Here is a 41,557-nt window from a genome sequence, read left to right on the forward strand (position 1 = left end):
TCGGGAGGGGGCGCCGGCCGCCGTCGCCGCGCGGGCGGTCACCCGGGCTGTGGTGTGCGGGGTCGGCGGGCCGCCGTCGCGGTCACCTGAGCCCGGTGTCGAGGGCCGTCATCAGGGTGCCGGACGGGGTGTCGCCGGACATCTCCCAGATCATGCCGCCGAGCAGGTTCTTCGACTTGAGGTAGGCCGCCTTCTGGGCGATCGACCAGGCGTCGTCGAAGCTCCACCACTGGCCGTTCGCGCCCGTGTAGCCGTACGTGGCAACGGACTTGGGGTCGTGGTAGACGGTGAGGCCGGGCACGCCGGTGATCAGGTTGTTGTACCCGCGGGTGCCGGCCTCCTCGGCGAACTGGCCGGGTGCGGCGCCGTTCGCGGACTGCCAGGCGCCGTTGGCACCGCCGTCCGCCACGCCCTGCCAGCCGCGCCCGTAGAACGGGAAGCCGATGGTCAGCTTGCGCGGGTTGACCCCGGCGCCGAGGTAGGTCTGGACGGCCGTGTCCACGCTGAAGTGGAACGGGTAGGGGTCGTTGGGGTCCTGGTAGAGGTTGGAGGCCTGGCCGGTGCGGTTGGGCTCCCAGGAGTTGTCGCTGCCGGACCCGTGGAAGTCGTAGCCCTGGACGTTGGCGATGTCGAGCGAGTTGAAGACGTTGCCGAGGTCCCAGCCGGCCGCGACCTTCGCCGGGTCGGCCGGGGTGAAGGCGGTGAGCAGCTTGTGCGGGCCGCCCAACGCGTCGAGCTGCTTGCGGAATTCGGCCGCGAGCAGGGTCAGGTTGGTCTTGTCGTTGGCGCTCCAGTGGTTGCCGGGGTGGCCGTCGGCGGAGCCGGGCCACTCCCAGTCGAGGTCGATGCCGTCGAAGATCCCGGCCGCGGTGCCGTCGCCGCCGGCGCCGTTGTAGGCGGGCAGGTTGCCCTTGATCCAGGTGTCGACGCAGGACTTGACGAACTTCTGCCGGGACGCGTCGGTCGCGGCCGCGTCGGAGAAGTACTTGGAGTACGTCCAGCCGCCGAGCGAGACGACCACCTTCAGGTTCGGGTACTTGGCCTTGAGCTTCTTCAACTGGTTGAAGTTGCCCCGGAGTTTGCCCCAGCCGTCGTCGGCGACGCCGTCCACGGACTGGTCGGCGCTCATCGGGCGGGCGTAGTCGGCGTCGGCGTCACCGGCGCCGGTGCCCTGGTCCGGGTCCTCCGGGTTGCTGGAGGTGCCCTTGGTCACGCCCGCCAGGCAGGTCAGGTTGACCGGATCGATGTTCTCGAAGGCGTAGTTGATGATGTCGAGCTTGGCCGCGCTGCCCGAGGTGTCGAGGTTCTTCACGAAGTACTGGCGGCCGTAGATGCCCCATTGGACGAAGTAGCCGACCCGGGCGTACTTCCCGGCGCCGACGATGTCCGCCGTGGTCACGGTGAGCGGGGCGGAGGCGGGCGAGGTGTTGTCGGCGGGGTCGCGGGCCTTCACCGTGAAGGTGTACGTGGTGGACGGGGAGAGGCTGCCGACGGCCGCGGTCAGGGTGGCGCCGCCGACCGTGGTCACCAGGGTGGGGCCGCGGTAGACGTCGTACGCGGCGACCCGGACGTTGTCGGTGGCGGCGTCCCAGGCGAGCGTGACGTCGGAGGAACCGACCGCCGTGGCAAGGAGGTTGGTCGGCGCGGTCGGTGGAACGGTGTCGGTGGACGGGTCGAAGGTGGCGGCGGTGACGGGCGCACTGAGCGGGCCCGTGTTGCCCCGGCCGTCCGTGGCCCGGACGGTCAGGGTGTACGTGGTGGCCGGGGTCAGCCCGGTGACCAGGGCGCTGGCGGTCGGGCTGGAGGCGAGCACGGTGCTGCCGCTCAGCACGTCGTAGGAGGCGACCGGGAAGTCGCCGCCGGTGGCGGCCGGCCAGCTCAGGGCGAGGGTGTGGGCGGTCGACTCGGTGACGGTGGGGGTGCCCGGCGCGGACGGCGGGACGTCGGCGCTGCCGTCGCACTTGTCGCCGTTGATCCGGCAGTTGAGCGGGGTGGAGACCGGGCCGTTGCCGACGAACCAGAAGCTGTACGGCTCGGTGGTGCTGTGGGCGTTGACGGTCGCGTTGTAGTAGGCGGCGGTGGCGGTGACGTGCCGCCCGTTGACGGTCGCGGTGCCGTTCGTGGTGTTGCCGAGGGTGACCCCGGCCGGCAGGTCGAACTCCAGGGTCCAGCCGGAGACGGCGGTGGCGTTGTCGTTGTGGACGATGTAAGTGCCCTGCCACCACGAGCCGTTGTCGGTGGTGGCGAAGGTGGCGGTGAGCTTGCCGGCGGCGCTCGCGGGGGCGGCGAGCGCGGTCAGGACGGCGAGCGGGAGGAGCAGGACGGCCAGCAGCGTCAGCAGTCTGCTGCGCATGCGTGGGCGCCCCGCCCGGGATCGAGCGGACATGGTTCTCCCTGTGACGGTGGGGGTTGGACAGGGGGCGTAGAACCGGGGCGATCCGGGTGCGATCGGTGCCCGCGCCGTGGGGAGGCGGGGCATGGGCACTGTAGGAGGACTGGACCAATGCGTCAACAGGTCTGTACCACTGGGGAGTTGGGGGAGGTGGCCGGAGTTCAGCGGCCGCCGGTCAGCTCGTCCCCGAGCACGCTGCGCCGGTACAGCACCGAGCGGCCGTGCCGGGCCCGGGTGACCAGGCCGGTGGCGGCCAGGACGGACAGGTGCTGGCTGACCGCGCCCGGGGTGACGCCCAGGCGGTAGGAGAGCTCGGTGGTGGAGGCCGGCTCGGCGAGCATGGCGAGCAGCCGGGCCTTCGGCGCGCCCACCAGCGCCTCCAGGGCCCGCGGCGGTACCGGTGGGCCCTGGCCGGCCATCCCGGCCTGGCCGCGGGCCGGGTAGCTGATCTGGGGCGGCCGGGTGCTGTCGATCATGGTGATCGCGCCCCGGACGAAGAAGGTCGGGCAGAGCACCAGGCCGCGGCCGTCCACGGCGGTCTCCACGTCCCCGTCCATCCAGTTCCGGTTGATCGACAGCACGCCGTCCGCCCACTCCAGCCGGTGGTCCAGGTCCGAGAACAGCGCCGCCGCGCCGTGCTGGGCGAGCACCCGCGCCCGGTACACCAGGTCGGCCTCCAGCACCGCGCGGGCCTGCGGCCACCAGGCGGGCGCCAGGCACGCCTCCCAGTACTCCTCCAGCGCGTCGCAGATCCGCCCCAACAGCGCTGCCGGGTCCGCGAGTCCGGCCTCCAGCAGGGCGGGCAGCGGCTGCCCGTGCGGCAGGAAGGTCTGCTCCAGCTCGCCGCGCAGCAGCTCCGGCGGCAGGGCGCGGACGGTGGCGAGCTCGGCGCGGAAGTCCGGGGCGGGGGAGGACGGCCGGGGGGTCAGGAAGTCCGGGACCCAGCGGTTCCGGGTGGTCAGCGTGCGCAGCAGCCGGGAGTCCAGGCGCTCGAACGAGGGCCTGAGCTGCTCGAAGGCCCGGTTCTGGAGCCGGTACACGCCCGGGTGGGTCCACATCCGCAGGCTGAGCACGGTCTCGTGGATCGGCGAGTAGGCGAACCAGGTGGTGGCGAGGTCGGCGAGGCGGAGCGTGAAGCGGTGCACGGGTGCCTCCAGCTGACGGCCAGGATTCAGCCAGAGCCTAAAGGATTGTCCGCTCCGGTCCGTCCGGCGGTGGAATCGGCGGCATGACCACCTCACCGGCGGAGTCCTCCGCACCGTCCTCCGGCCTGCCCGCGTCCGAGCGGGGCGGGCGGGTTCCCGCGGCCGTCCGGCGGCGGCTGCACCCCGATCCGACGGTCCGCCGGCTGGCCGGGATCACCCTGGTCAACACCGTGGGCAACGGCCTCTCGCTGTCCGTCGCGGTGCTGTTCTTCACCCGGGTGCTCGGCCTGAGCGCCGCCCAGCTGGGGTTCGGGATGACCGCCGCCGGGCTGTGCGGAGTCCTCGCCAGCGTGCCGGCCGGCCGGGCCGCCGACCGCTGGGGCGCCCGGCGGGTGCTGGTCGTGCTGGTCTCGGCGGAGGCGGTGGGCACCGCCGGGTACGCGCTGGTGCACAGCTACCCGGCCTTCCTCGTGCTGGCCTGCGCCGTCTCGGCCGTCGACCGGGGCTCGTCGGCGGTCCGGAACGCGCTCTACGCGGACGTGCTGCCGGCCGACCGGCGGGTGGCCGGCCGGGCGTACCTGCGGGTGGTGACCAACGTCGGCATCTGCCTGGGCACCGGCCTGGGCGCGATCGCGCTCCAGCTCGACACCCGGCCGGTGTACCTGGCGGCGATCCTGGCCGACTCGGTCTCCTACGTCGCCGTCGCGCTGCTGCTGTGCAGGCTGCCCGGGGCGGTGGGCGCGATGCGGGGGGCGGCGACGGGAGCAGCGGAGGAGGCGGCGGCGAGTGCGGCGGGTCATCCGGGCCCGGAGGAGAAGGGCGGCGAGCAGGGGCGGCGGCGCAACCCGGCGCTGCGGGACGGGCCCTTCCTGGCCGTCACGGCGCTGTGCTCCGTCCTCGGGCTGCAGTTCGCGGTGCTGGAGGTCGGCATTCCGCTGTGGATCGTCCAGCACACCGACGCACCGCGGATCACCGTCGCCGGGACCCTGGTCGTCAACACCCTGCTGGTGATCGCCCTCCAGGTGCGGGCCACCCGGGGCACCGAGGAGCGCCCGGCGGCCGTTCGCGCCTGCCGCCGCGCGGGGATGCTGCTCGCGGTGTCCTGCCTGGTCATCGCCCTCGCGCCGGGACTGCCCGGGATCCTCGCCGCCGTGGTGGTGCTCGCCGGGGTCGGCTTGCAGTCGCTGGGCGAGGTGCTGGGCCAGGCGGGCGGCTGGGCGCTGAGCTACGACCTCGCGGGCGAGCGCGGACACGGCGCGTACCAGGGGGTGTTCAACGCGGGCACGGCGGCCGCGCTGATGGCCGGCCCGGCCCTGGTCAGCACGGTGGTGATCGGCTTCGGACCGGTCGGCTGGGCCGTCCTGGGCGCGGTGCTGGCGGCGGCGGGCCTGGCGATGGGCCCCGCCGTCCGGTGGGCCGGACGGCGGGACGGTCGGCTCGTGGCCGGGTGAGACGGGTGAGACGGGAGCGGCGGAGGCGGGGCCGGCGGAGGCGCGGCCGGACGGGGCGTCACCGCTCCTGGACGATGGCCAGCGCCTCGATCTCGATCAGAACCTCCGGCCGGAACAGCGCCGCGACCTGCATCGCGGAGGCCGCCGGGAGCGGCAGGTCGCCCAGGAACTCGTTGCGGGCGTCCCGGATGTCGGAGAGGTAGGCGATGTCGGTCATGAAGAAGGTGAACTTGACGACGTCGGAGAAGTCGGCCCCGGCGGCCGCCAGACAGCGGCGCAGGTTCTCGAAGACCTGGCGGGCCTGGGCCCCGGGGTCGCCCGCACCGACCAGGTTCCGCTGCTCGTCGAAGGCGACCTGCCCGGAGATCTGGACCAGCCGACCGCTGCCGGTGACGACCTGGGTGTAGCCCGTCCCGGCGGCGACGCCGGACGGCTCGGTGATGTGGGTGAGGTGCGTGGTGGTCATGGGGCATGATCGTGCGCCATCGTGGGCGGCGCCGCAAGCCTTGCCGTGCGCTGCTCCGTACACCGTGCCGTCGGTCGGCCGACCCGGCGGCGAGCCGGTGCCGACCGCTCGGTCAGTACACCACTTCGGGCAGCTCGCGCCGGAACGGCAGGTCCTCGGAGGGGAGTTGGGCGGCCGGTCCGGAGGAGCGCAGTACCACGTCCAGCACCTCGCCCGGGTCGGCGGCATAACCTCCGCTCGCCCAGGCGGCGTTGGCCTCGACCACCGCCCAGCCGCGGTCCGTCCGCCCGACGTCCACCACCACCGCGCCCGGCAGCGGCGCCCGCTCGACCGAGCCGGCCAGCACCTCGCGGGTGAACGCCAGCACGTCGGGGCCGTCCGGCCCGAGCGGCGCGACCGCGAGGTCACTGGCCACCGCGTAGCGCGACCCGGCGCGGACCGTGCCGTCCAGGACGAACAGCCGGTACTCGGTACGGAACCGCACCACCTCGCTGACCAGCACCGCGGTGTCACCGTCCAGCAGTTCGGGCCCGGGCAGCGCCGCACCGTCCGGGTAGACCCGGGCGGCGAACAGCTTGTCGGCCGGCGGCTTCACGAACGCCGGGCCGCGCAGCGCACGGGCCTCGGCCAGCGTCGTCGCCGACACCCGCCGACCGGTCAGCGCGGTCGGCAGCCGGGCCAACCAGTCCTCGGCCGGCTCCAGGAGGGCGAGGCCCAGCTCCCGGCCGACCGCGTCGGCGAACAGCGGCCCGCCGTACACGTGGACCGCGGCGCCGAGCAGGTCGCGCGGTGCCCGCCAGGAGGCGGCGGTGTACGCCCGCAGACCGCGCCGCCCGGCGGCGGTGCGCAGTTGGAGGCCGGTCTCGTTGATCCGCGGGGCGAGCAGCAGGACGGCGGGGTCGGTGGTCACGGCGCCATGCTGCCGGGTGGCCGACGGCCGGCACCAGCGGATATCCGTGCGTCGGCCGGAGGGCTCGTACCCGTCGGGCGGCCGGTAGGCGGTGCCGGGCACCGGGCGCCGGGTGCTGGACGGCGGGCGCCGGACGGCGAGCGGCTCTGGCCGAGGGGCGGGTGGGCGTGCCAGAGTCGTCCGGGCGCCGTCCGGGCACCCCGGGCCGCGCGCGCAGTCCGACCCACCCTCAGCCGGAAGGCAGGCCACCGCCAATGACCAGCGCAGCGCCCCTCGTCCACGTCAGCACCGCCGACGCCGTCACCACGCTCACCCTCGACTCGCCGCACAACCGCAACGCGCTCTCCTCCCGGCTGATGTCCGAGCTGCACGCCGGGCTCGCGGTGGCCGCGGCGAACCGGGACGTCCGAGCGGTGGTGCTCACCCACACCGGCAAGGTGTTCTGCGCGGGCGCGGACCTGTCCGAGGCGACCGGCGCGGACCCGACGGTGGGCCCGCGCGGCCTGGTCGAGCTGCAGAAGGCGATCGTGGACTGCAGCAAGCCGGTGATCGCCGTGCTCGACGGGCACGCCCGGGCCGGGGGTCTCGGCCTGATCGGTGCGGCCGACCTCGCCGTCGCCGGACCAGCCGCGACCTTCGCCTTCACCGAGGTCCGGCTCGGTCTCGCACCCGCCGTCATCTCGCTGCCGCTGCGCCCCAAGCTGGAGCCGCGCGCCGCCTCCCGCTACTACCTCACCGGCGAGGTCTTCGACGCCGCCGAGGCGGCCCGGATCGGCCTGATCACCCGGGCGGCCGAGTCGACCGAGGACACCGCGACGGTGCTCGCAGGCCTGCTGGACGCGCTGCGCCAGGGCTCGCCGCAGGGGCTGGCGGAGTCGAAGCGGCTGGCCAACGCCGAGGTGGTGCGGTCCTTCCAGCGGGACGCGGACGAGCTGGTGCAGCTGTCGGCACGGCTGTTCGGGTCGGCGGAGGCGCAGGAGGGGATGCGGTCGTTCCTCGAGAAGCGGCCGGCCGCCTGGGTGCGGTGAGCGGAGTCCCGCGGTGAGTCGGCGCCCGTGGTGAGTCGGAGCCCGAGGTGAGCCGGGCCCCGCGCCGATGCGGGGCCCGGCGCGGGGCCCGGCCGGTGGTGGCCGGGACCGGAGGCGGTCGGGATCAGCGGATCGCCGCGCCCTCCCGCCAGAGGTCGAGCAGGGCGTGGTCGCCGACCAGTTCGACCTGCCCGGCCCGCTCGACGGCCCCGCCCTGCCCGGTCCGTCCGGCCTGTGCGGTCGTCAGCCGGTTCCAGAGCAGCAGGTAGAGCTCCCGGGCCGGGCCGGTGACCGTCAGGTCGGCCGGTTCGGGAGCCTCCTCCGTGCTGACGGCGAGCGGCCCGGGGGAGAAGGTCAGGCGCCAGGAGCCCGGGCCGTCGGTCGGCCGGACCAGGAGGGTGCGCGGGTCGTCGGTGTGCGCCTTCGCCCGGCCGAGGCCCAGGAAGCCGACCAGCAGCTCGTCGATGCCGTCCAGGGCGAACGCCGGGTCCACGGCCGGACCGGGGGTGCCGGCCGCCGCGTCGGCGTCGAAGCGGTGCACGGCGGTCTCGTGCGCCTGACGCCGGGCCCAGAAGGCCAGCGGGCTGGGCGCGGGCAGGAAGGTCCAGCACTCGACGTCGGTCGGCGCCGCGGAGAGCGTCGTCACCAACGCCTCGTGGCCCTCGCGGAACCAGTCGAGCAGGGCGGCGTCCGAGGGGTCGGGGCCGATGACGGCCTGTCGGTCCGTCGCGTCCAGAACCGCCCGCAGGCCCTTCGCCGGGTAGGCGGCGGCCCAGCGGTGGACCTGGCCGGTGTGCCGCACCAGATCGGCCAACTGCCAGTCCGGGCAGGTCGGGACGGGGGCGGTGAGGTCGGTGCGGGCGGCGGCCTCGGCCAGCAGGGCGCCCTCACGGCGCAGCGCGTCGAGGTGTGCGGAGATCTCCATGGGACGGAGTCTCCCACCGGCCCGTGACAGCGGTGGCGGATTTCGGACCGGTCCGGACGGCCTCGAGCCCGCGCTGCGGGCGGGGCCGGTGGGGCCCGTGTGATGTCGACCTCCCGGCGGCCGGACGGGCCCTACGGGCCGGTAACGTGAGCGCATGCCGATAACCCGTTCCCTCCTCTCCGCCGTCCGGGACGGTGGCCGCCGGGCCGCCGGGCGCCTCGTCCACCGGGGCTGGCGCTGGATGCAGCGGACCGGCGCGGTCACCAACCGCAATCCCGGCCCGTACCGGTTCGGCGAGCTGGGCGACGGCACCTCCCTCGCCTTCCCGCCCGGGGCGGTGTTCAACGAGCAGTGGATCACCATCGGGCCGTTCTCGATCATCGGCGAACGGGTCACCATCAGCGCCGGCTTCCTGCCCGGACTCGACCTCGGGCCGGAACCGATCGTGCGGATCGGCGGCGGCTGCGTCATCGGCCGGGACAGCCACATCGTCGGCCACCAGTCGATCGTGATCGGCGACGACGTGTGGACCGGCCCCGGGGTGTACGTCAGCGACCAGGCGCACGAGTACCGGGACACCGAGCTGCCGATCGGCAAGCAGTGGCCGCGCAACGAGCCGGTGGAGATCGGCGCGGGCAGCTGGATCGGCACCGGCGCCGTGATCATGCCGGGCGCGCGGATCGGGCGCAACGTGGTGGTCGCGGCGGGCGCGGTGGTGCGCGGCGACGTGCCCGACCACAGCGTGGTCGCCGGGGCGCCGGCCAAGGTGGTCCGCCGCTGGACCGAGCAGGAGGGCTGGCAGCCGCCGCTGCGCCACGAGCCGCCCCGGCCGGTGCCGGACGGCGTGACGGCGGAGCAGCTGCGTGCGCTGGTGGGGTGGGACCTGCGGTTGCCGGGGGAGCGGGATTGAGCGGGGCCGAGCGGGATTGAGCGGGACTGAGCGGGATTGAGCAGGGCCGAGCGGGGCCGAGCGGGACTGTTCGTCGGCCCGCAGGCCTGGACCGGGCTGGACGGGGCGGCTGGTCGCCCACGGCTGGATCGACGGCTGATCCCGGGCCGTGACCGGCACCCGCGCCCCGGTCGGCGCGGGTGCCGCCGCTTCACCACGGGTGCGCCGGGGTCGACCGTTCGGCCGTCCGGGCGGCGAGCGCTGCGGTGATCCGCAGGACGTCGGCCGGGCGGGCCGGGTCCAGGCCGGTCAGGACGGCGATCCGGCGCAGCCGGTAGTCGACGGTGTTCGGGTGCAGGTGCAGGGCGCTCGCGGTGTGCCGTCGGTTGAGGCCGCCGGCCAGGTGGGTTCGCAGGGTGGTGAGCAACTCCCCGGCTTCGTCGAGTGGTTCGAGCAGTGCGGCGAGCCGGGAGCGGGCCCGGCTGGGCCGGGTCAGCTGGTACTCCAGCAGGACGTCGTCGAGCCGGTGCAGCCCGGGTGGGCGGCCGAATGCCCGTGCGACGTCCAGGACTTCGTACGCGAGGGCGGCGGCGTCGGGGACCTCGGCGGGCACTGCGGCGGCGGCTCCGGCCAGTACGGGCACGCCGGCCTCGCGGGCTGCCGCGGCCAGGACGGCGGCGAGCTGCGGCCAGGCCTCCTCGGCGGCGGGTGCGGTGAGTGGGGTGGGTGCGGTGGGTGCGTCGGACGGCCGGTCGGCGGTCCGGTCGGGGGCCCGGTCGGGGGTGGTCGGGAGCGGGACGAGCACCAACCCGCCGGACGGGGTGAGCGCGGTCAGTGCCGACTGCCGGGTGCGGTGGTCGAGTTCGGCGCCGAAACGGCGGAGCTTGCGGCGGGCGGCGATGCCCGGGTCCACGCCGGGGGAGTGCTCGTCCGGGTGGTCCGCGAGGGACAGGCAGAGCACCGCGTAGCCGGCCGGCAGCCCGGTTCCGGCCCGGGCCGCGGCCTCCTCGGCGGGGGTGCCGGCCAGCAGCGCGGTGAGCAGGGACTGCCGGGCGGTGGAGCTGCGGTCCACGGCCGCGCGCCGGCCGTCCAGGTATCCGGAGCCGGCGGCGGTGGAGGCCCGACGGAGCTGGTCGAGCAGCAGGCGGTTGAGCAGCAGCAGGTCGGCGGCGTCACCGGCGTGGGCGTCCCGGGTGAGGAACTCCCAGCAGACCTCCAGGCCGAGGTGGTGGGCGAGCAGGACGGCGTCCAGCGGGAGGCCCTCCTCGGCGCGGCGCGCGGCGGACTCCCGTACGGCGGTGAACTCCTCGGCGGGGGCCGGGAGTCCGGTGCGGACGGTGTGGGCCAGCGCGCGGATCCGGCGCTCGGCGTCCCGGGTGATCTCCCCGGCGAGCTGCTCGCGGGGGAGGCGGCGGTAGACCGGCACCCGCTCCAGCAGGGCGGCGACCACGCCCGCGGCCAACTCGCGGGCGCCGCCGAGGAGCCGCTGGTCGGCCGAGAGGCCGCCGATCACCGGGGCGCGCCAGGGGGAGAGGTGGTCGGCGGTCTCCGCGGGGGCCGCGGTGCCGGCGCGGGGGCGGGCCGCGGAGGGCGTTCCGGTGCGGGCGTCGACGGCAGCCTCGGCGGCCCCGGTTGCTTCCCGGGCTCCGGCTGTCTCGCGGGCTTCGGCTGTCTCGCGGGCGTCGGCGGGGCGGCTGGTGGGGGCGCAGTGGGGTGCGTTGTGACCGGTCACAGAGAACACCGTCCAGGTCTGGGGGACGCCCAAGGGCCGGGCCGGAGGGGTGACCGCATCATGGAGCCACTCGGGTTACCTGTTGGTAACAAACTTCCGCTGTGGAGGCAACAGTTGAGAACCCCACTTCTCCGCTTCTCCGCAACACCCGCGCGCCGTCGGATCGGTGGAGCGCTCGGCGCGGCCGCCCTGGCGGTCGCGCTGCTGGTCGCCGCGGCGGCCCCCGCCACCGCGGCTCCGGCGGTGGCTGCGGCCCCGGCTGTCACCGCCGCGGCCGCGACCGAACTCCCGCCCGACGGCGACTCGGTGGCCTCGCCGCCCGGCGCCAACGACTGGACCTGCCGGCCGTCCGCCGCGCACCCCGACCCGGTGGTGCTGGTGCACGGCACCTTCGCCAACCGCTACGAGAACTGGCTGGCGCTCTCCCCGCTGCTGAAGGGCCTCGGGTACTGCGTCTTCGCCCTCGACTACGGGACCGTTCCGGGGATCACCTCCACCGGCAGCGGTCTGCTGCTGCCGATCGGCGGCCTCGGGCCGGTGGCCGCCTCGGCGGCCCAACTCGCCCACTTCGTCGACCTGGTGCGCAGCGCGACCGGGGCGGCCAAGGTCGACATCGTCGGGCACTCGCAGGGCGGCATGCTGCCCAACTACTACCTCAAGTTCCTCGGCGGGGCCTCGAAGGTGGACACCCTGGTCGGGCTGGCCCCGTCCAACCACGGCACCACCCTCGACGGGATCACCAAGCTGGCGCCGTACTTCCCCGGTGTGGCCGACCTGATCTACACCGTCTGCCAGGCCTGCCGCGACCAGGCGGTGGGCTCCGACTTCAACGCCACCATGGCCTCCCGGCCGGACACCGTGCCCGGCGTGCACTACACGGTGATCTCCACCGTGTACGACGAGGTCGTCACTCCCTGGCGGACCCAGTTCCTGAACGGGCCGGACGTCGACAACGAGGTGCTCCAGGACCACTGCCCGGTCACGCTCGCCGAGCACGTCGCGATCGCGTTCTCGCCGACCGCGCTGCACCTGGTGGCCAACGCCCTGGACCCGGCGCACGCCACCCCGGTGTTCTGCGGCTGATCCCTGCTCGCCGTCGGCGTCGCCACTGCCGTCGCCCGCCGCCGGTACGGATGTCGCCGCCGGTACGGACGTCGCCGTCGGTACGGGTGCCGCCGTCGCGGCCGCCCGCGCACCCGGTCGCTCCGGGGGCGCGGGCGGTGCCGCGCGCGGGGCGGTGTCGGGTACGGGCGTTCAGTGGGTGGGGGTGCGGAAGGTGATCGCGACGGTGACGCCGTCGGGCCGCAGTTCGTGGCTGCCGGGCGCGTCGAGCAGTACGGCGTCGTAGCGGGTCAGCCGGGCGCCGGAGACGGTCGCCGAACCGGCGAGGCACACCAGCAGGACGGTCGCCGCCGACGGGACCGGGACGGTGCCGGGCGCGGTGTGCAGGTCGACGGCGGCCTCGACCCGGCCGCGGCGGGTCATGACGTTGAAGTCGACCACCGGGCCGTCCAGCAGGCGGCAGTCGGTCGTGGCGTCTCCGGGAAAGGGGAACGGGTGGAACGGGGCGTCGATCACCTGCTCGACGCCGTCCACCGTGAGCGCCATGCCCGCGCCCTCGACCAGCGTGATCACCCGGTCGATGCCGGGGAACGGCGAGAACGGACCGGCCGAGGCGACATCGGCCAGGCTCACCCGCCAGTCGAACCCGCCCAGCCCGGCCCCGGCGGGGAACCCGGCGACCTCCCTGGTCACCCCGCCCCCGTTGAGCCACGGAGTGGCCGGACGCTCGTCGGCCCGCAGTACCTGGATGCCTTTGGTGGTCATGGGGCCGCATGCTGCCACAGATGACGGCGAACAGATGACAGCTGACAGATTTCAACATCTGTCATCCGTTCGCTGTCATCTGTTACTTGTCACCTGTCACCCGTCGCCTGTCCGCTCGCCCGCCCGCCGATCAGTGTCGTCGGACCGCCAGCGGCAGCAGGGCCGCCGCCGTGGCCGCGACCGCGACCGTGGTCAGGGCCAGCGGCAGTCCGGTCGCGTCGGCGAGGAAGCCGATCACCACCGGGCCGATCAGCATCCCGCCGTACCCGAGCGTCGAGGCGAGTGCGACGCCCTGCGGACCGCCCGCCGCACCCGCCCGCGCGATCGCGAGCGGGAACAGGTTCGCCAGCCCGAGGCCGACCAGGACGAACCCGCCGATCGCCGACGGCACCGAGGGGGCCAGTGCGGCGACCAGCATCCCGGCCGCCGCGGTCAGTCCGCCGAGGAGCATCAGCCGGTTCTGCCCCAGCCGGATCGACAGCCAGGTGCCGCCCACCCGACCGCTGGTCATGGCGAAGGCGTACGCGGCGTACCCGGCGGCGGCCGTTCCCGCGCTCGCGTGGACGTCGTCGGTGAGGTGGAGCGTGGTCCAGTCGGCGATCGCGCCCTCCCCGTACGCCGTGCACAGCGCCGTGAGCCCGAGCAGCAGCACCAGCAGCCGGACGTGACCCCCGGCCGGACGGTCCGCCGCACCCGGCGCGACGCCCGACGCCGCATCCGACGCCGGATCCGACGCCGGACCCGGCCCGGCATCCGCACCCGGCCCGGCATCCGCTGCCGCACTCGGCGCCGCACCCCGGTCGGCGCGCTCCGGCACCACCATCGGCGCGGCCGGACTGCGCAGCAGCACGAAGCCCGCGCCGGCGGTGACCGCCAGCCCCAGCAGTCCGCCGAGCGCGAGCGCCCATGCGGTGGTGAGCCGGTCGGCGAGCAGCCCGCCGAGGCCCGCGCCGAGCAGCCCGCCCAGGCTGTACCCGGCGTGGAAGCTCGGCATGACGGGCCGTCGCAGCTGCGCCACCAGGTCGACGGCCGCGCTGTTCATGGCGACGTTGGCGCCCCCGTACCCGGCCCCGAACAGCAGCAGCACGCCGCCGAGCGAGAGCACCGAGTGGGCGTGCGCGGGCAGCGGCACGGCGAGGCTCAGCAGGGCGAGCGAGCCGACGGTGACCGGCCGCGAGCCGTACCGGAGGCAGAGCCGCCCGACCAGTGGCATGGTGAGGACGGCCCCGACGGACAGGCAGAGCAGGGCCAGCCCGAGGGCGCTGTGGGAGGCGCTGACCTGGCTGCGGATGTCCGGGATGCGGACGACCCAGGCGGCGAAGAGGAAGCCGTCGACGGCGAAGAAGGCGGTGAGGGCGAGTCGTGCGGGGCCCCAGGGGCTGTCGGCGACCGGGGGTGTGCTGCGAGACTGTAGGGGGGAGCAGTCGGCGGGGCGGTGGGAACGGATTTTGTTTCGAAGCGGCACAAAGTCACAATAGGGGCGTGCAGCTCTCACCATCAAGCCCGAGGCCCCGCTCCGGGACCGACCTCGACGCGCAGCGTGACGCCCACCGCCGCGCGGCCCCCGACCGGGGGCGGACGCTGCTCGGTCCGGCGCTCTCGCTCATCCACACCGGCCAGACGCCCACCCGGTCCGCGCTCACCCGCGCGCTGGACGTCACCCGGGCCACCGCCGGCGCGGTCACGGCCGAGCTGGAGGCGCTCGGCCTGATCACCGTCGACTCCCGCCCGGCCGGCGGCGGTCGCGGCCGGCCCTCGCACCGGCTGGCGATCGACCCGCGGGGCCCGGTCGTGGTCGCGGGCCAGATCCACGCCGACGGGCTGAGCGTCACCCTGGCCGGCCTCGGCGGACTCCTCGACCCGCCCGTCCACCTGCCGCTGCCCGCCGCCACCGACCCGGTCCGGATGCTGCGCGCCGTCGCCGAGGCGGGGGCGGAACTGGCCCGCGCGACCGATCGCCGCTGCCTGGCCGCCGCGCTGGCACTGCCCAACCCGGTCACCGAACCGGACGGCACCGCGCTCGCCGCGCTGCACTTCGCCTGGCCCAGCGGCACCCCGGTCGCCGACCTGTACGACGTCGAGGTCGGCCGGGCCGACCACGGCCCGAAGGCGGTGCACCCGCTGCCCACCGCCATCGCCAACGACGCCAACCTCGCCGCGCTCGCCGAGTACCGGCACGGCGCCGGCCGCGGCGCCCGGCACCTGCTCTTCGTCACCTCCGGCCACCGCGGCGTCGGCGGCGCGCTGGTGATCGACGGCCACCTGCACACCGGCAGCGCCGGGCTGGCCCTGGAGGTCGGCCACCTCACCGTCGACCCGCAGGGCCGTCCCTGCGTGTGCGGCAACCGCGGCTGCCTGAACTCCGAGACGGACCCGGACGCGCTGTTCGCCGCCGCCGGCCTCACCCCGGAGCCCGGACGCCCGCCGCTCGACCAGGCGCGCGAGCTGTGCTGGGCGGCCGCGACCGACGAGCGGGCGCGGGCGGCCGTGGAGCACGTGATCGACCGGCTCGGGCTCGGGCTGGCCGGCGTCGTCAACATCCTCAACCCGGACCGGGTGGTGCTCAGCGGCCTCCACCTCGACCTCCTGGAGGCGGCCCCGGACCGGCTGCGCGCGGTGGTCGCCGACCGCAGCCTGTGGGGGCGCAGCGGCCGGGTGCCGATCGTCGGCGCGGAGCTGGCGCACGGTGCGCTCGCGGGCGCGGCCGAGCTCGGCTGGGGGCCGTACCTGGCGGACCCGCAGTCGGTGCCGGTGTAGCGCGGCGTCCGGTCGGCGGCGGCCGGCCGGCGGCGTCCGTGCGGGCTGCGGTCGGCGGCGGTGATAAGGGCAAGCTGGGCTTCCGGAAACGGTCACTTATCGTGATGCTCGTACACTCGTAGTGAGCAGCGGGGGGCCGCAACGAGGGAGTAGTGACCATGAGCACCCAGTCCGGTGGGAGCCTCACCGCCGTGCCGACCGGCGGCGTCGAGCCGACCGTCGACGTCGACCGCTCCGACGCGCAGTACCGAGCCTGGCTGAAGGAAGCGGTGCGCAAGGTCCAGGCCGACGCCAACCGCTCCGCCGACACCCACCTGCTGCGCTTCCCGCTGCCGGCCGAGTGGGGGATCGACCTGTACCTCAAGGACGAGTCCACCCACCCGACCGGCTCGCTCAAGCACCGGCTGGCCCGCTCGCTCTTCCTCTACGGGCTCTGCAACGGCTGGATCCGCCCCGGCAAGCCGGTCATCGAGGCCTCCAGCGGCTCGACCGCCGTCTCCGAGGCGTACTTCGCCCAGCTGATCGGGGTCCCGTTCATCGCCGTCATGGCCAAGAGCACCAGCCAGGCGAAGATCGACCTGATCGAGTTCCACGGCGGCGAGTGCCACCTGGTCGAGCGCTCGGACGAGGTGTACGAGGCGTCCGCGCTGCTCGCCGAGCAGACCGGCGGGCACTACATGGACCAGTTCACCTACGCCGAGCGGGCCACCGACTGGCGCGGCAACAACAACATCGCCGAGTCGGTCTTCGCGCAGCTGCGCCTGGAGCCGCACCCCGAGCCGGCCTGGATCGTCGCCACCGCCGGGACGGGCGGCACCTCGGCGACCATCGCCCGGTTCGTGCACTACATGCAGTACGACACCCGGATCTGCGTCGCGGACCCGGAGAACTCCTGTTTCTTCGAGGGCTGGGTCAACCACGACCCGGAGGCCGTGTGTGCGAGCGGCTCCCGGATCGAGGGCATCGGGCGGCCCCGGATGGAGCCGAGTTTCGTGCCGGGGGCCGTCGACCGGATGATGAAGGTGCCGGACGCCGCCTCGATCGCCGCGGTGCGGGTGCTGGAGCAGGTGCTCGGGAAGAAGGCCGGGGCCTCCACCGGGACGGGGCTGTGGAGCGCGCTGCGGATCGTGGCCGAGATGCGGGCGGCCGGGCGCACGGGCAGCGTGGTCAGCCTGATCTGCGATCCGGGGGACCGCTACCTGGACAAGTACTACTCGGACGACTGGCTGGCCGGGGAGCGGATCGACATCGCGCCGTACCGGGCCGCGCTGGAGTCCTTCCTGGCGGGCGGCGCCTGGACCGGCTGACAACGGGCCGAGGGCGAACGGCGTGCCGGGCGCCGGACACCGAACGGCGCGCACCGAACGGCGAACAGCTGACAGAGTTCAGCTGACAGATTTCGAAATCTGTCAGCTGAACTCTGAACTCTGTCACCTGTTACTCGTCACCTGTTACTCGTCACCTGTCACCTGTCACCTGTTCGCCGTCCCCGGCCGCGCGCCCCGAGGCCCGTTACGGCAGCGGCGCGGTCGGCAGGTCCGCCGGGACCAGCAACTGCAGTTCCTCCGTGGACGGATCGGCCATGGCCGCCACCCGGACCGCGTGCCGCTCGACCATGGTCTCGAACACCTGCCGCGCGGTGCGCCCGTTGCCGAAGTTGGGCCCGCGCTCCAGCCGGGCGAAGTGGTTCAGCAGCGCGCCCTCGGTCGCCTCGCCGAGCGCGTACTCGTGCTCCGCGCACTGCGCCCGGGCGATCTCCAGCAGCTCGTCCGCCGTGTAGTCGGGAAAGGTGATGGTCCGTGAGAAACGCGACGAGACACCGGGGTTGGCGGACAGGAAGCGTTCCATCTCGGCGGTGTAGCCCGCCACGATGACGACCACCTCGTCCCGGTGGTCCTCCATCAGCTTGACCAGGGTGTCGATCGCCTCCCGCCCGAAGTCCCGTGCGCCGTCCTCGGGTGCGAGCGCGTACGCCTCGTCGATGAACAGCACCCCGCCGCGCGCCCGGTCGAAGGCGGCGGCGGTGCGGATCGCGGTGGAGCCGATGTGCTCGCCGACCAGGTCGACCCGGGCGACCTCGACCAGGTGTCCGCGCTGGAGCACCCCGAGCGAGGCGAGGATCTCGCCGTACAGCCGGGCGACGGTGGTCTTCCCGGTGCCGGGGGCGCCCGTGAAGACCAGGTGGCGGCGCAGCGACGGCGCCTTGAGCCCGGCCTGGCGGCGGCGCCGGCCGACCGAGATCAGGTCGATCAGGGTGCGCACCTCCTGCTTCACGGTGGCCAGCCCGACCAGCGAGTCCAGCTCGGCGAGGGCTTCGTCGGCCGGCCGGCAGTCCGGGATCGGCCCGATCGCGGCGGTCGCCGCGGCTCCGGCCGAAGCCGCGGACACGGCGCCGGCGGCCAGCGAGGTGGCCGTCAACAGCGGCGCAGCGGAGGAGAGTTGGGGTGACCTGGGGGTCGGCAGCTCGGGCAGCCCGGAGCCGGACAGGCCGGAGCCGCCCGGTCCGGTGGCACCGGCCGGAGCGACGTCGTCGGAGGTGCACCCCTCCGCGACCGGCCCCGGCTCGGAGAACTCGAATCCGGCCCGCTCGTTCTGCTCCGCCCGGCAGCGGGTGAGCTGGGTGCGGCAGCCGTCGATGATGTGGAAGCCGAAGCCCTTGCCGTGCGAGACCCGGCAGTCCTCGAAGGTGCCCCGGCCCTGCGCCGAGACGTACACCCCGGCGTCGGTGCTGGCCCGTACGGTGCACTCGCGCAGCACCGGGTCGGCGCCCTTGGTGACGATCACCCCGGTGGCGACGTCGGAGATCTCGCAGTCGGTGAGCAGTCCGCCGCTGCCGTGGTCGCGGAACCAGAGCCCGGTCCCCGCCTCCTGCACCCGGCAGGAGGCCAGCGAGACGGTGGCGCCGCCGCTGACCGACACCGCGGAGCTGCGGATCCGGCTGAACGAGCAGCCCTGGGCGACGGCGGCGGAGTCCCGGTCGAGGACGAACAGGGCGTCCGGCAGGTCGTGCAGCGAGCAGTCAGTGAGGGTGAGCCGGGCGCCGTCGCTGACCCACAGCGCCGGGTACTCGCCGGAGGAGCCGTGGATCTGGCAGGACTCGGCGACCGCCTCGGTGCCCTGGTCCCAGACCGACAGCGCCCCGCGCCCGAAGTCCCGCACGGTGCTGTTGGTGAGGCTGAGCCTGGCGCGCCCGCGCAGGTCGGCGCCGTTCTCCGGAAGGTCGTGCACCCGGCAGCCGGTGAGCACCAGTTCGGCCTCGCCGTCCAGGGTCAGGCCGTTGCCGGTCACCCGGTGGATGTCGCAGTCGACCAGTCGTCCGCCCGCCTGCGCCTCGGCCTGGACGCCGCTGCCGCGGATCTCGTAGATCTCGCAGCCGGTGAGTTCGGCGGCGCTGCCCGGGTCGGAGAGCAGCACCCCGGCGCCGGAGGCGTGATGCACCCGGCAGCGGTCCAGGGCGGCGGTCGCCCCGCCGAGCACGGCGAGCCCGGCCTGGCCGGCCGCGGCGACCTCGCAGTCCTCGAAGGCGGCGGCGGTCCCCTCGCCGCGCAGCCGCAGCCCGAGCCCGCCCGGGTTGGCGACCACGCAGCCGCGCAGGGTGGGCCGGGCGCCGCCGCTGATCTCGACCCCGGTGGCGGAGCGGGTCTCGATCCGGCAGCCGCTGAGCGCGGGCGTCGCCTGCGCTCCGGTGACCAGGACGGCGGGGGTGGAGCTGTCGCCGCCCTCGACCACCAGGTCCCGGACGGTCGCGGCCGCGGTGACGGTGATCGCGACCCCGGAGGCCGGTTCGATCCGGACGGTGCCCGGGCCCTGGGCCGGGACGATCGTCACCGGCTTGTCCACCAGCAGGTTCTCCCGGAAGGTGCCCGGCCGGACGGTCACGGTGTCGCCCGGCTCGGCGGCGGCCAGGGCCTCCGCGAGCGTGTCGTACTCGCCCGCGCGGCGGCGCCAGCGGGATGCGCTGTCCTGGGTGACCCGGACCCTGTGCTCAGCCATGACGGTCTGTCGTCCCCACCTTCGTCGTGCCGGCGATCAACGGGCCGTGGGCGCGGGGGTGCGCGGGCCGTCCGCCCACCGTAGCGCGCCCGGACGGGTGGTCCGTCCGCCCGTCCGGACCGCCCCGGGGGTCCGGGCCGGCCGTCCGCCGCCGCCGCGGACACCGGGGGAGCCCGCCGCGGCCACAGGTTCCGACCACTTGTTCAACGAGCGCGCACAGCCGGAGTTCCGTCCCCGCGGGCCGCGCGCGGAACTGCGGCCAGGGCGCGGTGGAGGGTCAGCGCCCGTCGGCGGTCCAGTGCGCCCCGTCCTCCAGCACCTCGACGTCGTCGCCGACGCGCAGCGTGCCGAGCAGGTCCCCGTCGAGGCCGGCCGGCCGCTCGGGGATCAGGTTCTGGCCGAACGCGGCCTTGCGCAGCAGCTTGTGGTGCCGGGCCAGGGTGCGCAGCGGTTCGGGGCCGCGGCGCTCTCCGGTCTCCTGGTCGGTGGTGGTGATCACGCAGCGGCCGCAGGGCTTGACCACCCGGAAGGTGAGCGCGCCGATCCGGATCCGGCGCCAGCCGTCCTCGGCCCAGGGGGCGGAGCCGCCGACCACCACGTTGGGGCGGAAGCGCTCCATCGGCAGCGGCGCGCGGCCGTCCGGTTCCTCGGCGGCGATCAGCTCGTTCAGCCGGTCCAGCGAGGCGGTGGTGGTGAGCAGCAGCGGGAAGCCGTCGGCCATCGAGACGGTGTCGCCGGGCGCACCGTACTCGGGGTCGACCGGCCGGACGCGCGGGTCGTCCAGGTGCACGAGGCGGTAGTCGCCGAGGTGTTCGGCGATCCAGAGGTGGGCCTCCTTGGCGGCCTCGACGGCGCGGAAACGGGTGCCCCAGACCTCGACCTCGGCGATCGGGTCGCCGGCGGGTGCGGAGGGGGCGGCGACCTCGATCCGGGAGCCGTCGGGGGCGGTCAGTGCCAGGGCCCCGTCGGGCAGCAGTCCGACCCGGATCTGCCCGAGGGCGGCGTTCTCGCGCTGGCTGACGAAGCGTCCGGTGGGGTCGGCGAGCATCCAGCGGCGGTCTCCGGCCAGTCCCCAGGGATGGACCGCGGCGGTTTCCGGGTTCAGGCGGTACATCGACTTGACGGGGTAGACGTGGAGTCCGGTGAGCTGCATCCTTCCATCCTGCCAGCAGCGATCCCGCTGGCCACACGGCCCTGGCACCGCTCCTGCCGGGGCCGTGCGGGGGCTCTGCCGCGCCTCCGGCCGTGGTTTCCCGGGGCCTCCACGCACCGCTCCGGCACCCCCGCGCCCGTCCGCCCCCGAGCCCGCCCGTTCACCCCTGTGTCCGTCCACCCCCCGAACGCGCACGGACCGCCCGACACGCCGTGGGGGGGCGTGCCGGGCGGTCCGTGGATGACCCGTTTCTCCGTTCGCCCGGCGCTCGGGGGTCGCCGGGTGCTGCTCAGGTGGTGCGGGTGCGGGCCGGTGGGGGCGGCCCCGGGTCAGTGGCTCAGTAGCCCTGCCCCTGCGGCTGGTAGCCGCCCTGCTGGTAGCCGCCGGGCTCGCCGTACGGGCCCGGACGCTGCGGCTGCATCGGGCGGACCGGTGCGACCGGCGCCATGGCCGGGCGCAGCTGGGCACCGCCGAAGCCCTGGTCGCCGCCCTGGCCCGGGAAGCCGGGGCCGGCCGGGTTCGGGCCGCCGAAGGACTGCTGGCCGCCGAAGCTCTGCGGGCCGCCCTGCGGGACGCCGCCGGGCTGGCCCTGGCCGAAACCGGCCGGTCCACCGGTCGGCTGCGCGCCGAAGGTCTGCTGGCCGCCCTGGCCGATGAAGGTGTTCTGGCCGCCGAAGCTCTGGCCGCCGGTCGGCTGGTAGCCGCCGCTGGCGGTCTGCGCGAAGGTCGGGGCGGCGGGCTGCTGCCGCTGGTACGGCTGGGGGGCGCCGTAGCCGGGGACGGGCGGCTGCGGCGCGGCGGCGTACGCGGGCGCGGGCTGCGCCGGGATGTACGCCGTGGCGGGGCCGGCGGAGGGGCCGCTGCTCGGGCCGGGGCCCAGGGCGAGGCGGGCGGGCGGCAGCGCGGGGAGGTTGCTGCCGGTGCTCTCGTACCCGTTGCCGTACCGGTTCTCGTAGGACGGGTTGAGGCCGGATCCGTAACCGGGGGACAGCGCCGGCGGCAGGGCGGCCGGCACGTTGATGGGTGCGATCTGGGGGACACCGCGCTCAGCCACGAGGCTGTCGTAGATCGGCGTGCCGGAGGAGAAGGACGGAGAGGGGTAGCCGACTCCGTCGTAGGAGCGGGGCGAGGTCATGGGGCATACGGTAAGCCCACAATGCGCCTGCTGAGGAGAGCGGGAGGGTGAGCAGTTCGAGTGTTTACACAGTCTTCGCCCGCACAAAGGTTTCGAAAGTAGGAAGAACGGACATACCGGCGTTCAGTTCCGGACAACCCTGGCGCCCCGTCAGTGATCGAACAGTACCCGGACGCAGCTGCTGGAAGGCCTTGCGGTGACCGGCCGGTGGACGCCCGGGGGCCTCGTGGAGAAACTTTTGCGAACGGGGCGTGCGCCGGCGCATTCGAGCCCCCGCCGGCGGTGCGACGGGGGCTCGTGAATGTTTGGGGAATAAATTTCCCGTCAGGGCCCAGACGGGGTGATCCGGGCGGCGGTTCAGCCGGTCCGGAGGCCGTTCCGGGGCCCGCGGCGGAGGCCGCTACGGAGGCTGCCCCGGAGGCCGGTTCGGACCCGTCGGGCCGCTCCCGGCCCCGTCGGGGCGTCAGTGCGACTGCAGTGCCTGGGACTGCGCCGGCAGACCGGGCCGCGCGGTGACCTCGGAGGTGCAGAACGGGCAGCGGGTCGCGGCGGCCGGGATCGAGCTCAGGCACTCCGGGCAGTCGGCCTTCGCGACCGGCGCGGGCCCGGCCTTCTCGAAGCGGTCGTGCAGCTTGCCGACCGGCACCACCACGCCGAAGTAGATGACCGCGCTCACCAGCACGAACCCGATCACCGCGTTGACGAAGAGGCCGTACGGGAACTTGGTGCCGCCCACCTCGAAGGTCTTCTGGGTGAAGTCGCCGACCGCACCGGTGGCGACCCCGACCAGCGGGGTGAGGAAGGCGCTGACGAACCCGGTGACGACAGCGGTGAAGGCCGCGCCGATCACGATGCCGACCGCGAGGTCCACCACGTTTCCGCGCAGCAGGAAGCTGCGGAATCCCTTGAACACCGGGTGACTCCAAATCCGAACGGGGAAGGGGGAGATGGGGCAGTACGGCGGGCGCCCCGGCCGGACATCCTGCCGACCGCCCGGGGTCGAGGTCCAACCGCGTTCACCCGATCCGCGTAACCGCCCCGTGCCCCGGACCCGGCCCGCCCGGGCCCTCCGCGTACCGGCCGTTCGACGTCCCACGGCTCGTGGTTGACCCGAAGGCGTGAGCCGGTGGTCGACGCGGCGTGCGGGGGAGCGGAGGGCGGCCCGACGGAGCGGCGAGGGGCGAGGCGGGGCGCACGGCGGTCGCAACCGGCGCACGACGGCGGGCTTTCGGCGCACATCGGGTGTACGGGCGCGGGCGCGCGGGCCACCGCCAGGTTGCGCGAAGGGGCTGTACCGGGCGACACGCTGTGCCAAGGTCGGTCCATGCCCGACCATACTGCGGCCGATCCGGCCGGAGCCCGCCCGCGAGTCCTGCACCTGATCAGCGACGAACGCCGGGGCGGCGCCCAGAACTTCGCCCGTGACCTCCACCGGGAACTGCGCCGCAGGGGGCAGGCCTCCGCACTGTGCGCCCTCGCCCCGCACCCGGCCGTGCCGCCCGCCCGGCCGGGTGCGGCCGTTTCGCCGCCGTCCGGCGGGTCGGCCGGGTCCGGCGCCTCCGGTCCGTCGGGCGCCCCCCGGCCCTCGACGGCGGTCGGGGTGCCGGGCGTGTGCACCGCGGGGACGGCCGTCCCCGGGACCTGCGGTGAGGGGTGCCCGGACGCCGCCCGGCTGCGCGCCGCCGCCGTGCTCGGCCCCGGCCGGCTGCGCCCGACCACCCTGCGGGCCCTGCGCTCCGCCGCCCGCGCCGCCGACGTCGTGCTCGCCCACGGCTCCGACACCCTGGGCGCCTGCGCCCTCGCCCTGGCCGGCACCCCCACCCCCTTCGTCTACGTCTCGGTCGGCCACCCCCGCTACTGGACGGCGACCCGGCTGCGGCGGCTGCGCGGCGGCGCGCTGATGCACCGCGCCGCCGCCGTCACCACGCTCACCGACGAGGCGCGCGCGGTGCTGGAGGGGCAGTTCGGACTGCCCGAGGGAAAGGTCCGGGTGATCCCCAACTCCCGTGCCGCCGAGAGCTATCCGCCCGCCGACGGCCGGGACGACCGGCGCGCCGCCCGGCACGCCCTGGGCCTGCCCGCGGACGTCCTGCTGGTCGCCTGGATCGGCGCGATATCCCCGGAGAAGCGGCTCGACCTCGCCCTCGACGTGCTCGACCGGCTGCCCGACGTACGGATGGCCGTCGCCGGGGACGGCCCGCTGCGGGAGGCGCTGGCCCGGCACCCGGCCGCCGCCCGCGCCCACTTCCTCGGCCCGCTGCCCGACCCGGCCCCGCTCTACCGGGCCGCCGACGCGCTGCTGCTCACCAGCGACAGCGAAGGGGTGCCCGGTGCGCTGATCGAGGCGGCCCTGGCCGGGGTGCCCGCGGTGGCGACCGACGTCGGCTGGGTGCGGGAGGTGGTCCGGGACGGTGCCACCGGAGCGCTGGTCGCCCCGGGGGACCCGCTCGCGCTGGCCGAGGCGCTGGCCAAGGTGCTCGCCTGCAACCGGGCCGGCCTCGGTGCCGCCGCCCGGGCGCACGCGCTGGAGCACTTCGAGCTGGGGGCGGTGGTGGACGACTGGCAGCGCCTGGTCACCGAGGTGTGGACGCACGCCCCGGCCGGGTGAGCCGCGGCGCGGCCGGGCGTCCGGTCGGTGGGGCGTCGGCGCCCGCCGACCGGTACCGGCCGGCACTGACCGGCACCGACCGGCACCGACCCGCAGCGACCGGGCCCGTTACGCCGTTCGGGCGAATCCGGGCCCGCCGCTCCGTACCGACTCGCCGGTAACGAGGCGTCAGCAGCAGACTGCCCGCTGTGAACTCGAAGTCGCTGCTGCGGTCCACCGTCCTGCTCGCCGTCGCCGCCGGGATCGCCGTGTCCCCCGTCCAGGCCGGTGCGGTGACCCATCAACCCCCGTCCGAGGGTGCGCAGTTCGTCCGGCTCGACCACCCGCAGCCGGTGCTGGAGAACACCCGGACCGAGGCCGTCGAGTTCTTCTGGTACGACTGCGGCCACTCGCAGGCGCTGGAACAGCCGTTGCAGTCCTGGGCCGAGAAGCACCGTTCCGACGTCGCGCTGCGCCGGGTCCCGGCGATCTGGCAGGGCAGTCCGGACGAGACGGCGCAGCGCGGCCACGCGCGCCTGTACTACACGCTGGAGCGGCTCGGGCTGGTGGAGCGCCTCCAGGTGAGCGCCTTCCGCTCGATCCACACCGACCGGGCCGACCTCACCACCGAGTCCACCGCCACCGACTGGGCGGTGCGCCACGGGGTCGACTCCCAGCGCTTCCGCACGGCCTACCGCTCCACCGAGGTGCGGAAGTCGGTGGACGACGCGGCCGCCCAGTTCGTCCGCTACGGCGTCAACGAGCTGCCGACGGTGGTCGTGCAGGGCGAGTACCGCACCTCGCCCACCAAGGCCGGCGGCGTCGAGGCGATGCCCGAGGTGCTGGACTACCTGGTCCAGCGGGAGCAGTTGCAGCGCGGCTGAGCACGGGGAAGTCGGACCGCCTGTAGGGGAGTTCAGTCGCGGCGCAGCAGCTGGGTGACGAAGCCGAGCGTCCCCCGGTAGCCGTGCAGCCAGCCCTCGCGGTGGCGGTCCGCGGCCTCCCGGGCGGCCGCCGCGTCCGGATGCTCCGGGTGGTCCAGTGCCCACTCGGCCAGCGAGCCCGTCCAGGAGAACTCGTAGTCGTCCCACTCCCGGTCCGTGCTGACGTGCCCGTACACCGGAGTCCAGCCGTCCGCGAGGATCCGGTCGGTGGTGGTCGCCAGGTCCGCGAAGTCCGCTGGCTCGGCACCCAGTCCGTCCAGCGCGGCCCGGGAGGGCTCGCGCTCCCAGAATCCCTCGCCGATCATCAACCGCCCACCGGGGGCGAGGAGTTTGCGGGCCGCGGCGAGCGTGGGCAGCAGCCCGCCGAAGGCGTGGGTGGCACCCACGCACAGCACCAGGTCGAAGGGCTCGCGGTCGGTGAACTCCCGGGCGTCCCGATGGTGCAGGCCGATCCGGCGCGCCACACCGAGCGCGGTCGCCGACTCCCGGGCCCGGGTCAGTGCCGCTTCGTCCACGTCCACCCCCACCGCCCGCCAGCCCGGCCGGGCGGTCAGCGCGCGCAGCAGCCAGGCACCCTCGCCGCAGCCCAGGTCCAGCACCCGGCCGGTCTCCCGGCCGCCCAGCGCGCGCTCCAGCAGGCGGGCCACCGAGCCGTCCGCCAGCGGCGCCGCGATCGGATGGTGGGCGTGGGCGAGCCGGGATATCCGCTGACGGTCCATCCGAGCAGTATGGGGCCGGACCGGCCCGCCGTCCCGGGCTTTTTCCGCCGACCTGAGCCCGGGCCCGACCTGGGCCCGGGCCCGAGTTGTGCCCGGACCCGGTCTACGCCCGGGAGTACGTCCGGCCCTTCCAGGCCGCACCCCGGCCGCGCCAGTGCTGCACCGCCGAGTCCACCGTCATCAGCAGGTACAGCGAAGCCGTGAACGGCAGCAGCAGCACGGCCGGGGCCGGCTGCCGGTAGTAGCGGACCATCGGCAGGTAGGTGCCCGCCATCAGCGCCCAGGCCGCCCCGCCCGCCACCGCCACCGGCGGCGCCCCCGCCACCAGCCCGGCCACCGTGGCCACCGGCGGCACCAGGTACACCAGCGCCAGCCCCAGCACCGTCCCGAGCAGCAGCGAAGGCGAGTGCCGCAGCTGGGCGTACGCGCTGCGCGAGACCATCCGCCACAGCTGTTCCAGCTGCGGGTACGGCCGGACGCTGTCCACCACCCCGGACAGGCCGAGCCAGGTGCGTCCGCCCGAGGACTTCACCGCCCGGGCCAGCGACACGTCGTCGATCACCGCCCCCCGGATCGCCGCCACCCCGCCCGCGCGCTCCAGCGCCTCCCGCCGGACCAGCGAGCAGCCGCCCGCCGCGGCCGCCGTCCGCGCGCCCGGCCGGTTGGCCCGGCGGAACGGGTACAGCTGGGCGAAGAAGTACACGAAGGCCGGGACGACCAGCCGCTCCCAGCCGCTCTCGACCCGCAGCCGGGCCATCTGCGACACCAGGTCCAGCCCGTTGGACTCGGCCGCGGACACCAACTCGGCCAGCGAGTCCGGGCCGTGCGCGATGTCCGCGTCGGTGAGCAGCAGGTACTCGACGTCCGGCCCGGCCAGCGCCACCCCGTGCCGCAGCGCCCAGAGCTTGCCCGTCCAGCCGTCCGGCAGCGGGGGAGGGGTGGTGACGGTCAGCTCCAGCCCGTCGATCGTCCGCAGCTCCGCGGCCACCGCGCCGGTGCCGTCCGAACTGTGGTCGTCCACCAGGATCACCCGCGCCCGGCCCGGGTACTTCTGCGCCAGCAGCGTCGGCAGGCTCACCGGCAGCACCGCCGCCTCGTCCCGGGCCGGCACCACGATCGCCGCCTGCGGCCACCGCACCGGCGGACGACGCGGCGGCAGCCGGACGTCGGTGCGCCAGAACGCGCCGTGGCAGCACGCCAGCCAGAGCCAGACCAGCAGGGAGAACGCGGCGATCCACAGCAGGACGGTCACCCCGGCAGTCTGCCGCAGAACGGGCCGCGAGGAGTGGATCGACTAAAGTCTTGCCTCGTGAAGATCGCACTGATGGACTCCGGGATCGGCCTGCTGGCCGCCGCCGACGCCCTTCGGAAGCTGCGCCCGGACGTCGATCTGGTGCTCTCTTCCAACCCGGCCTCGATGCCGTGGGGGCCGCTCACGCCGGCCGAGGTCACCGAGCTGGCCCTCGGTTGCAGCCGGGCCGCGGCCGCCCTCGAACCGGACGCCCTGGTGGTCGCCTGCAACACGGCCTCGGTCCACGCGCTCGCCGCCCTGCGGGCCGAGCTGGAGCCGGGTCTGCCGATCATCGGCACCGTCCCCGCGATCAAGCCGGCCGCCGCCCTCGGCGGCAAGGTCGCCATCTGGGCCACCCCGGCGACCACCGGCAGCGCCTACCAGCGCGGGCTGATCCGTGACTTCGGCGGCACCGCCGACATCACCGAGGTCGCCTGCCCCGGCCTCGCGGACGCCGTCGAGCACGGCGACGAGGCGGGCATCGCCGCGGCCGTCGCCGACGCCGCCGCCCGCACCCCGCGGGGCACCGACGTGCTGGTGCTCGGCTGTACCCACTACGAACTGGTGGTCGACCGGATCCGCGCCGCCGTCGCCCCCACCGCGTCCCCGGCGCTCACCTTCCTCGGCTCCGCCGACGCCGTCGCCGCCCAGGCGCTCCGCCGTGTCACGGACCCCGCCCGCCTCGGCACCGGCACCCTCACCGTCCTCCACGCCGGAGTCCCCGCGGCCCTCCCGGCCACCGCCGGCCTCTACCCCCAGGGCCGCACCCTCGCCCCGGTCACGGCCTGACCCCCGCCGAACGCGCGAGCCGTCCGCCTCACCGCCGTCCGGTCACGGGGGATCCTCGGGTGAGCCGGGGAGTCGACTTGTCGACCCCAGGACTCCGTTTCCGCGGGCCCGGACGTCCGGACGTCTGACCGTACGGGCGCCCGGATGCCCCGACACCCGAATGGCCTGAACCGGATGCCCGGCCGTGTCAGCCGGGCACGGCACGTGCCCTGGTGGCAGGCCGTCCGCCGCGGCACGACGACGCGCCGCGCGGGAAGTCGGCCGCCCCGACTCCCCACGCAGCGGCGCCGCCGAAAGTCCCTAGGCCACCGCCTGGCGGCGCCAGCGCCGGTAGGCGGGCTCGAGGCCGGAGAGGATGGTGTCGAAACGGCGGATGCTGGTGGTCGAGTCGACCTGGAGACGGCTGATCTGGAGCGGGTGGGAGGGGAGCCGGGGGCCCAGGCGGTGGTCGGAGAGGAAGCCGAGGCGGTAGCCGAGCTCTTGCAGGACGGTTTCGGCACGCGGGTCGTGGCCGCCGTCGGGGTAGGCGAAGGCGGCCGGGGGTTCGCCGAGCCAGTGGGTGAGGGCCTCGTGGGCGCCGGTGATCTCGGCCCGCACGGTGGCGTCGTCGCAGCGGCCGAGGCACGGGTGCCCCTGGGTGTGGTTGCCGATGGCGACCCCGCCGTCCCGCAGGGCGAGCAGGTCGGCGGGGGTGAGCTGTTCCTGCCGCGGCGGCCGGCGGTCGGCGCTGGCCCGCAGTTCGTGCAGGCTGCGGCGCCGGTCCGGGTCGGGCATGGCCTTGAGCCGGGGGAGCAGCTGGGAGGGGTGGCCGCAGTCGAGTGAGCGGGCGCGGCCGCCGTGGCGGGCGAGGAAGTCGGCCTCGTGCCACCAGAAGGGGCGCTCGGTGCCGATGAGTTCGGAGATGACGAAGGCGGTGGCGGGGATCCCGCGGGCGTCGAGGGCGGGCAGGGCGTGGGTGAGGACGCTCCGGTCGGCGTCGTCGAAGGTGACCAGGACGCTGCGCGGCGGCAGCGGCCGCCGCTCGGTGACGGCCTGGAGGACGGCGTCCAGCGAGACCGGGGTGGCGAGCCTCCGCAGTCGGTCCAGCTGGGCCCCGAAGGAGCGGTGGTCGGTGACCCCGTGGTAGGCGAGCACGGCGAGTCGCTGGGCGGCCCGGGCCCGGAACAGCGGCTGGACGGGGGCGAACCGCAGCCATTCGCCCCGTGCGTCCTGCTGTTCCGTGGCGGTCCGGTCCGCCCGGTCCGCCTGCTCCGTCCGGTCGGCCTCGACGCGTCCGACGCCGGCGGGCCTCGTTCCGACGGGTCTGGGGTCGAGGGGCCTCGTCTCGACGGGCTTCGTCTCGAGGGGCTTCGCCTCGACGCGCCGGACTTCGAGGAGCCGGGTGTCGAGGCGCTTGGTGTCGAGGCGCTTGGCCTCGACGGCGGTCCGGGGTCGGCCCGCGCCGTGGTGGTCGGAGGCGCAGCCGGTGGGCGGGGGCAGTGCCCGCACGCCGGGCACGGGCACGGGCCTGGCGCGGGCGGTGGAGGTCGACGGGGTGGACTGGGTCTGCGGCAACGGTTCCCCCTTGGTCGCCGAGCGGCGTGGCGGTACCGCCGGAGGACGGAGCCCGGCCTCCGACTCCAGGGGGCGGCGGCTCCGCCCCCTGGGTATTCCGGTTCTCGGTGGGGGGTTCTCGCCCGCCCCGTGAACGGCTCCTGGATCACTCGATGCCATTGAGACCGCTGCACCGGACGGATGGTTGTACCGGGGGGACGAGGATTTTTCGTGGACTGATTGTGGAGCACGCGCACGTGTCCGCAGGCCGGGAGCACCCCTGGAGGGGGGTTCGCGGAGCGTGCCCACCCCCTCACTCCCTGCGGGCTGCCCCGGGGCCCCGCCCGGGGTACCTTGGGCTCATGGCAGATGCGGACCGTGATCCCTTCCAGCTGCACGGCGCGACCCGGTGGAACCGCGCGTGCAGCGGCGGAGCCCTGGTCACCCACCGGATTCCGCTGGCGGTGACGGGTCTGGCCTGTCTCGCGCTGGGCATCGTGGTGGCCGTGACCGTTCCGGACAGTGACGGTCCGGCCTGGGCGATGGCGGTGGCCGGCTGCCTGGCGACGGGGGTCCTGCTGCTCGGCCGGATCGTGTTCGGAGTGTTCCGCCGGCGGGGCGCCACGCTCTGACGGCCGCTCCTCGGCGCGCTCCGGTGGGGGCTCCCCGGGGCTTCTGCGCGGTCCGCGCGAATGCTCGACACGTCGATCGAAATTGGTCAGAACGGCCGAATTTCAGCTCATCCGACAATGCCAAGCGCTCTTCTTCCGCCATTCACGGACGGCGGCCTACTCCCCCCTCTACGGTGAATGCGTTCTCGCGGCTCGGAAGGCCCTGGAGGGGAGCGATGAGCGGCAGACCGGAAATCTCCGTGCCCGCTTCATGAAACGCGGTGGCGACCTCGCCGTCGCCGCCCTGGCCGCCCCCGTCGCCCTCCCGCTGGCCCTGCTGATCGCCGTCCTGCTCCGCTGCGCCACCGCCGGACCGGTGCTGCTCCGGCAGACCCGGAGCGGACGGCACGGGCAGGAGTTCCAGCTCCTGCGCTTCCGCACCGGCCCGCACGGCCGTCTCGGCGCGCTGCTGCGCCGCACCGGCCTGGACGAACTGCCCCGGCTGTGGAACGTCGCCCGCGGCGAGATGGGCGTGATCGGCCCCCGCCCGGACCGCCCCGAGCAGGTCGCCCGCTACTCCCACCGGGAGCGCGGCCGCCTCGCCGTACGGCCCGGCCTGACCGGCTGGGCCCAACTGCACACCGCCCGCCCGCCCGGACCGCCGGATCGCCCCGCACCCGACCCCCGGGCCGAGCCGGACCCCCGCGCCGCACTCGACCTCTGGTACGTCGAGCACCGCTCGCTCCGGCTCGACCTGCGCATCCTCGGCCTCACCGTGCTCGCCGCGCTCCGCCCGCCCGGCGACCTGCCCCCGGCCTGAGCCGGGAGGGCCGGCCGGCGGCTCGATAGGCTGCGCCGCATGGCCATTCCTCCTTTCCTCGTCGAACTCCGCACCCTCGTGGGAACCCGCCCGCTCTGGCTGAGCGCCGTCGCCGCCGTCGTCGTGGACGAGCAGGGGCGGGTGCTGCTCGCCCGCCGGGCCGACGACGGCCGCTGGGCGTCGGTCGGCGGCATCCTCGACCCCGGTGAGCAGCCCGCCGACGGCGTGGTGCGCGAGTGCCTGGAGGAGACCGGGGTGGAGGTGGTGCCCGAGCTGCTGGCCTCGGCCACCGTGACGCCGCCGGTCAGCTACCCGAACGGCGACGTGACCCAGTACCTGGTGCTGACCTTCCGCTGCCGGGCGGTCGGCGGCGAGGCCCGGGTGAACGACGACGAGTCGCTGGAGGTGGGCTGGTTCGCGCTGGACGAACTGCCGCCGATGATCGACTCCGAGCACGACCGGCTGCGCCACGCGTTGGAGTGCCGGGGGCCGGCGGTCTTCACCCTGGCGGGCCGGGAGCACCCGTAGGCCCTGCCCGGCCGGGGCCGGCCCTTCCGCCGCCTCAGCCCTTCCGCTGGCGGTAGGCCTCCTCGGCCGCGTCCAGGACGGCGGCCAGGTCCCCGCCCGCGGTGGCGGTCGCCGCGGCGGCCACCGCACCCTCCACGAACGGCGCGTTGGCGAAGCGGACCGGGAACGGCAGGCCGTGCTCGTCGGCGTCCGACAGCAGGGCTCGTACGGTGGTGACCGCGCTGCCCAGGTCGGCGAGCACCACCACGCCGTGGCCCTGGTCCACCCGCCGGGTCGCGGCCGCCACCAGGACCGCGCTGATGCCCGGGCCGTCCACCGGGTCCCCGCCGGTCGCGGCGATCTGCGCGGGGGAGTCGGATCCGGTCAGTGTGAGCGCCAGGGAGCGTGCGGCGGTGGCCAGTTCCCGGCTGTGCGAGACCAGTACGATCCCGACCCGGCCGTGCAGGGGGGCTCGCGCGGGCGTGGGCCGGGGGAGCGGGGTGGCCGAGGGGGGCGTGCGGGGCGCCGGAGGGTGGGCCGAGGGGGCGTCGGAGATGGGGATGACGTCGGCGCGGGTGCCGTCCCGGCGGCTCATCGGCTGCTCCCTGGGGCGAGTTCGTGGGCGGGGTGCGGGGGCGTCGACGGCGGGGTGCGAGGGGGTCGGTGGTGGGCGGTCGTCGCCGGGCCCTGGCAGCACTCTGGCAGCTGCCCGCGGCCCCGTCGGCCGGGACACGCCCCACCGTGCCCCGAGCGCCCGTCCACCGGCCCTCCTCCCCGCCCGGGGGAGTCCTCGTCAACCCGCTGACCGGGGCCGGGAGGTGTGGCTAGGCTGACGGTGGAAATCCGTCGGGAGGAGATCGGTCAGTGGCAGTCAACAGCGGGACGGACACCGGGGCGGACGTCGGGGCCACCGAGGGGGTCGGCGCCGAGCCGGCGCCGGCGCCGAACGGCAAGCCGCGGGTGGACTTCACCGGGGCCGAGTGGCTGTGCAGCAGCCAGGGTGTCGGGGACGTCCAGATCGCGTTCGTGGACGGGTACATCGGGATGCGGGACGGCCGCCAGGAGGACGGGCCGGTGCTGGTCTTCACCCCGGCCGAGTGGCGCGCCTTCGTACTCGGCGCCCGGGACGGCGAGTTCGACCTCACCTGAGCCGTCCCGGCCCCGGACGCCGTCCGGGCCACCGCCGCGGAGCGGGCCCGAGCCCGGCGGAGGACATCCGGCGCCCGGGACCGCTCCGCGAGCGCTTCCGGGGCCGGTGCCGGACCGGGAACGGGTCCGACCGGCGGTGATTTCGGTATCGACCATCACAACTGATGATCTTTTGAGCGTGCCCCGTCAGAATTTCTGTTGACTGTTAGACAAACGCAGCTCAGAGTATGAGCACAGGCAGACGCCGTGCCCACCGCCCCCACGCGGCCAGACACGGCGCCTGCTGTGCGGCCCGGCAGCTGCCGGACCCACCTCCCAGTCATCCCCTTCGCACCGGGGTGCGTCGGCCGGTCCCGGCCCACGAGGGGCCGGCAGTCGCCGGGAGGCTGGCGCCGACGCCGAGAGCGACTCGGAGACGGCACCGTGTGCTCGGGACCCGCACGCCCCCACGCGGCGGCGTCCCGAGCAGATCCACGGGAGCGACGGGCCGGGGCCCCGCGGATCTGGCTCTTGTTGCACGGAACTGCAGTGGAACTGTTGGCTTGTGTGTTTGTGCTGTGTGCGACGACGAAGCTGGGTGCTCGGCAGTTCGGCACGACAAGTGCACAGTGAGGGATACGCGTGTAGGGCCGCGTTGCGACATGCCGTCCCCCCGGAGGGTGAAACCCAGAACGGCTGCCGTGCTGAACCGAACGTAGCCCGGACGGTTGCTCAGAGTCAACATTGGTCTCTGAGCGTCGACCTCCCGCCCGTCCCCCGTCGGTGCCCCACCCGCCTCGCGAGTGCGGTGTGCCGGACACGTACGATGTTCCCATGTCTTTTCTCCGCCGTCGCTCCGGACAGCCCGCCGGCCCGGACTTCGACGTGCTCGCGATGGAGCCGGGCGACTGGCCCGGCGACTTCGGTGCGGCCATGATGACCGGCCCGGACGGCTCCTGCCAGGGGATTTTCCTGCGCTACGACCTGTTCGGCGGCAGGGGCCCGGTGATGTTCATCGGCAACCTCCCCGAGGGCTCGCCCGCCCGGGAGACCGGCGACGAGGTGCCGTTCGAGGTGCGTCAGCTGCTGGCGGCGCTGGAGAACGACGAGCCGGTCGAGTTCGTCTCGGCCGAGGACTTCCCGGTCATGCTCGGGGACGACCTGCTGATCGTGAAGAAGGTCAAGGTCAGCGAGGAGCGCGTGTTCTGCGCCCAGTTCGGCCGCAGCGACGGCGTGCTGGTCACGATCGCGTCCTGGGACCGACCGATTTCGGACGACCTGTATCAGCTGCTGAAGCCGCTTCCGGCCGACATGTTCCAGCAGGGCTGACCGGGCCCGCCCGGGCCTCGGACGCTGCTTGACGGTATCGATCACCGGTTCGTACAGTCGCGGACATGCCGTGCCGTCTCCCGCTGTTGACCCGTCGCAGGCATCTGGACCTGTGTCGGACCGCCAGCGCGGTGTGTCCGGGCCACTGAGGGGGATCTCGCCCCCGTGGCGGCGGGTGGCCGACCGGACCGGGTCGGCGCCGAGACCGGGGGTGGGCCGAGGGCCGGCCTCCGGGGCCGCCGGCCGGTTCCGCGTGCCCTCGGGGCGCGCCGCCCGTACCCGCTGAGCCCATGCTGCCGCCCGGAGGCACCAGCACCATGACGACCACCGCCGACGACCGTTCGTCGAACGACCGCCCTCGCCCCGCACCGACGGATTCCGGTCATTCCGCGCCGGCCGCCGCTTCGCCGCCCGCCGCTTCCCGGTCCGCCGCCCCGACGGCCGCCCCGCAGCCGTCCGCTCCGGCGGCGAAGCCTGCCGGGCCCGACCGTACGGCGGTCGAGGCCGCCCTGGCCGGTCTGCCCCGGGTGGTCGACCTGCTGGCCGCCCGCGCCGAGGAGCACGACCGGGACGCGACCTTCCCGTACCAGGGCATCGAGGCCGTCCACGAGGCCGGACTGCTCACCCTGACGGTGTCCCAGCGGTACGGCGGAGCGGGCGGCACGCTCGCCGACACCGTCCGGGTGCTGGCCCAACTCGGCCGTGGTGACGCCTCGGTGGCCGTGGTCACCGCGTTCACCCTGCTCCAGCACGCCGGGCAGGCCCGCCGCGCGAGCTGGCCGGCGGCCGGCTACCGGCGGCTGCTCACCGAGTCCAGACGCGGGCCCGCCCTGGTCAACACGCTCCGGGCCGAGCCCGGCGGCGGATCGGACGCGCTGCCCGGCACGGTCGCCCGACGGGGCCCGGAGGGCTGGGTGCTGACGGGCCGGAAGACGTACTGCACCGGCGCCGAGGCGCTGGCCTGGATGGCCGTCACCGCGCGGACCGACGAGGCCCAGCCGCGGGTCGGCACGTTCCTGGTCCGGGGCGAGAGCGAGGGCCTGGAGATCGACCCGACCTGGGACCAGCTCGGCCTGCGCGCCAGCGCCAGCCACGACGTCGTCCTCGACGGGGTGGCCGTCCCGGTCGAACTCGCGCTCGGCCTGCGGACGCCCGGTCGGGCGGACGGGCCGGACGGCGCGGAGGCCGAACTCGCCCGCGCCTGGCACGATCTGGCCCTCGCCGCGGTGGCGATCGGGGTCGCCCGGGCCGCCGAGGCCTGGCTGGTCCGCTTCCTGAACCAGCGCACCCCGGCCAACCTCACCGAGCCGCTCGGCACCCTGCCGCGCTACCGCGCCGCGCTCGGCGAGATCGACGCCCAGCTGATCGGCGCCGAGGAACTCGTCCACGGCCTGGCCGCCCGGGTCGACCGGGGCGAACCGGACGCCGTGGCCCGGACCGGACCGGCGCACCTGCTGGCCACCCGGGCCGCCACCGCGGCCGTGCAGCAGGCCGTGGCGCTCACCGGCAACCCGGGTTTGAGCCGGCGTCACCCGTTGGAGCGCTACCTGCGGGACGTGCTCAGCAGCCGGGTGCACCTGGCGCCCGAGGAGGCCGTCCTGGACGCGGCCGGCCGGGCCGCCCTGGCCGACACCACCCGCCGCTAGGGCGTCGGAGGCCACGCCGCCCGGCCCCGGCGGTCAGCGGGTGCCGACCGCGGCCCGGACCGCGCGGCGGGCCAGCGCGGCGTCGTCGTAGAGCCGGCGGATCATGATCCGCTGCTCCTCGCCGGCGCCCGGCACGTCGTACAGCCGGATCTCCCGCATCAGCACCAGCACCAGGTTCACCAGGAACGCGTCCCGGGCCATCGTGCCGCCGTTCTGCGCGAGTTGGCTGATCTGGCGACGCGCGGCGGTGTCCCCGGAGAGCACGCTCCACAGCACCGCCAGGTCGTAGCCCGGCAGGTACCAGCCGGCCTGCTCCCAGTCGACCAGCACCGGGCCGGACGGCGCCAGCAGCATGTTGCTGAGCAGGGCGTCGCCGTGGCACAGCTGGAGCAGGGTGGTGCCCAGGCCGTGCAGCAGCCCGCGCAGGTCGCCGGCGTCCCGGTCGGTGAGCTGGCCCACCGAGTGGTACCGGGCGATCTCCACCTGGTAGTCCAGGCGCGGCTGGAACACGTCGCTCGGCGGCCGCCAGAGGTTCAGCGTCCGGACGGCGCCGAGCAGCGCCCGCACCTCGCCCGGGGTGGGCGCGTTGACCGGGTGGCGCTCGCGGGCCGCCGGGCGCCCCGGGACGCGCTCCATGACCAGCACGCAGCGGTCGTGGTCGGCCGCGACCAGCCGGGGCAGCCGCACCGGCGGGCGGTGCCGGACGAACGCCCGGTAGACCGCGACCTCGTGGTGGAAGTCGGCCACCAGCTGCTCGAAGTACTCACTCCGCACCGCCTGCGGCGCCAGGCACTTGGCGACCACCGGGGCCCGCCCGATGGTGCCCGCCACCAGGATGTGGCGGCTGCCCTCGCGCAGGACCTGGCGCGGGGTGAACGCCGGACATATCCGCGCGATGCTCCCCAGCGCGGCCCGTACCGACGGGGTCTGCAGCGCCGACGGGTCGATCCGCTCCGGCCCGAGCGGCTGGCCGGGACGCCGGGCGCGCAGCACCTGGCCGTCCGCCTGCCGGGCCAGCGGGAGGCGGTGGCCGACCGGCGGGGCGGTCTCGGGGCCGCGCAGCCCCAGCGGCGTACGGCCGACCGGGACCCGGGCCTCCGTGGCACGGCCCTCGGCGCCGCGCGGAGCCACCGGCCGGCTCGCCGGGGGCGCCTGCTTGGGGCCGGGCCGGCCGGCGGCTGCGGTGGGAGGGCGCAGCGCCGTTCGGGTCGCGGTCGGCGTGGGGGTCGTCGCTGAGGAGTACATGGGCTGAGGGTGGTCCCTTCCGGTCCGTCTGCGGGTTCGCCCCGCGGGGCGGGGAGGGCTGGTGCCGTGTGCTTCCTGGCGTGACGGCGGCCCTGCTTCGGTGATCGGTCGGGTGGTGCGCGGGCGCCGGGCACGGACGCGGGGTCAGGACCCCTGTTCGACGGTGCTCCGGCCGTCCGCACCCTGGGGAATGCGGTCGACCGGACTGCCGTGGCCGTGCCCGGCGCCCCCGCGCCACCCGGCCGCGCCACCCCCTCGGGGGAGGACCGGGAGCGTCCCGTGCCACGGTCGGGGGAACGCCCCGGCCCTGGTGGGACGCCGCCGGACCCGAGGGGCGCGGTGGCGCATCCCTACAACACACCCGTCGGGCACTGGCTTAGTAGTCTGGCGGGCCCTGGCGAACGGTGGCGAATGCTCGCCTGGCACTTGCCGGAGCCTCTAGCCTCGGAGGTGCCGAGGAACCTGGGGGCTTCATTTGAGCAGGGAACCCAACACCCGACTCGCCGATCTGTTCGTCCTGACCGGATGGTCCAAGGGCGAGCTGGCCCGGCTGGTCAACCGTCGGGGTGCCGCGCTGGGGCAGCAGCAGCTGTCCACCGACACCTCGAGGGTACGGCGGTGGATCGAGCAGGGCGAGATCCCGCGCGATCCGGTGCCGAGGGTGCTGGCGGCCGTGTTCACGGAGCGGCTCGGACGTGTCGTCACCACTGAGGACCTCGGTCTGGAACGACACCGGCCCACCAGGTCCGGAGCGGAGCCGTCCGCAGCAGTGCCATGGGCGCCGGATCGAACAGCCGCGGTCCTCACCGAGTTCACGGGAATGGACCTCATGCTGAACCGACGTGGATTGGTGGGCGCCGGAGCCGCGCTCACGGCCGGGGCGGTCGTCGCCGACTCGCTGAAGGGCTGGCTGGGCGGGGACGCGGTCGCGTACGCGGCCTCCGTGCCCGGCCCGCGCCAACCGGTCGCCGGGGGCGCCGCGCGCCCGGTGGCCGACGTGTACGACGCGGGCCCGGTGGGGCTCGACGAGGTGGAGTCGCTGGAGCACTCGGTGCAGGTGTTCCGGGCCTGGGACGCCGCCCGCGGCGGCGGGCTCCAGCGCAAGGCGGTGGTCGGTCAACTCAACGAGGTCGGCGGCCTCCTGACGCACCGCCACGCACCGGCGGTGGAGCAGCGGCTGTGGCTGGTCGCGGCCAACCTGGCGGTGCTGGCCGGCTGGATGTCGCACGACGTGGGCCTGGAGCCCACCGCCCAGCGGTACTTCATGATGGCGGCCGAGGCGGCCAAGGAGGCCGGCGACCGCCCGCGGGCCGGCGAGGCGATCTCCCGGGCCGCGCGGCAGATGGTGCACCTGGGCCGGGCCGACGAGGCGATCGAGCTGATGTCGGCGGCCAAGAGCGGGGGCGGCCTGTTGCTGCCCAGAACGCGCGCGATGTTCAACACGGTCGAGGCCTGGGCGCACGCCTCGATCGGGCACACCCAGGACACCTACCGGCTGCTCGGCGAGGCGGAGGACCTGTTCACCGGGGACGCGCCGGAGCCCCCGCCGTCCTGGATGCAGGTTTTCGACGAGGCCGAACTGCGCGGCATGCAGGCGCTGGTGCTGCGCACCCTGGCCGAGCACGACCCGGCCGCGGCCGCGCAGGCGCGGCGGCACGCGGAGCGGGTGATCACCCTGCGGGAGGGCACCGGGCAGCTGCGCTCGGCGCTGTTCGACCGGATCACCCTGGCCTCGGTGCACTGGATCACCGGGGAGCCGGATGCGGCGGAGTTCCAGGCCAAGATGGTGCTGAACCTGATCGGCCAGAACTCCTCGCACCGGACCTGGGACCGGCTGCGCGAGATGTACCGGCTGACCGCCCGCTACCGGGGGCTGCCGGTGGTGGACGAGCTGCGCGCGGAGCTCGGCCGGGAGCTGCGGGCGGCGGACGCGAAGAACCGGCCGCGGCGGTCGTGAGCGGGGCGGTCGGCGGGCCGGGGCAGGAAGGGGCGGAGCAGGAAGGGCCGGAGCAGGAAAGGAGGGGCCGGGGAGCGGAGGGGCCGGGGCTCAGGCCCGGCGGAGCAGCATCCGCAGCGCGGTGACGGTGCCGTCCGTGCCGAGCACGGGTTCGCCCGCGCACTCGACGTCGTCGTGCCGTCCGCCGGCGCTCCGGATCCGCAGGGTGCCCGCGGCCGGGCGGCCGTGCACCAGGGCGTCGGTCATCATCCGGCGCAGCAGCGGCCGGTCGGCCTCGGGGAGGCGGTCGGGCAGCCGGTCGAGGCTGAGCGGCCCGTGGTCCGGATCGCAGCCGAGGAGGAGGTAGGTCTCCGCGTTCCAGTGGACGGCGTCGGTCAGCAGGTCCCACTCGGCGGAGCCGACGGGGTGGTCGCCGCCGTGCGCGGTGTCGTGCGCGGTGTCCTGCGCGACGCCGTGCTCGGCGCCGGGATCGGTGTCGTCGCCGTCGTCGGTGCCGTCGTCGAGGGAGGGGCCGGACGGTTCCTGGGCCGTGCCGTCCACTCTGCCGTCCGTTCCGTTGTCGGAGCCGTCGTCGGCGCCGCCCGCGGTGCCGCCGGCGCGGTCCGTCCTGGCCGGCGCTCCGGGGCCGGCGCCCGCGGCGGTGCCCGAACCCGTGCCGTCCGTGCCCGCCTGGGGGCCGGCCGCCGCGGCGGCTCCCGGCGGGCGGGCGGTGCCTAAGGGCATGTTCATGGCGGTCCATCGCTCGTGCGGCCCGCCGGACGCGGGTCGGTGGGGTGGTCAGACGACTGTCGCACAGGGTTCGCACCGGTGTGGGCGATTTGGACAGAACGCAGGCAAAGTTCCAGTGGCATATGCCACTGTGGCAGCAGCCCTCGTCGCCCTGTGTGCGGACGGGGGTCCGAGGCGGTAACCTTCGGTGATTCCGGCGCCCGGGCGCCCACCGCAGTACCGACCAGAGACCCCGGCGACGGAAATCCCGTTGCCACTACGACCGCCGCAACGGATGCTGACCTCATGTTCGAGCCAGTGATAGCACCTAGTGCCAGCCTCCTCGGCCTCCTCCAGCGAGGCCGCGGTGACGGGCAGCTCCACGCGCTGGCCGCCGACCGTGCCGAGGCCATCGCCGCGCTGGAGGAGTGCGTCACCAGGGATCCGCGGGCCGACTGGCAGGTCGAGAGCCGCTCCCTCTACTACGCGCGCCTCTACATGGAGCTGGAGGCGACCCTCGACGGCATCGAGGACCACCTCCACTCCGCCGAGGACCTCGTCAGCGATGACGAGAGCCGCACCGGCCTCGCCCTCTCCGTCCTGGGTCACCTCGCCGCGTACGGCCGGCGCGACGCGCTGCTGGTGCTGCGCGAGTACGCCGCCACCGGTGCCAACTGGGCCTGGGCCCTGGACGAGCTGGCCCTGCGCGACGACGACCGGGGCCTGCTGTTGCTCGGCACCGCCGTGCTGGACCACTTCGCGCCGGGCCCCGAGGGCGACGCCGAACTGCGCGAGTTCATCCGCAACGCCTACGAGCCCCGGCCCTGGCGGCTCTGGGCCGCCTACCACCCGAGAGTCGCCGCGGCGAGCGAGCAGTCGCCGTTCGACCTGTGGCAGCGCCAGCTGAACCGCGGCGGGGTCACCCCCGGCTGGTCCACCGCCGACGTGCTGGCCTGGGCCGACCAGGGCCGGCTGGGCGACCTCGGTGCCGACGCCTTCCTGAGCCGGCCCGAGCCGGTGCGGGTCGACGAGGACGGGCCCGGCCCCGACGCCGTGGACCGCCGTGCGGCCGCTGCCGCCCGCTGTCTGACCGCCGTGGTCCGGCCCGAGGACCGTCCGGTCCTGCTGGAGGCCGCCCGCGACGGACTGCCCGGCGCCCGCCGGGCCGCCCTGCGCTACCTGGTCGACCAGCGGGATCCGGCCGCCCTCGAGCTGATCGAGGCCGCCGCAGCTGACGTGGACGACCGGATCGTCCGGGCAGCCCTGGAACTGCTCGGCCGGATGCGCGGTCCCGAGGTGCTGGCCCAGGCCCGCCGCTGGGCCGACCCGGCCAGCGGGGGAGCGGACAGCGCGCTCGGCGAGACGGCCGTCCGGCTGCTGGCCGACGCCGGGGAGCCGGGCGACGCGCCGCTGGTGGTGGCCGGGCTGCGCCGCTGGGTCTCCGTGCGCGGGGTCAGCGGGTGCGGCCTCGGGTCGCTGGTCGACGGTGCGGGGCGGCTGACCGCCGCCGACGCCGTCCCGGTCCTGCGCCACATCTACGGGGAGGCCGCCTCCTCCGAACTGCGCGGCCGTGCCGCCCGGGCGCTCGCCGTGACCGACGTGCACTTCCCCGAGGGGCCCGCGGTCGAGTGCCTCTGGGACTGCGAGGAGTCCACGCGCGAGCTCGCCGCGCGCCATGTCGCCACCACCGGCGACGCGCGTGTGCTGGAGCGGCTGCGGAGGCTCGCCGCCGACCCGGCCGAGGAGGCCGAGGTCCATGCCGCCGTCCGCGGCCGGCTCACCGCCGCCCGGGAGTTCGGGCGGTAGGTACCCGACGTCCAGTGGGGCGGGGCACCCCGGCGGGTGGGGCGGGCCCCAGGGGTGCGCGCCGCCCCGTGGGGGGGGTAGGCGTTTGTGTTTTTCCTGGCCGCGGGCCGCGCCCGCACGCCCCCCCGCCCCCC

36 protein-coding genes are annotated in these 41,557 nt (G+C 75.1%); 18 read left to right on the forward strand and 18 right to left on the reverse strand.

The window, feature by feature from the left end; translation table 11 throughout:
• Positions 1-82: 82 nt before the first annotated feature.
• Together AB0O91_RS31590 and AB0O91_RS31595 are read right to left on the reverse strand one after the other, a co-directional pair.
• Positions 83-2,353 (reverse strand): glycosyl hydrolase family 18 protein, encoded by a 2,271-nt coding sequence (locus AB0O91_RS31590; RefSeq protein ID WP_363440413.1) that lies wholly within the window; start codon positions 2,351-2,353, stop codon positions 83-85.
• A gap of 200 nt (positions 2,354-2,553) precedes the next feature.
• Complete coding sequence (locus tag AB0O91_RS31595; protein WP_363440416.1) at positions 2,554-3,537, reverse strand: helix-turn-helix domain-containing protein; 984 nt, start codon at positions 3,535-3,537, stop codon at positions 2,554-2,556.
• 83 nt (positions 3,538-3,620) lie between these two features.
• On the opposite strand from AB0O91_RS31595, the gene AB0O91_RS31600 reads away from it, so the two are divergent.
• A complete protein-coding gene (locus AB0O91_RS31600; protein ID WP_363440419.1) occupies positions 3,621-4,988 on the forward strand; it encodes an MFS transporter in 1,368 nt (455 codons plus the stop codon).
• Positions 4,989-5,046: 58 nt separating this feature from the next.
• On the opposite strand, the gene AB0O91_RS31605 is transcribed toward AB0O91_RS31600, so the two are convergent.
• Both AB0O91_RS31605 and AB0O91_RS31610 read right to left on the reverse strand, forming a co-directional pair.
• Complete coding sequence (locus tag AB0O91_RS31605) at positions 5,047-5,454, reverse strand: RidA family protein (protein ID WP_363440422.1); 408 nt, start codon at positions 5,452-5,454, stop codon at positions 5,047-5,049.
• A gap of 112 nt (positions 5,455-5,566) precedes the next feature.
• Positions 5,567-6,364: an ATP-grasp domain-containing protein gene (locus AB0O91_RS31610; protein ID WP_363440425.1), complete on the reverse strand. Its 798-nt coding sequence runs from the start codon at positions 6,362-6,364 to the stop codon at positions 5,567-5,569.
• 254 nt (positions 6,365-6,618) lie between these two features.
• Between AB0O91_RS31610 and AB0O91_RS31615 the strand changes: the two genes are divergently transcribed.
• Complete coding sequence (locus AB0O91_RS31615) at positions 6,619-7,392, forward strand: enoyl-CoA hydratase family protein (protein ID WP_363440428.1); 774 nt, start codon at positions 6,619-6,621, stop codon at positions 7,390-7,392.
• 124 nt (positions 7,393-7,516) lie between these two features.
• Here the strand turns inward: AB0O91_RS31615 and AB0O91_RS31620 are convergent, their stop codons facing one another.
• Positions 7,517-8,317, reverse strand: a complete 801-nt coding sequence (locus tag AB0O91_RS31620) for a maleylpyruvate isomerase family mycothiol-dependent enzyme (protein WP_363440430.1) — start codon at positions 8,315-8,317, stop codon at positions 7,517-7,519.
• Positions 8,318-8,471: 154 nt separating this feature from the next.
• On the opposite strand from AB0O91_RS31620, the gene AB0O91_RS31625 reads away from it, so the two are divergent.
• Positions 8,472-9,227: a DapH/DapD/GlmU-related protein gene (locus AB0O91_RS31625; protein ID WP_363440433.1), complete on the forward strand. Its 756-nt coding sequence runs from the start codon at positions 8,472-8,474 to the stop codon at positions 9,225-9,227.
• Between the two features lie 190 nt (positions 9,228-9,417).
• Here AB0O91_RS31625 and AB0O91_RS31630 read toward each other — a convergent pair whose 3' ends face one another.
• Complete coding sequence (locus tag AB0O91_RS31630) at positions 9,418-10,938, reverse strand: helix-turn-helix domain-containing protein (protein ID WP_363440436.1); 1,521 nt, start codon at positions 10,936-10,938, stop codon at positions 9,418-9,420.
• Positions 10,939-11,142: 204 nt separating this feature from the next.
• On the opposite strand from AB0O91_RS31630, the gene AB0O91_RS31635 reads away from it, so the two are divergent.
• Entirely contained in the window at positions 11,143-12,021 is an 879-nt protein-coding gene (locus tag AB0O91_RS31635) for an alpha/beta fold hydrolase (RefSeq protein ID WP_363440574.1), read from the forward strand.
• Positions 12,022-12,192: 171 nt separating this feature from the next.
• Here the strand turns inward: AB0O91_RS31635 and AB0O91_RS31640 are convergent, their stop codons facing one another.
• Positions 12,193-12,765, reverse strand: coding sequence for a HutD family protein (locus AB0O91_RS31640; RefSeq protein ID WP_363440438.1), 573 nt, complete (start codon positions 12,763-12,765; stop codon positions 12,193-12,195).
• A 130-nt stretch (positions 12,766-12,895) separates the two neighbouring features.
• Positions 12,896-14,230: an MFS transporter gene (locus AB0O91_RS31645; protein ID WP_363440441.1), complete on the reverse strand. Its 1,335-nt coding sequence runs from the start codon at positions 14,228-14,230 to the stop codon at positions 12,896-12,898.
• Between the two features lie 116 nt (positions 14,231-14,346).
• On the opposite strand from AB0O91_RS31645, the gene AB0O91_RS31650 reads away from it, so the two are divergent.
• Together AB0O91_RS31650 and AB0O91_RS31655 are read left to right on the forward strand one after the other, a co-directional pair.
• Complete coding sequence (locus AB0O91_RS31650; protein ID WP_363440576.1) at positions 14,347-15,522, forward strand: ROK family protein; 1,176 nt, start codon at positions 14,347-14,349, stop codon at positions 15,520-15,522.
• 158 nt (positions 15,523-15,680) lie between these two features.
• Entirely contained in the window at positions 15,681-16,829 is a 1,149-nt protein-coding gene (locus AB0O91_RS31655; RefSeq protein ID WP_363440444.1) for a PLP-dependent cysteine synthase family protein, read from the forward strand.
• A 205-nt stretch (positions 16,830-17,034) separates the two neighbouring features.
• Here AB0O91_RS31655 and AB0O91_RS31660 read toward each other — a convergent pair whose 3' ends face one another.
• From AB0O91_RS31660 to mscL, 4 genes are all read right to left on the reverse strand, one after another.
• Positions 17,035-19,515, reverse strand: a complete 2,481-nt coding sequence (locus tag AB0O91_RS31660) for a right-handed parallel beta-helix repeat-containing protein (RefSeq protein ID WP_363440446.1) — start codon at positions 19,513-19,515, stop codon at positions 17,035-17,037.
• A 277-nt stretch (positions 19,516-19,792) separates the two neighbouring features.
• Positions 19,793-20,668: an MOSC N-terminal beta barrel domain-containing protein gene (locus tag AB0O91_RS31665; RefSeq protein WP_363440449.1), complete on the reverse strand. Its 876-nt coding sequence runs from the start codon at positions 20,666-20,668 to the stop codon at positions 19,793-19,795.
• 337 nt (positions 20,669-21,005) lie between these two features.
• Entirely contained in the window at positions 21,006-21,803 is a 798-nt protein-coding gene (locus AB0O91_RS31670; RefSeq protein WP_363440452.1) for a DUF6643 family protein, read from the reverse strand.
• A 463-nt stretch (positions 21,804-22,266) separates the two neighbouring features.
• Positions 22,267-22,716, reverse strand: a complete 450-nt coding sequence (gene mscL / locus AB0O91_RS31675) for a large conductance mechanosensitive channel protein MscL (protein ID WP_363440455.1) — start codon at positions 22,714-22,716, stop codon at positions 22,267-22,269.
• Between the two features lie 411 nt (positions 22,717-23,127).
• Between mscL and AB0O91_RS31680 the strand changes: the two genes are divergently transcribed.
• Both AB0O91_RS31680 and AB0O91_RS31685 read left to right on the forward strand, forming a co-directional pair.
• A complete protein-coding gene (locus AB0O91_RS31680; RefSeq protein WP_363440458.1) occupies positions 23,128-24,411 on the forward strand; it encodes a glycosyltransferase family 4 protein in 1,284 nt (427 codons plus the stop codon).
• A 188-nt stretch (positions 24,412-24,599) separates the two neighbouring features.
• The gene (locus AB0O91_RS31685; RefSeq protein ID WP_363440461.1) at positions 24,600-25,274 is read left to right on the forward strand and encodes a thiol:disulfide interchange protein DsbA/DsbL; all 675 of its coding nucleotides are present in this window, start codon (positions 24,600-24,602) and stop codon (positions 25,272-25,274) included.
• A gap of 32 nt (positions 25,275-25,306) precedes the next feature.
• Here the strand turns inward: AB0O91_RS31685 and AB0O91_RS31690 are convergent, their stop codons facing one another.
• Together AB0O91_RS31690 and AB0O91_RS31695 are read right to left on the reverse strand one after the other, a co-directional pair.
• Positions 25,307-26,053, reverse strand: a complete 747-nt coding sequence (locus tag AB0O91_RS31690; RefSeq protein ID WP_363440464.1) for a class I SAM-dependent methyltransferase — start codon at positions 26,051-26,053, stop codon at positions 25,307-25,309.
• Positions 26,054-26,156: 103 nt separating this feature from the next.
• Positions 26,157-27,305 (reverse strand): glycosyltransferase, encoded by a 1,149-nt coding sequence (locus tag AB0O91_RS31695; protein WP_363440467.1) that lies wholly within the window; start codon positions 27,303-27,305, stop codon positions 26,157-26,159.
• Positions 27,306-27,362: 57 nt separating this feature from the next.
• On the opposite strand from AB0O91_RS31695, the gene AB0O91_RS31700 reads away from it, so the two are divergent.
• The gene (locus tag AB0O91_RS31700) at positions 27,363-28,133 is read left to right on the forward strand and encodes an aspartate/glutamate racemase family protein (RefSeq protein WP_363440470.1); all 771 of its coding nucleotides are present in this window, start codon (positions 27,363-27,365) and stop codon (positions 28,131-28,133) included.
• 300 nt (positions 28,134-28,433) lie between these two features.
• Here the strand turns inward: AB0O91_RS31700 and AB0O91_RS31705 are convergent, their stop codons facing one another.
• Positions 28,434-29,687: a polysaccharide deacetylase family protein gene (locus AB0O91_RS31705; protein WP_363440472.1), complete on the reverse strand. Its 1,254-nt coding sequence runs from the start codon at positions 29,685-29,687 to the stop codon at positions 28,434-28,436.
• A 341-nt stretch (positions 29,688-30,028) separates the two neighbouring features.
• On the opposite strand from AB0O91_RS31705, the gene AB0O91_RS31710 reads away from it, so the two are divergent.
• The 3 genes from AB0O91_RS31710 to AB0O91_RS31720 all read left to right on the forward strand — a co-directional run bounded on the left by AB0O91_RS31710 (position 30,029) and on the right by AB0O91_RS31720 (position 31,625).
• Positions 30,029-30,298, forward strand: coding sequence for a hypothetical protein (locus AB0O91_RS31710; protein ID WP_363440475.1), 270 nt, complete (start codon positions 30,029-30,031; stop codon positions 30,296-30,298).
• A gap of 250 nt (positions 30,299-30,548) precedes the next feature.
• On the forward strand, positions 30,549-31,097 hold the full coding sequence (locus AB0O91_RS31715) for a sugar transferase (protein WP_363440478.1): 549 nt from the start codon (positions 30,549-30,551) through the stop codon (positions 31,095-31,097).
• Between the two features lie 39 nt (positions 31,098-31,136).
• The gene (locus tag AB0O91_RS31720) at positions 31,137-31,625 is read left to right on the forward strand and encodes an NUDIX domain-containing protein (protein WP_363440481.1); all 489 of its coding nucleotides are present in this window, start codon (positions 31,137-31,139) and stop codon (positions 31,623-31,625) included.
• A 34-nt stretch (positions 31,626-31,659) separates the two neighbouring features.
• Here AB0O91_RS31720 and AB0O91_RS31725 read toward each other — a convergent pair whose 3' ends face one another.
• Positions 31,660-32,199: a PTS fructose transporter subunit IIA gene (locus AB0O91_RS31725; protein WP_363440483.1), complete on the reverse strand. Its 540-nt coding sequence runs from the start codon at positions 32,197-32,199 to the stop codon at positions 31,660-31,662.
• Between the two features lie 269 nt (positions 32,200-32,468).
• Between AB0O91_RS31725 and AB0O91_RS31730 the strand changes: the two genes are divergently transcribed.
• The 4 genes from AB0O91_RS31730 to AB0O91_RS31745 all read left to right on the forward strand — a co-directional run bounded on the left by AB0O91_RS31730 (position 32,469) and on the right by AB0O91_RS31745 (position 35,707).
• Positions 32,469-32,753, forward strand: a complete 285-nt coding sequence (locus AB0O91_RS31730) for a DUF397 domain-containing protein (RefSeq protein WP_363440486.1) — start codon at positions 32,469-32,471, stop codon at positions 32,751-32,753.
• 813 nt (positions 32,754-33,566) lie between these two features.
• Positions 33,567-34,061: a hypothetical protein gene (locus tag AB0O91_RS31735; protein ID WP_363440489.1), complete on the forward strand. Its 495-nt coding sequence runs from the start codon at positions 33,567-33,569 to the stop codon at positions 34,059-34,061.
• Between the two features lie 65 nt (positions 34,062-34,126).
• Positions 34,127-34,210 carry a putative leader peptide gene (locus AB0O91_RS31740; RefSeq protein WP_363440578.1) on the forward strand — a complete coding sequence of 28 codons (84 nt, stop codon included), beginning with the start codon at positions 34,127-34,129 and terminating at the stop codon, positions 34,208-34,210.
• Between the two features lie 168 nt (positions 34,211-34,378).
• The gene (locus AB0O91_RS31745; RefSeq protein ID WP_363440492.1) at positions 34,379-35,707 is read left to right on the forward strand and encodes an acyl-CoA dehydrogenase family protein; all 1,329 of its coding nucleotides are present in this window, start codon (positions 34,379-34,381) and stop codon (positions 35,705-35,707) included.
• Positions 35,708-35,740: 33 nt separating this feature from the next.
• On the opposite strand, the gene AB0O91_RS31750 is transcribed toward AB0O91_RS31745, so the two are convergent.
• Complete coding sequence (locus AB0O91_RS31750; protein WP_363440494.1) at positions 35,741-36,952, reverse strand: phosphotransferase; 1,212 nt, start codon at positions 36,950-36,952, stop codon at positions 35,741-35,743.
• Between the two features lie 475 nt (positions 36,953-37,427).
• Here AB0O91_RS31750 and AB0O91_RS31755 point away from each other — a divergent pair, with 475 nt between their 5' ends.
• Positions 37,428-38,909 carry a hypothetical protein gene (locus AB0O91_RS31755; RefSeq protein WP_363440496.1) on the forward strand — a complete coding sequence of 494 codons (1,482 nt, stop codon included), beginning with the start codon at positions 37,428-37,430 and terminating at the stop codon, positions 38,907-38,909.
• 90 nt (positions 38,910-38,999) lie between these two features.
• On the opposite strand, the gene AB0O91_RS31760 is transcribed toward AB0O91_RS31755, so the two are convergent.
• On the reverse strand, positions 39,000-39,638 hold the full coding sequence (locus AB0O91_RS31760) for a hypothetical protein (RefSeq protein WP_363440499.1): 639 nt from the start codon (positions 39,636-39,638) through the stop codon (positions 39,000-39,002).
• 285 nt (positions 39,639-39,923) lie between these two features.
• On the opposite strand from AB0O91_RS31760, the gene AB0O91_RS31765 reads away from it, so the two are divergent.
• A complete protein-coding gene (locus AB0O91_RS31765) occupies positions 39,924-41,423 on the forward strand; it encodes a HEAT repeat domain-containing protein (protein WP_363440502.1) in 1,500 nt (499 codons plus the stop codon).
• The last annotated feature ends 134 nt before the right edge of the window (positions 41,424-41,557 follow it).

The organism is Kitasatospora sp. NPDC089797, assembly GCF_040684795.1.
GTDB lineage: Bacteria > Actinomycetota > Actinomycetes > Streptomycetales > Streptomycetaceae > Kitasatospora.

Bases quoted from the DNA above. Each gene is read 5' to 3' on its own strand.
- AB0O91_RS31590 (WP_363440413.1), bottom strand. From the start codon at position 2,353: ATGCGCAGCAGACTGCTGACGCTGCTGGCCGTCCTGCTCCTCCCGCTC.
- AB0O91_RS31600 (WP_363440419.1), top strand. From the start codon at position 3,621: ATGACCACCTCACCGGCGGAGTCCTCCGCACCGTCCTCCGGCCTGCCC.
- AB0O91_RS31605 (WP_363440422.1), bottom strand. From the start codon at position 5,454: ATGACCACCACGCACCTCACCCACATCACCGAGCCGTCCGGCGTCGCC.
- AB0O91_RS31615 (WP_363440428.1), top strand. From the start codon at position 6,619: ATGACCAGCGCAGCGCCCCTCGTCCACGTCAGCACCGCCGACGCCGTC.
- AB0O91_RS31620 (WP_363440430.1), bottom strand. From the start codon at position 8,317: ATGGAGATCTCCGCACACCTCGACGCGCTGCGCCGTGAGGGCGCCCTG.
- AB0O91_RS31625 (WP_363440433.1), top strand. From the start codon at position 8,472: ATGCCGATAACCCGTTCCCTCCTCTCCGCCGTCCGGGACGGTGGCCGC.
- AB0O91_RS31640 (WP_363440438.1), bottom strand. From the start codon at position 12,765: ATGACCACCAAAGGCATCCAGGTACTGCGGGCCGACGAGCGTCCGGCC.
- AB0O91_RS31655 (WP_363440444.1), top strand. From the start codon at position 15,681: ATGAGCACCCAGTCCGGTGGGAGCCTCACCGCCGTGCCGACCGGCGGC.
- AB0O91_RS31660 (WP_363440446.1), bottom strand. From the start codon at position 19,515: ATGGCTGAGCACAGGGTCCGGGTCACCCAGGACAGCGCATCCCGCTGG.
- AB0O91_RS31665 (WP_363440449.1), bottom strand. From the start codon at position 20,668: ATGCAGCTCACCGGACTCCACGTCTACCCCGTCAAGTCGATGTACCGC.
- AB0O91_RS31670 (WP_363440452.1), bottom strand. From the start codon at position 21,803: ATGACCTCGCCCCGCTCCTACGACGGAGTCGGCTACCCCTCTCCGTCC.
- AB0O91_RS31680 (WP_363440458.1), top strand. From the start codon at position 23,128: ATGCCCGACCATACTGCGGCCGATCCGGCCGGAGCCCGCCCGCGAGTC.
- AB0O91_RS31690 (WP_363440464.1), bottom strand. From the start codon at position 26,053: ATGGACCGTCAGCGGATATCCCGGCTCGCCCACGCCCACCATCCGATC.
- AB0O91_RS31710 (WP_363440475.1), top strand. From the start codon at position 30,029: ATGGCAGATGCGGACCGTGATCCCTTCCAGCTGCACGGCGCGACCCGG.
- AB0O91_RS31715 (WP_363440478.1), top strand. From the start codon at position 30,549: ATGAAACGCGGTGGCGACCTCGCCGTCGCCGCCCTGGCCGCCCCCGTC.
- AB0O91_RS31720 (WP_363440481.1), top strand. From the start codon at position 31,137: ATGGCCATTCCTCCTTTCCTCGTCGAACTCCGCACCCTCGTGGGAACC.
- AB0O91_RS31725 (WP_363440483.1), bottom strand. From the start codon at position 32,199: ATGAGCCGCCGGGACGGCACCCGCGCCGACGTCATCCCCATCTCCGAC.
- AB0O91_RS31735 (WP_363440489.1), top strand. From the start codon at position 33,567: ATGTCTTTTCTCCGCCGTCGCTCCGGACAGCCCGCCGGCCCGGACTTC.
- AB0O91_RS31740 (WP_363440578.1), top strand. From the start codon at position 34,127: ATGCCGTGCCGTCTCCCGCTGTTGACCCGTCGCAGGCATCTGGACCTG.
- AB0O91_RS31745 (WP_363440492.1), top strand. From the start codon at position 34,379: ATGACGACCACCGCCGACGACCGTTCGTCGAACGACCGCCCTCGCCCC.
- AB0O91_RS31750 (WP_363440494.1), bottom strand. From the start codon at position 36,952: ATGTACTCCTCAGCGACGACCCCCACGCCGACCGCGACCCGAACGGCG.
- AB0O91_RS31760 (WP_363440499.1), bottom strand. From the start codon at position 39,638: ATGAACATGCCCTTAGGCACCGCCCGCCCGCCGGGAGCCGCCGCGGCG.
- AB0O91_RS31765 (WP_363440502.1), top strand. From the start codon at position 39,924: ATGTTCGAGCCAGTGATAGCACCTAGTGCCAGCCTCCTCGGCCTCCTC.